We start from the raw sequence: 57,671 nt of genomic DNA, 5'->3' as shown, positions 1-57,671 counted from the left end.
GGCCGACCTTCACCGTCGACGGCGGCGTCAACAAGTACTTCGGCAATGCCGGCGACATGGCCGGCGAGCGCGTCTACACCCTGACCCTCGGCGTCAAGCACGACCTCTTCGCCGGCGGCGCGCCCTCGGCGCGGGTGCGCGGCGCCGGCCAGGCGCTGCGGGCGGCCGAGGAGCGCCTGCACACCCGGCAGCTGGAGGCCCGCGACCAGTGGGTCGCCCTGCAGGAACAGATGGGCGGCCTCGACGAGCGCCTGCGCGTGCTCGCCGACCGCCAGAAAAGCATCGTCGACACCCAGCGCCTGTACCGCGAGCAGTACCTCTCGCTGGGCACCCGCACGCTGCTCGACCTGCTCAACGCCGAGCAGGAGATCTACCAGGCGCAGAGCGATTCGGTGAACGCCCGCCACGACTTGTGGAGCGCCCAGGTGGCCTTCATCAACGCCACCGGGCGGATGCACGACGTCTTCCAACTCGAGAGTGATTCCCTATGACCGCGCAAGCGCAACGCCCGGAGGCCGTCAGCAGCCCCTGGCTGGAAGCCATGCTGATGGTGGCCCGGCATTACCGCCTGGACGTTTCCGAAGAGCGCGTCCGCGTCGGCCAGCAATGGCGCCAGGGCCAGGACCTGGACGGGCAACTGCAGCACATGGCCCGCGACATGGGCCTGACGCTGCGCGCCGAAGCCCTGGACAAGGGCGTGCTCGACCCCTGGCGCCTGCCGGTGCTGGCGCAGTTCTCCGGCGGCCAGGTCGGCATCATCGAAAGCATCGACGGCCAGGGCCGCGTCGGCGTGCGCCTGAGCGGCGAGCAGGGCGTGCTGCAGGCCCTGCCGGCAGAGGAAGTGGTCGAGCGGGTGGAGCGCGTCTACTGCCTGCGCCCTGAAGTCGCGGTGGCCGACGTGCGCGTCGACGACTACATCAAGCCCTACCAGCCCAACTGGTTCTGGAGCCTGGTGCTGCGCGACTGGCGGCGCTACGGCGACGTCATGCTCGCCTCGCTGGTGGCCAACGTCCTGGCCCTGGCCTCCATGCTGTTCTCCATGCAGGTGTACGACCGCGTGGTGCCGGCGCAGTCCGAGCCGACCCTCTGGGTGCTGTTCGGCGGGGTGCTGCTGGCGGTGCTCATCGGCTTCGGCATGCGCCTGGCGCGCACGCACATCTCCGACCTGATCGGCAAGCGCGCCGACCTGCGCATTTCCGACCGCGTCTTCGGCCACGCCCTGCGCCTGCGCAACGAGGCCATGTCCAAGTCCACCGGCTCGTTCATCTCGCAGATCCGCGAGATGGAGCAGGTGCGCGAACTGATCACCTCGACCACCCTGGGCGCGCTGGCCGACCTGCCGTTCTTCTTCCTGTTCCTGGTGGTGCTCTGGTCGGTGGGCGGGGTCATGGCCCTGGTGCCGCTGGCGGTGCTGCCGCTGCTGCTGATCCCCGGCCTGCTGGCGCAGAAGCCGCTGGCGCGGCTGTCCAAGGAAGGCATGCGCGAGTCGGCGATCCGCAACGCCATCCTGGTGGAGGCGGTGCAGGGCATCGAGGACGTCAAGCAGCTGCGCGCCGAGCAGCGCTTCCAGAACCAGTGGAACCACCTCAACGAGGTCTCGGCCACCGTCAGCATGCGCCAGCGCTTCATCTCCGGCGCGCTCATGGCCTGGACCCAGGAAGTGCAGACGCTGGTCTACGTGCTGGTGGTGCTGGTCGGCTGCTTCCAGGTGATGAGCGGCGACATGACCACCGGCGCGCTGATCGGCATGTCCATCCTGTCCTCGCGGATGATCGCGCCGCTGGCGCAGATCTCCGGGATCATGTCGCGCTGGCAGCAGGCCAAGGTCGCCCGCGAGGGCCTGGAGGAGCTGATGCAGCGTCCGGTGGAAAGCGCCGAGGGCGGCAAGCGCCTGCACCGCCCGGTGCTGCACGGCGACTACCAGCTCGAAGGCGTGCGCTTCCGCTATGGCCAGGACGACAAGCGCGCGGCCATCGAAGTGGGCCAGCTGCGCATCGCCGCCGGCGAGAAGGTGGCCATCCTCGGCCGCAACGGCGCCGGCAAGTCCAGCCTGCTGCAACTGCTGGCCGGCATGTACCGGCCGCAGGAGGGCAGCTTGCTGCTCGACTCGCTGCGCCTGGAACTGATCGACCCCTACGACGTGCGCCGCGACGTGGCCTTCCTCAGCCAGCAGGCCAACCTGTTCTTCGGCACCCTGCGCGACAACCTGACCATGGGCCGGCCCAACGCCAGCGACGAGGAACTGCTCGAAGCCCTGCGCCTGAGCGGCGCCCTGGGCATGGTGCAGGCGCTGCCCGACGGTCTGGAGCACATGGTCCAGGAGGGCGGCCGCGGGCTTTCCGGCGGCCAGCGCCAGAGCCTGCTGCTGGCCCGCACGCTGCTGCGCCAGCCGCGTGTGCTGCTGCTCGACGAACCCACCGCCTGGCTCGACGAGGTCGGCGAGCAGGGCCTGATCCGCCACCTGGAGCCCTGGCTGGCCTCGCGCACCCTGGTGGTGGCGACGCACCGCCCGGCGGTGCTCAAGTGGGTCGACCGGATCATCGTGGTCGACAACGGCCGCGTCGTCCTCGACGACACCAAGCAGGCGGTGCTGGCCAAGCTCGCCGGCGGGCCGGCGGCCAAGCCCGGCGAGAAGGCCCCGGCCGTCGCCTGAGCCGCCACTGAATTCGCAGAGGACGCGGGCCCTGGCCCGCGTCGGGAGTGATCATGCAAGCCAATTCGATTCAAGCGCCCGGGGCCGCGCCCCTGGCCCCCTACTTCCAGGCGAAGGAGCGCGCGCCGCGCGCCGCCTGGCTGATCTGGAGCGTGCTCGGCGGCATGCTGCTGCTGTTCGCCTGGGCCTACCTGTTCGAGCTCGACGAAGTCTCCACCGGCACCGGCAAGGTGATCCCCAGCTCCCGCGAGCAGGTGGTGCAGTCCCTGGAGGGCGGCATCCTCGCCGAGCTGCGGGTGAAGGAGGGCGACCGCGTCGACGCGGGGCAGGTGCTCGCCCAGCTCGACCGCACCAAGACCGAATCCTCGGTGGGCGAGAGCGCCTCGCGCCTGCGCGCCGCCCTGGCCATGGCCGCGCGCCTGCGGGCGGAAGTGGACGGCGGCAAGCTGGTGTTCCCGGCTGAAGTGCTGGAGGAGCCTGACCTGGTGAAGTCCGAGACCGCCCTGTACCAGTCGCGGCGCGACAGCCTGCAGAAGAGCCTGAAGGGCATCAACGAGGCCCTGGCGCTGGTCGACAAGGAACTCAAGCTGACCACGCGCCTGGCCGAGATCGGCGCGGCGAGCAACGTCGAGGTGCTGCGCCTGAAGCGCCAGGCCAACGAGCTGGAGCTCAAGGCCACCGAGACGCGCAACCAGTACTACGTCAAGGCCCGCGAGGAGCTGGCCAAGGCCAACGGCGAAGTGGAGGCGCAGCAGTCGGTGACCCGCGGGCGCGCCGACTCGCTGACGCGCCTGACCGTGCTCTCGCCGGTGCGCGGCATCGTCAAGGACATCGAAGTGAACACCGTCGGCGGCGTCATCCCGCCCAACGGCCGCTTCATGGTCATAGTGCCGGTGGAGGACCAGTTGCTGGTGGAGGCGCGCATCTCCCCGCGCGACGTGGCCTTCATCCACCCCGGGCAGCGCGCCACGGTGAAGATCAGCGCCTACGACTACGCCATCTACGGCGGCCTGGAGGGCAAGGTGACGCACATCTCGCCGGACACCATCCAGGACGAGGTACGCCGCGACCAGTACTACTACCGGGTGTTCGTGCGCACCGAGACCGACTCGCTGCAGAACAAGGAAGGCAGGAGCTTCCCGATCTTCCCCGGCATGGTCGCCACGGTGGACGTGCACACCGGCAGCAAGACCGTCTGGGACTACCTGACCAAGCCGCTCAACCGCGCCCGCGAAGCGCTGCGCGAACGCTGAGGAGGGCAAGCATGGCCAAGCAACGCACGCCCAGCTACCGCGAACGCCGCGAGGTCGAGGCCGCCGGCCGGCGCGCCAGCGCCTTCTACGCCCAGGGCCGGCACGAGCAGGCCCTGCAACTGTGCCTGCAGACCGCCCGGCGCTGGCCGCAGCTGGCGGTGGCCTGGACCGACGCGGCGGTGAACTGCATCAAGCTGGAGCGCTGGCAGGAGGCCATCGAACATGCCGGCCGCGCCCTGGCCGCCGGCGGCGACAGCCTGGCGCTGTTCGACGCCCTGTCCCACGCCCATTGCGCCCTGCGCCAGTGGCACCAGGTGCGCCGCCATGGCCTGCACGCGCTGAGCCTGCGCGAGCGCCAGTTCGGCGTCGAACCGCCGATCGCCCATGCCCTGCCGGCATTGCCGCCGCCGCCCAGCGCCGCCACCCGCGAACGCAACGTCATCGCCTTCTCGCTGTTCGGCGCCAGCGCCAAGTACTGCGAGACGGCGGTGCTCAACGTGCTGGAGCAGCCGCGCATCTACCCGCACTGGACCTGCCGCTTCTATATCGACGACAGCGTGCCCGAGGCCATCGTCCGCCGCCTGCTCGACAACGGCGGCCAGGTGGTGCGGGTGGACGAGGCCGAGCGCCAGTGGCCGGGGGCGATGTGGCGCTTCCTCGCCCTGGACGACGCCCAGGCCCAGCGCATCCTGTTCCGCGATGCCGACTCGGTGATCAGCGAGCGCGAGGCCGAGGCGGTGGCCCAGTGGCTGGCCAGCGACAAGCACTTCCACGCGCTGCGCGACAACGGCACCCATACCGAACTGCTGCTGGCCGGGCTCTGGGGCGTCGTCGGCGGGGCGCTGCCGCCGCTGGCGCAACTGGCCCGGCTGTTCTTCGCCGAACCGGTGGCTTCTCGGCATTTCGCCGACCAGCACTTCCTGCGCCGCTACGTCTGGCCCTACGCCCGGCGCAGCCTGCTGCAGCACGACTCGATGTTCGGCTTCCTCGACGCCGCCGGCTTCCCCGGCGGGCCCATGCCGGACGACTTCCACGTCGGCTACGCCGAAGGCTCGCCCCGCTTCGAACTACCCTGCGCCCTGGCCGAAGGCAGCCGGGTGCGCTGGACCCTGTACCGGCGCGAAGGGGAGGGCGAGCAGGCGATCTGCGACTACGCCGCCACGGTGAACGCCGGCGCGGTGCACGGCCACATCCCGGCACGCTACGCCGAGTGGATCCGCCGCGGCGAAGCCCGCATAGCGGTGGCCCCGGAAGCGTAGGGCGTACAACCGTTCGCGGTTGTACGCCGCTTCACCTTCCTCATCGTCAACGCCATGGCCGACCCTGGCGCTCCCTACAAGGATGCCCAGGCTCGCCCCCGAGCGGGGTTCGGCCAAGGCCAAACGGCGGATAACGCGGAGCGTTATTCGCCCTACGCCAGGCCCGACCATGGCGTGTGGCGCACGATCGTCAGCGATAGTGATCGAGAATGCGCTCGATTTCCCCGGAGGCCTTGAGCTCGGCCAGGGCGTCGAGCACCGCCTGGGTCGGCAGTTGCGGATCGTCCAGGACCATGCAGCCCAGTTCGGCCTGGTCGAGCTTGGCTGCGGGGTAGAGGCGGTGCTCGGCCGGCCGCTGGAGGTTGAACCAGTTCAGCGCCACCTCGCTGGACACCGCATAGTCGTAGCGCCCGGCTTCGAGCTTCTTCAGCACCAGCTCCTGGTTGCGTGCATCGTCGCGGTGCAGGCGCCCGCTGGCGAACGACAGCTGCAGGTAGGGGTAGGCATAGCCGAGGACTGTGCCGACGCTTTGCCCGGCCAGCGTGGCGACGTCCACCGGGGCCCGCTCCCGGGCCACCAGCAGATCGCGCTGGGTCATCAGCGGCACGCTCCAGCGGTAGTCGCGGAACTCCTCGCTGAGCCAGGCCGGGGCGATGTAGCAGCGCACATCGATGCTGTGGCTGTGCAGGGCCTGTTCCACCCGGGCCCGCGGCAGGATATGGAAGGACGGGGCCATGCCGACCTTGTCCGCGGTGCGGGTGAACAGCTCGAAGAGGATACCGCCGGTCAGTTGGCCGTCCTCGACCTGCGCCAGCGGCATGGCCCAGCCCTCGATCACCGAGAAACTCAGCTGCCGGGGATCGGCCTGGGCCAGGCCGGCGACCAGCAGGAGGGCGGGGAGGAGTGCGCGCATTCGGGCTCCGGACGTGCGGAAGCAGGACACAATGCCTGTTTCGGAGGGTTCTTGCCAAGCCTGGCCCGGCATCGGGTGCAATTTCCGGTCCTCTTCGCTAGGATTAGCCCACTTCCGCCTACCAGCTGCGATGGATTTCAATGAGTTATCAGGTTCTTGCCCGCAAATGGCGTCCGCGTTCGTTCCGCGAAATGGTCGGCCAGACCCACGTCCTCAAGGCCCTGATCAACGCGCTCGACAACCAGCGCCTGCACCACGCCTACCTGTTCACCGGGACCCGCGGCGTGGGCAAGACCACCATCGCGCGCATCCTGGCCAAGTGCCTGAACTGCGAGACCGGCGTCAGCTCCACCCCCTGCGGCCAGTGCTCGGTGTGCCGGGAGATCGACGAGGGCCGCTTCGTCGACCTCATCGAAGTGGACGCCGCCAGCCGCACCAAGGTCGAGGACACCCGCGAACTGCTGGACAACGTGCAGTACGCGCCGAGCCGCGGGCGCTACAAGGTCTACCTGATCGACGAAGTGCACATGCTCTCCTCGCACTCGTTCAACGCCCTGCTCAAGACCCTCGAAGAGCCGCCGCCCCACGTCAAGTTCCTGCTGGCCACCACCGACCCGCAGAAGCTGCCGGTGACCATCCTCTCGCGCTGCCTGCAGTTCAGCCTGAAGAACATGCCGCCGGAACGCGTGGTGGAGCACCTGACCCACGTGCTCGGCGCCGAGAACGTGCCCTTCGAGGAAGACGCCCTGTGGCTGCTCGGCCGCGCCGCCGACGGCTCCATGCGCGACGCCATGAGCCTGACCGACCAGGCCATCGCCTTCGGCGAGGGCAAGGTGCTGGCCGCCGACGTGCGCGCCATGCTCGGCACCCTCGACCACGGCCAGGTCTACGGCGTGCTCCACGCACTGCTCGAAGGCGACGCCCGGGCCCTGCTGGACGCCGTGCGCCACCTGGCCGAACAGGGCCCGGACTGGGGCGGGGTGCTGGCCGAGATTCTCAACGTGCTGCACCGCGTGGCCATCGCCCAGGTGCTGCCGGACGCCGTCGACAACGGCCAGGGCGACCGCGACAAGGTGCTGGCCCTGGCGCAAGCGCTGCCCGGCGAGGACGTGCAGTTCTACTACCAGATGGGCCTGATCGGCCGCCGCGACCTGCCCCTGGCGCCGGACCCGCGCAGCGGCTTCGAGATGGTGCTGCTGCGCATGCTGGCCTTCCACCCGGCCGATGGCGGCGCGCCACCGAGGTCACCGCTAAAGGACCTGGGGATCAGCACGGCCACGGCTGATTCCAACCGCAACCCAGTGGCCGGCGCCGCCGTTGCGGCGCCGGCAGCCGCTGCCAGCGTGGCGAGCGTGCCGGTGGTGTCCACCGTGCCCGCCGCCGTTGCCCAGCCGGCACCCGCGCCGCAGCCTGTGGCGGCTCCGGCTCCGGCTCCGGCTCCGGCTCCGGCTCCGGTGGCTGAGGTTGCGCCCGAACCTGCGCCGGCGCCTGTCGTCGAGGCCGCGCCGGCACCCGTCGAGCCCGCCCCGCAGGTCGCGCCCGTCGAGGTGCCCGTAGTCGAAGCGCAAGCCGCCGTGGCTGAACCGGCGCCCGTCGTCGACCTGCCCTGGGAAGAACCCGCCGCGCAGCCGCCGGTCGAGCCCGAACCTGCGCCGGCGCCCGAGCCCATTGCGGCGCCCGAACCGGCGCCTATCGCCATGGCCGACAGCGAGGACGACGACCGCGACGAAGAGCCGCCGCCGGCCGAGGACTACTATGAAGTCGACATGGATTCGCTCAGCTACCTGGAAGGCGGCGACGAGTCGCAGGCCAGCGCCCAGCCCGAGCCCGAACCGGAACCGGCGGCCCTGCCGGCCACGGGCCTGGCCGCCGAGTGGCTGGACCTGTTCCCGCGCCTGGGCCTGGGTGGCCTGACCGCGAGCATCGGCGCCAACTGCACCCTGGTCGCGGTGGAGGGCGACACCTGGCACCTGCACCTGGACCCGGGGCAGAGCGCGTTGTACAACGCCACCCAGCAGCGCCGCCTGAACGACGCGCTGAGCCAGTACCACGGGCGCACCCTGACGCTGGAAGTGACCATCCAGAAGCCCGAGCAGGAAACCCCCGCCCAGGCCGCGGCGCGCAAGCGCGCCGAGCGCCAGCGCGAGGCTGAGCGTTCCATCGAGGCGGACCCGTACGTGCTGCAGATGCGCCAGCAGTTCGGCGCGGTGGTCCGCACCGGTACCATCGAACCCCTGGCGGCGAAGGCCTGAAGGCCGGCGCCCAACCAACCCTGAACGACAGAAGGTGATCGAGATGATGAAAGGTGGCATGGCCGGCCTGATGAAGCAGGCCCAGCAGATGCAGGAAAAGATGCAGAAGATGCAGGAAGAGCTGGCCAACGCCGAAGTCACCGGCCAGTCCGGCGCCGGCCTGGTGAGCGTGGTGATGACCGGCCGGCACGACGTCAAGCGCGTCAGCCTGGACGATAGCCTGATGCAGGAAGACAAGGAAATTCTCGAAGACCTGATCGCCGCCGCGGTGAACGACGCCGTGCGCAAGATCGAGCAGAACAACCAGGAGAAGATGGCGGGCATGACCGCCGGCATGCAGCTGCCCCCCGGCTTCAAGATGCCCTTCTAAGGTGAAGGTGCCGCCCAGCGGGCACCCATGACTGCGTTGCGAGCGGTGCCGGACATGCTCATTTACTGAAGTAAACTCCGCTGTCCGACACCGCTCGCGCCTTGTCCTGAGTACCCTCTGGTCGCCCCGGAACTCCTCCTGCCCCGTAGGATGGGTGGAGCGAAGCGATACCCATCACCACGACCGCATGGGTTTCGTAAACTCGACCCATCCTACGAAAGGCACTTCGGCGCAGCCGGCAAGATAGTTGTGCCTACGACGTTCATCCCTTCCTGAATCCCGAGACCGGTTCCCCCATGAGCTTCAGCCCGCTGATCCGCCAACTCATCGACGCCCTGCGCATTCTCCCCGGGGTGGGGCAGAAGAGCGCCCAGCGCATGGCGCTGCAGTTGCTGGAGCGTGACCGCACGGGCGGGCTGCGCCTGGCCCAGGCGCTGACCCAGGCCATGGAAGGGGTAGGGCACTGCAAGCAGTGCCGCACGCTGAGCGAGGAGGAGCTGTGCCCGCAGTGCGCCGACCCGCGCCGCGACGACTCGCTGCTGTGCGTGGTGGAAGGCCCGCTGGACGTGTTCGCGGTGGAGCAGACCGGCTACCGCGGACGCTTCTTCGTGCTCAAGGGCCACCTCTCGCCGCTGGACGGCCTGGGCCCGGAGGCCATCGGCATTCCCGAGCTGGAAGCGCGGATCAAGGCCGGCAGCTTCGCCGAGATCATCCTCGCCACCAACCCCACGGTGGAAGGCGAGGCCACCGCCCACTACATCGCCCAACTGCTGGCCGGCAGCGGCCTGGTGCTCAGCCGCATCGCCCACGGCGTGCCCCTGGGCGGCGAGCTGGAGCTGGTGGACGGCGGCACCCTGGCCCACGCCCTGGCCGGGCGCCGGCCGATCGTCTAGTTCAGAGGCATCGGGCCGAAACGGCCCAGGCGATGGCGCAAGTCTCGCCTTGAAAACCAAGCAAGCGCTCGGTAAGTTTTCAGGCAACCCGCCTGGAGGCCCGCCATGTCCGCATTCACCGATTACTTCGACGACAGCCACCGCCTGGTCCGCGACTCGGTGCGGCGCTTCGTCGAGCGGGAAATCCTCCCGCACATCGCCGATTGGGAAGAAGCCGAGGAGTTCCCCCGCGAGCTCTACCGCAAGGCCGGCGAGGCCGGCATCCTCGGCATCGGCTACCCGGAAGCCTACGGCGGCAGCCACGAGGGCGACCTGTTCGCCAAGCTGGCGGCCAGCGAGGAACTGATGCGCAGCGGCTCCGGCGGCCTGGTGGCCGGCCTGGGCTCGCTGGACATCGGCCTGCCGCCGCTGCTCAAGTGGGGCCGTGCGGAACTGCGCGAACGCATCGTGCCGCAGGTGCTGGCCGGCGAGAAGATCATGGCCCTGGCGGTCACCGAGCCCTCCGGCGGCTCCGACGTGGCCAGCCTGAAGACCCGCGCCGTGCGCGACGGCGACCACTACCGCGTGACCGGCAGCAAGACCTTCATCACCAGCGGCGTGCGCGCCGACTACTACACGGTGGCGGTGCGCACCGGCGGCGAAGGCTACGGCGGCGTCAGCCTGCTGCTGGTGGAGAAGGGCACCCCCGGCTTCACGGTGGGCCGCAAGCTGAAGAAGATGGGCTGGTGGGCCTCGGACACCGCCGAGCTGTTCTTCGACGACTGCAAGGTGCCGGTGGAAAACCTGATCGGCATGGAGAACATGGGCTTCGCCTGCATCATGGCCAACTTCCAGAGCGAGCGCCTGGCCCTGGCCACCATGGCCAACATGACCGCCCAGCTGGCCCTGGAAGAAGCCCTGAAATGGAGCGCCGAGCGCGAAGCCTTCGGCAAGCCCATCGGCAAGTTCCAGGTGCTCAAGCACCGCCTGGCGGAGATGGCCACCCAGGTGGAAGTGTCCCGCGAGTTCACCTACCGCCAGGCGGCGAAGATGGCTGCCGGACAGAGCGTGGTGAAGGAAATCTCCATGGCCAAGAACTTCGCCACCGACGTTGCCGACCGGGTGGTCTATGACGCAGTGCAGTTGTTGGGCGGCATGGGGTATATGCGCGAGAGCCTGGTGGAGCGGTTGTATCGCGATAACCGCATCCTCTCCATCGGTGGGGGGACGCGGGAGATCATGAACGAGATCATCGCCAAGCAGATGGGGTTGTGAGGGGGCGGGCATTTCGTAGGAGCGAGCTTGCTCGCGAACAATGGCGTTACCTGGCTGCTCTGGTGTGTGGTTCAACCACGCCCCTCTCCCTAACCCTCTCCCTGAAGGGAGAGGGGACCGTTGGGCAGAGTTGGGTGTTCTGGAGTCAGCCGGCAACTCCAGCGGTTTCCGGCTGAAACCATTCCTTCTCTCGGCACGGACTAGCCCCCTCTCCCTTCAGGGAGAGGGTTGGGGAGAGGGAGCGGAGTCAACCTCAAACACCGCAGCCGCCGGGAAACGCCATTGTTCGCGAGCAAGCTCGCTCCTACGAAGAGCGAAGAGCGAAGAGCAAGACACCCCGTAGGATGGCGTTGAGCGAAGCGATACCCATCAAGAAAAAAGCCCGCTCCAAGGAACGGGCTTCTTCTTTCACCACCCCCTACTTGACCTCATACCCCTCCGACCGCGCCTTGCCCTTCGGCGCAAAACGCGCCGCCAAACGCATGCTGACGGTAACCACCTTCTGGTACCACACCGGCAACACCCGCAGCATCACATCGATGGCATGTGCATCCGCGCCGATGAGGATGCGCCGTGCGTCACGCTCCACGCCGAGGATGATCACCTGGGCGGCCTTGTCCGGGGTGGTGCGCAGCAACTGGTCGTTGAACTGCTGGCGCGCGGCGTTGGCGTTCTGCCCGGTGACCTTGGCCAGGCTGTCGTTCATCCGCGCGGTGCGGGCGATGTTGGTCTTGATCCCGCCGGGGTGCACGCAACTGGCCGAGACCGCGCCGCCTTCCATGTCCAGCTCCTGGCGCAGCGACTCGGTGAAGCCGCGCACGGCGAACTTGGTGGCGTTGTAGGCGCTCATGCCCGGCTGCGAGAACAGCCCGAACACACTGGAGACGTTGACGACGTGCCCCTCGCCGCTGGCCTTGATGTGCGGCAGGAAGGCCTTGGTGCCGTACACCACCCCCCAGAAGTTGATGTTGGTGATCCACTCGTACTCTTCGTACTCGCTGCCTTCCACGGTGCCGGCATGGGCCACCCCGGCGTTGTTGAACACCAGGTTGACCTTGCCGTGCTCGGCCACCACCTTGTCGGCCCAGGCGTGGACCTGCTCGCGCTCGGCGACGTTGACCACCTCGGTGGAGATGCGCACGCCGTAGGAGGCCAGGGCCTGGCGGGTTTCCTCAAGGCCGCTGGCGTTGATGTCGGCCAGCGCCAGGTGGCAGCCGCGCGAGGCCAGCTCGCGGGCCAGGGCGCGGCCGATGCCGGAACCGGCGCCGGTGATGGCGGCGACTTTGTTCTCGAAGGACTTCATGCCGGGACCTCCTCGGCGCGGGGTTGCTGGGTGACTGCGGTTTCCTCGAACGGCCTGGCCTTCAGATGATAGGCGGCGGCGTCGAAACTGCGGGTGAGCAGGCGGAAGCGCCAGGTGAAGCCCGGCCACAGGGTGCAGTTGCGCCCGCTCACCGGGTGCAGGTACCAGCTCTTGCAGCCGCCGGTGTTCCACACGCTATGGTTGAGCCCGCGCTGCAGCTTGAGGTTCCAGCGCTGCTGCTCGTCTTCCTTGACCTCCAGGCTGAGCAGCTCGCGGCGCTGCATCAGCTTCAGCGCGCCGAGCACGTAGGCGATCTGCGACTCGATCATGTAGACCATGGAGTTGTGGCCCAGGCCGGTGTTCGGGCCCATCAGGAAGAACAGGTTGGGGAAGCCGCGGGTGACGGTGCCCTTGTAGGCTTCCGGGCCCTGCGGCCAGGTGTCCAGCAGGTCCACGCCGCCGCGGCCGAACACGGTGCCGCGGGGGATGGGGTCGTTGGCGGTGAAGCCGGTGCCGAAGATGATCGCGTCCACCTCGCGCTCCTGGCCGTCGGCGGTGACGATGCTGTGCTCGCGAACCTCGCGGATGCCGTCGGTGATCACCGAACTGTTCGGCGCGGCCAGCGCCGGGTAGTAGTTCGGCGACATCAGGATGCGCTTGCAGCCGATGGTGTAGTCCGGGGTCAGCTTGCGGCGCAGTTCCGGGTCCTTGACCTGCTGGTGGATGTAGCGCACCGCCAGCTTGCCGATCATCTTCATCGCCCAGGGCGCGAAGGTGAAGCCCAGCACGCGGCCTTCGAGCATGCTGTAGAGCGCGCCGCGCCAGAGCTTCTGCACCAGCGGGAAGTGCTTGAAGCGCGCGCGCTCCTTGTCGCTGATGGCGCGGTCGGGCTTGGGCAGGATCCACGGCGCGGTGCGCTGGTAGAGGTCCAGCCTGGCCACCAGCGGCTGGATTTCCGGGACGAACTGGATGGCCGAGGCGCCGGTGCCGATCACCGCCACGCGCTTGCCCTTCAGGTCGTAGTCGTGGTCCCAGTGCTGCGAGTGGAAGGCGTGGCCCTTGAAGCTGTCCAGGCCCTTGAGGTCGGGGGTCGAGGGGATCGACAGGGCGCCCATGCCGGAGACCACCGCCTGGGCGGTGTAGTGGTTGCCGGCGGCGTCGTGCAGGTGCCAGAGGTCGCGCGCCTCGTCCCACTCCAGGCGCTGGATCTCGGTGTTCAGCAGGGTGCGGCCTTCCAGGCGGTACTTCTTCCAGCAGTTCTCCAGGTAGCCGCGGATTTCCGGCTGGCGGGCGAACATGCGCGTCCATTCCGGGTTCGGCTCGAAGGAGAAGGAGTAGACGTGGGACTGCACGTCGCAGGCGCAGCCGGGGTAGTTGTTGACCCGCCAGGTGCCGCCGACGCCGGCGTCCTTCTCGAACAGCAGGAAGTCGTCCTCGCCCTGCTGGCTGAGGCGGATGGCCATGCCCAGGCCGGAGAAACCGGTGCCGATGATGGCCACCTTGCAGTGTCTGACCGCGGCAGTCTTAGGTTGAGTTCCCATTTACCTGGCTCCTGTTATGCTTGTGTGCAGGCGTATACAACTGTCTACGTGCTGCCAATGTAGACATCTGTATACTTCGCGGGCAACCAATCTTTAGGGTGGGCGAGGTGGGGCAAGGATGAGTCTGGAACCGGACGCGGTAACACAACGCCAGGATGCACCGGGCAAGCGCCTGCTGATGGAGGCGGCGCTGCGCCTGGCCTCCAGCCGGCGCAGCCTGAGCAGCATCGGCCTGCGCGAACTGGCCCGCGAGGCCGGGCTGAACCCCAACACCTTCTACCGCCACTTCGCCGACGTCGATGACCTGGGCCTGGCGATCATCCGCGACATCGCCACCCAGCTGCGCCAGCCGCTGCGCGAACTGCGCCGCGAGGCGGCCGGGCGCGCGCCGGCGGCGGGCGGCGCGGCGGCCACCCCGCTGGGCCTGGACTTCGCCCGCGGCCAGCGGGTGTGCGAGGAGACGGTGCGGCTGTTCTTCGACTTCGTCGAACGCCACCCCGAGGCCTTCATCATCGGCGTGCGCGAACTGCACGGCCCCTCGGCGGTGCTGCGCGAGGCGCTGGGCCAGGTGATGGACGACTTCGGTGCCGACATGGCCGAGGACATCGCCCTGTTCCGCCTGCTGCCGGAGGTGCCGGCGCAGGAGGTGGCGCAGCTGTCGCGGCTGATCAGCCGGCAGCTGTTCCAGCTGTCGCTGGATTACCTGGAATTGCCGGAAGGGCAACGGGGCGAGGTCTGCGCGCTGGCGGAGCGGCAGGTGCTGTTGTTGTTCACCGGGGCGGCGGTGTTGCAGGCGTTGGGGGTGTAGAGCCGCCCGCGCCGAGCTGCTCTTCGTAGGAGCGAGCTTGCTCGCGAACAGATTCCGCTGCGGGGTTTGTTCGCGAGCAAGCTCGCTCCTACGAGAAGCCGTGCCTGCTCGTGCCAAGGAGTGGATTCGTCAAAGCCGTGGCGATGGGTTTCGCCAGCACCTGTAGGAGCGCGCCCTGCGCGCGATTCGCGGGCAGGGCCCGCTCCTACAGGTGAAGGGGCAGCTCAACCAGCGAAGTCGAGTTTGTCCTTCCAGTACTTCTCCAGCTTCTTGGTGTCGTGGTCGAAGGGGTGGAAGCCGGGGCGGAAGTAGTCCAGCCAGGGCAGCACGAGCTGGGTGAAGTAGCCGTTGCGCAGGCCGAACAGGGTGACCAGGCCGTGCTTCCAGCTGCGCCAGTTGAACAGCTGGCGGTCGCGGCGCAGCAGGTGGATCTGGAAGCCGCCGATCACGCCGAGGAAGATCACTGTGGTCAGCAGCATCACCGCGGTGCGGGTGAAGTAGCCGCCGTACACCTGCTGGTAGACGTCGTAGGCCACCGCCTTGTGCTCGTTCTCCTCGATGGCGTGCCACATCCACAGCTTGTACATCTTCGGCGAACGCATCTGCGTGCTCAGGTCCTCGCGGCGCAGCAGGCGCTCGGCCATGGTCGCGGTGAAGTGCTCCAGGGCGCAGGTGATGGCCAGGTCCTGCTTCTTGGTGGTGACCTTGCTGATCGCGCCGAGCAGGTGCTTGATGCGCAGCTCCAGGCGTTCCAGGTCGATGCCGTGTTCCTCGGCGTATTCGTTGTAGGCCGCGTGTTCCTTGGAGTGCATGGCTTCCTGGCCGATGAAGGCGGACACGTCCTTCTGCAGCTGCGGGTCCTGGATGCGGTCGCGCACGGCGCGCACGCTGTCGACGAAGAACTTCTCGCCATAGGGGAACAGCGAGGACAGGTTGTTCATGAAGTGCGACATGAAGGGTTGATCGTCCCACCAGTACTTCGGCGTCTCGGTGAAGCTGAAATCCATGCGCCGGACGGGGAAGTGGGCGCGGAGCGGTTCGGTCTGGACGTTCATGGGCGACTCCTTGTTGTTGTTCGACGAGCCCCGGCGGCGGCATGGACAGGCAGTGGCGCCGGCGGGGCGGAGGGCCTGACACGGTGAATGTGTCATTGGTTGATGTAATTGTTGGAAGGATTGTCGGACAAGGGAGAGGTCCGATCCGGCCATGGCCCGGTGAAATGCGGCCAAGCGAGGGCCGGCCCGACCTTGGATAGGGGGAAAGGGGGGCAGGGGCGGGAGAGGTGTTACCGGGGGCGTAGGGCGGATAACCGTTCGCGGTTATCCGCCGCCTCACCGTGGCCGGTTCTCGCGCGGCGGGGTTCCGGAAACCCTGGCCGATTACGAAATCGGCACTACCGGGCCTATGGTGCGTGGGGCGACGGCGTACAACCGCGAACGGTTGTACGCCCTACAATGCGCGTTTGGGGGGGCGGCGGGCGTCGAGGTTGCCGGCGGCTCCAGGGGCTTCAGGACTGCTGCGCTTCCCGCGCCTCGCGGGCGGTGACCTGCTGGCACAGATCGATCAGTTGCTCGCGCATCCAGCGGTTGGCCGGGTCCTGGTCGGTGCTCTCGTGCCAGTACAGGTGGGTTTCCAGCTTGGGCACGTCGCTCACCGGCAGGTCCACGTAGTGCAGGCTGTGGTGGCGGGCGAAGCGCTCGGGCACCGTCACCGCCATGTCGGTCTGCTGCACCACGTTGGAGGCCATCAGGTAGTGCTGCGAGCGCAGGGCGATCTTGCGCTGCAGGCCCATCTTGCCCAGGGACAGGTCGATGTAGCCCAGGCCGCTGCGGCGGCTGGAGATCTGGATGTGCGTCAGCGACAGGTACTCCTCCAGGCTCAGCTTCGGCCTGGCCAGCGGGTGGCCGTGGCGCATGGCGCAGACGTAGCGGTCTTCCATCAGCTTGACGTGGCGCACCTGCGGGTCGGTGTTCAGCGGCGCGTCCACGGCGAAGTCCAGGCGCCCGGCGGCCAGTTCCTTGGTGGTCTCGCGGCGCTTGGAGAGGAAGCTCTCGATGTGCACGTTGGGCGCCTGGCGGCGCAGGCGCTGGAACAGCGGCGGCAGGATGATGGCCTCGGTGAGGTCGGTCATGCTGATGCGGTAGGTCTTGCTCGCCTGCTGCGGGGTGAAGGTGCGGCTCTCCTGCACCGACACGCGCAGCAGCTGCAGGGCGTTGCGCACCGGGCCGATGATGTTCTGCGCCATGGGCGTGGGCACCATACCCTGGGCGGTGCGCACGAACAGCGGGTCGTTGAAGGTCTCGCGCAGGCGGGCGAGGGCGTTGGACACCGCGGGCTGGGTGATGCCGACGATCTGTCCGGCGCGGGTGAGGTTGGCTTCGGTGTAGATGGCATCGAAGACGATGAACAGATTCAGGTCGACCTTGTTCAGGTTCATCCCGTGGCTCCGCTTGTCATTGTTGTGGCCGGATCATACCCGGGATGGCGGACCATCATGCGGGTTATGAATGTTCATTGATTCGGATAATAGGCTAGGTAAATCGTGCTGCCTGTTCTAGCATCTTCCTCGACACAAGACAAACCCCTGCCAGAAGGTAGCCCCCATGGATTTCGCCTATTCCGCCAAGGTCCAGGATCTGCGTGAACGCGTCACCGCGTTCATGGAAGCCTATGTCTATCCCGCCGAGAGCGTCTTCGAGCAACAGGTAGCCGAAGGCGACCGCTGGCAGCCGACCCAGGTCATGGAGGACCTCAAGGCCCGCGCCAAGGCCGAGGGCCTGTGGAACCTGTTCCTGCCCGAGTCCGAATACGGCGCCGGCCTGACCAACATGGAGTACGCCCCGCTGGCGGAGATCATGGGCCGCTCGCTGATCGGCGCCGAGCCGTTCAACTGCTCGGCCCCGGATACCGGCAACATGGAGACCCTCGTCCGCTACGGCAGCGAGGAACAGAAGCGCACCTGGCTGGAACCGCTGTTGCGCGGCGAAATCCGTTCCGCCTTCGCCATGACCGAGCCGGGCGTGGCTTCCTCCGACGCCACCAACATGCAGGCCAACGCCGTGCGCGACGGTGACGAGTGGGTCATCAACGGCCGCAAGTGGTGGACCTCCGGCGCCTGCGACCCGCGCTGCAAGGTGATGATCTTCATGGGCCTGACCAACCCGGACGCGCCGCGCCACCAGCAGCACTCGATGATCCTGGTGCCCAGCGACGCCCCCGGGGTGAAGATCCTCCGCCCGCTGCCGGTGTTCGGCTACGACGACGCGCCCCACGGCCACGCCGAGGTGCTCTTCGAGAACGTCCGCGTGCCCTACGAGAACGTGCTGCTGGGCGAAGGCCGTGGCTTCGAGATCGCCCAGGGCCGCCTCGGCCCGGGCCGCATCCACCACTGCATGCGCTCCATCGGCATGGCCGAGCGCGCCCTGGAACTGATGTGCAAGCGCGCCACCAGCCGCACCGCCTTCGGCAAGCCGCTGGCGCGCCTGGGCGGCAACATCGACCACATCGCCAACTCGCGCATCGAGATCAACCAGGCCCGCCTGCTGACCCTCAACGCCGCGTACATGATGGACACCGTGGGCAACAAGATCGCCCAGAGCGAGATCGCCCAGATCAAGGTGGTGGCGCCCAACGTCGCCCTGCAGGTGATCGACCGCGCCATCCAGATCCACGGCGGCGCCGGCGTCTCCAACGACTTCCCGCTGGCCTACTGGTACTCCATGCAGCGCACCCTGCGCCTGGCCGACGGCCCGGACGAAGTGCACCGCATGGCCATCGGCAAGTACGAGATCGGCAAGTACATGAGCAAGTGAGTGCTGGTTGGTAGCTGAGGCCCCATGTGGGTCGCAGGAACGCCGTTTCTCCGAAAGGGAAGCGGCGTTTTTGTGTGTGGACCTCGTTCGGGCGGTTTTTTGTAGGAGCGAGCTTGCTCGCGAACGGGGTTTCCCGGTGGCGCAGGTGCTGGGCTTGAGAGCGCCCTCACCCCAGCCCTCTCCCGGAGGGAGAGGGGGCCGTTCGGAGTGGGCGGTGAATCCGGCGTCATCCTGAAACGTAGGGCGTATAACCGTTCGCGGTTATACGCCATAGCCTAACGGGGTTTCCCCGGTGGCGCAGGTGCTGGGTTTGAGAGCGCCCTCACCCCAGCCCTCTCCCGGAGGGAGAGGGGGCCGTCCGGAGTGGGCGGTGAATCCAGAGTCATCCTGAAACGTAGGGCGTATAACCGTTCGCGGTTATACGCCGTAGCCTGTAGGAGCGAGCTTGCTCGCGAACGGGTTTCCAGGTGGCGTAGGTGCTGGGGGTTGAGAGCGCCCTCTCCCCAACCCTCTCCCTGAAGGGAGAGGGGGCTGTCCTGAGTGGCTTGGAGGTCAGGCGCCATCCTTCCCCCCGTCATTCCCGCGAACGCGGGACGCGGCTCCATCGCGAACAGCGCTTGCGCTGGCCCGAAGGGGAATAACCCAGTGTTCGCGAGCAAGCTCGCTCCTACAGAATCACCCCGCCAACTGCCTCGCCTTCAGCCATGCCGCGAACCCTTCGGCCGGTAGCGGCGGGGACAGCAGGTAGCCCTGGGCCACCGTGTAGCCCTGGGCTTCGAGGATGCGCAGTTGCTCGGGGTTCTCGATGCCCTCGGCGACCACCGTCATGCCCAGGCTGCGGCCGATGTTCAGCACGGCATCGCTGAGGGTGCGGCTGGTGCTGTTGCTCTCCAGGTCGCGGACGAAGCTGCGGTCCAGCTTCAGTTCCTGCACCGGCAGGCGGTTCAGCCGGGCCAGGCTGGAGTAGCCGGTGCCGAAGTCGTCCAGGGCCAGGCGGATGCCCAGTTCGTGCAGCTGGTCGAGCACGCCCAGGGTGTCGCTGTCGGCTTCCATCAGTGCGCTTTCGGTGATTTCCAGGGTCAGGTCGGTGCCGTGCAGGCCGTGTTCCTCCAGGGTGCGCAGCACCGCGACGGGCAGTTGCGGGTCCTGGAAGTCGCCGGCGGAGAGGTTGACCGATATCTCCGGCACCTGCAGGCCCGCGTGGCGCCACTCGGCCAACTGCCGGCAGGCTTCGCGCAGCACCCAGCGGCCCAGTTCGATGCTCAGCCCGCATTCCTCGGAGAGGGGGATGAAGCGCTCCGGGGAGATGTTGCCCAACTGCGGGTGGTGCCAGCGGGCCAGGACCTCGGCGCCGCGCAGGCGGCCCGCGCGGATGTCCACCAGCGGCTGGTAGTTCAGGTGCAGGCGCTGCCTGGCGAGGGCTTCGCGCAGGGCGCTCTCCAGCGCCACGCGTTCCTGCGCCAGGCGTTCCAGTTCCTCGCTGAAGAACACGTGGCCACCGCGGCCCTTGCCTTTGCCCTTGGCCTGGTTCATCGCCATCGCCGCGTGGCGCAGCAGGCTCTGGAAGTCCTCGCCATCCTCCGGGAACAGGCTGATGCCGATGCTCGCCGAGGGGTTGTGGGGCGCGCCGGCGACCCGCCAGGGCGCGTCGAGCGCGGCCTTCAGGCGGGCGAGGTGGACGCTGGCCGCCGCGCGGTCGCAGCCCGGCAGCAGGACGACGAACTCGTCGTTGGCCTGGCGCCCGACGTGGTCCTCGTCGCGGCAAGCCTGACGCAGGCGCCGGGCGATGGTGCGCAGCAGCTCGTCGCCGGAGGGGCGGCCGAAGGAATCGTTGATCTGGCGGAAGCGGTCCAGGCCGATGTACAGCACCGCCAGGCCCTGCCGGCGCTCGGCGGCGCCGGCCAGCTCGGCGCTGGCCAGGTTCTGCAGCAGGTGGCGGTTGGGCAGGCCGGTGAGGTCATCGTAGTAGGCGAGCTGGTGGATGCGCGTGCGCGCCTGGTCGCGCTCCAGCACCAGCGCGCAGAGGTGCGTGCAGATGTCCAGCAGGCATTGTTGCGTCGCGCAGGGCGCCTGTTCCCCCCGGCCGTAGCAGACGAAGCTGCCGATCAGCTGGCCGGCGCTGGAGCGGATCGGCGTGATGCTGCAGCTGCGCAGCTCCGGCGGCAGCAGGTGGCGGTAGGCGGACCACAGCGGATGGCGCTCGACCTCGCCGGCCCAGGCGCCCTCGCTGCCCGGGCCGTCGCCCAGGGGCAGGCCGTCCAGGGCCTGCAGGTAGGCGGGCGGCAGGCTCGGCCCGGCCAGCGGGTGCAGGCGGCCTGCGTTCACCCGCAGGACCGAGGCGCTGGTCCGCGGCAGCAGCCGTTCGATCTCCAGGCAGGCCGCTTCCATCAGGTGTTCCGGCGGCTCGTCGCGGGCCATGCCTTCGAGCAGGCGGTCCAGCAGCACCTCGTGGATTTTCGACTGGGTGATCTCGGTGAGCGCCAGCAGCTGCAGGTCGGGCTCGCCGGTGGCGCGGTTCAGCCCGGTGCTGGCGATGCCGCACCAGATGCGCCGGCCGTCATGGCAGCGCACCAGGGCTTCCACGCGGCCGTTGGCCGCCGGCTGCGCGTCCACCAGTTCGTCGAACGGGCGGCCCACCAGGCTTTCCGGGGCATGGCCGAGCAGCCGGCCGAAGGCGCGGTTGCAGTACAGCAGGCGCTGCCCGTCGTCGTTGATGCAAAGAGCGGTCTCGGCATGCTCCAGGGCTTCGGAGAGCATCCGGGGGAGGTCGGGAATACTGCGGATCGGCATGCTTGCACTCCGGCCTGGTGGTCGAGGAACGGGGCTAGAGCTTGAAGCGCAGCACCATGTCGTTGAGCTCCACCGCCAGGCGCGACAGCTCGTGGCTGGCGGCGCTGGTCTGCTGGGCGCCGGCCGCGGCGCGGGTGGACAGGTCGCGGATGTTCAGCAGGTTGTGGTCCACCTCGCGGGCCACCTGGGCCTGTTCCTCCGCGGCGCTGGCGATGACCAGGTTGCGCTCGCTGATCTGGCCGATGGTCTCGAACACCTGCTCCAGGGTCTGCCCCGAGGCGCGGGTGCGTTCCAGCGTCGCCCGCGAGCGCTGGGCGCTTTCGTTCATGGATTCGACGGCGCGCCCGGTGCCCTGCTGGATTTCCTCGATCATCTGCTCGATTTCCTGGGTCGAGTCCTGGGTGCGGTGCGCCAGGGTGCGCACCTCGTCGGCGACCACCGCGAAGCCGCGCCCGGCTTCCCCGGCGCGCGCCGCCTCGATGGCGGCGTTGAGGGCGAGCAGGTTGGTCTGCTCGGAGACCGCGCGGATCACGTCGAGCACCTTGCCGATGCCGTTGGCCTGGGCCTCCAGCGTCTGCACGTGCTGGGCCACGGCCTGGATGCCGTCGGCCATGGCGCCGATCTCCTCCAGGGTGGTGCGCACCTGGTTGCGGCTCTGCTGGGCGAGCTGGTTGGAGGCCTGGGAGGTTTCCGAGGTGGCGCTGGCGTTGCGCGCCACTTCCTCGGCCGCGCTGGTCATCTCGGTGACGGCGGTGGCCGCCTGTTCCAGCTCGCGGTGCTGCTGGCTCAGGCCCTGGTTGCCGTCCTCGGTCACCGCGCTGAGCTCCTCGGCGGCCGCGGCCAGGCGGCTGGCCGAGGCGGAGATGCCGCTGAGCATGCCGCGCTGGCCGTCCTGCATGTGCCCCAGGGCGCCGAGCAGTTGGCCGATCTCGTTGTCCGCGCCGGCCGCGATGCCTTGGCGCAGGTCGCCCAGCGCCAGCCGGTCGCAATGCTCGCCGGCCTCGCGCAGCGGGGCGAGCACGCAACGGGCGATGAACCACCAGCAGGCGCCGAGCAGCAGCACCGCCAGGCTGGCCAGGGCGATGGCTTCCACGCGCGCCATGGCGTAGCGCTGGTGGGCGTCGAGCATCACCGCCTGGGCGTGCGCCTCGATCCGGCTTTCGAAGGCCAGCAGCGCCTGGTCGAGGCGGTCGTTGGCCTCGCGCGCCTTGAGGTTGCTCTGGATGTAGCCGCTCTCCGAGCCGGCGCGCAGCACCTGCATCTGCTCCACCAGCACCGCGTTGTAGTCGTTGAAGGCCGCCTGCAGCGCCTTGCCCTGGGCCTGCCAGTCCGCCTCCTCGCCATTGGACTGGCTGAAGCGGGCGAAGCTCTCGCCGGCCTCGCGGAACAGTTCCTCGCTGCGCTGCACGCTGACGCGGGCCTTGTCGGCATCGCCGGCGCGCGCTTCGAGGAAGGCGCCGGCCATGGCGATGCGCGCGCGCAGCAGGCGTGCGTAGGCTTTCTGCAACTGGTTGTTGCGCTCCACCGCCACGCGGTTCAGCGACTGGATCTGCTGGTCGCTGCTGCGGGCGCTGTTCCAGCCGGTGAAGATCGAGAGCAGGAGGGCGGCGGCCAGGGCGGCCAGGACGATGAGCATTCCCGTGCGTATTTTCAGCTTGGACAACATTGCGGACTTCCTTTCGTGGCAAACCACCATCGGACCGGCTGCGCCATGGGGGCGAAGTGATGGCAATCAGCCCTATCCTGTTCTCCCGTGAAAAGGAAAGTCAATTAGTCAATGATCTATTAAGAAACATTTGTAGACGTCATGCGTCCTTCAGCCGCACGCAAGCTCCCCTGAAAATGGCTTGAGGCGTTATATCGGATGATGTATGAGGTCAATTCGCATGAAAGGTCGGAACGTGGTCCATGAAGTCGGCGCAGCCATCGCCAACCGCCGCAGGGCCAAGGGGCTGACGCAGGCACAGATAGCAGAGGGGATAGGGGTGGAGAAGGAAACCATCAGCCGCATGGAGAACGGCGTGATATCGCCGACGTTGCATCGCCTGGGACAGATCGCGGAAATCCTCGAATGCCCGCTGAGCGACCTCTTCCGCAAGGACTCGATCGACGTCGCCGAGCAGGCCGAGGCCATCGGCGACCTGCTTCAGGAGCTGGCGGAAAGCGAGCGGGTGCTGGTGGTGAACCTGATCGGCGAGATCGTCAAGGTGCTCAAGGGTCGGCGCAGCCACTAGCGCCGCTGCGAGCGCCCCGCCGGCGGCGGGCGGGGGCTCAGGTGCGTTCGTTGGGTTCGTCTTCGCCGTGCTGCTGCCACCACTGGCGGCGCACATGCAACTGGGCGGCGAAGGCGCGGGCCAGGGATTCCTGGGAAAAGCGCAGGCCGCGGTGGCCCAGGCGCACCAGCCACCAGGGCCGGCCCTGGACTTCAATGGCCTCGATCTTCACCTCGTCCTGCATGCAGGGTCTCCCGGCTGACGATTTCCAGCTCCTGCTCGCCTGCCTTGCGCGTCTTGAGCAGTGACAGCAGTATGCCACCAGCGAGCAGGCCGAAGGTTACCCCAAGCGAGAGCACGGCGGGAACCTTGCCGATGAAGCCGTGGGCGAAGATCTTCGCGCCGATGAACACCAGCACCAGGGCCAGGGCGTACTTCAGGTAGACGAAGCGGTGGATCATCGCCGCCAGCGAGAAGTACAGGGCGCGCAGGCCGAGGATGGCGAAGATGTTCGAGGTGTAGACGATGAACGGGTCCTTGGTGATGGCGAAGATCGCCGGCACGCTGTCCACCGCGAACACCACGTCGGCCAGCTCGATGAGGATCAGCGCCAGGAACAGCGGGGTGGCGAAGCGCACCAGCTTGCCTGAGGCGTCCGGCTTGCGCACGAAGAAGTGGTGCTCGTGGAGCTGCTCGGTGACGCGGATGTGCTTGCGCAAAAAGCGCAGCACCGGGTTGTTGGCCAGGTCGGGTTCTTCCTCGTGCTTGACCAGCAGCATCTTCACGCCGCTGAACAGCAGGAAGGCGCCGAACACGTACATGATCCACTCGAACTCGCTGACCAGCGCGGCGCCCAGGCCGATCATGATGGCGCGCATGACGATGGCGCCGAGGATGCCCCAGAACAGCACCTGATGCTGGTAGCGGCGGGGGATGCCGAAGAAGCCGAAGATCATCGCCATGACGAACACGTTGTCCATCGACAGCGACTGCTCCACCAGGAAGCCGGTGTAGTACTCCATGGCGCTGGTGGCGCCGAACTCGTACCAGACGAAGCCGCCGAAGGCCAGGCCGCAGCTGAAGTAGCCGGCCGAGAGCAGCAGGCTCTCGCGCACGCCGATCTCGTGGTGGTCGCGCTGCAGCACGCCTAGGTCGAGGAACAGGAGGAGGATGACGATGGCCAGGAACAGCAGCCAGAACCAGGCGGCGGTGCCGAGGAAGGGGGTGTTGAGGAAATCCAATAGGGGTGCCATGCGGGCCCTCTCTTGCTGTCGTTGTCGAAAGTGACTCCGACATGGCGGTCAGCGACCGTCAGAGGGGCCCGGCGTCACGGCGGGAAAAATAACAGAGCGTGGTCGCGAGGCAAGCGGGGGAAGGTAACAAGTTCCTACGACCCATTCACTCCTACATTAACAGCCTAGACCAGGGCCGGGCGCCTTGGGCTGCCTTGGGTCAGTACACCCAGACCTCCACGCGGCGGTTCTTCACCCGGCCTTCCTGGTCGTCGTTGGCCGCCACCGGCAGGGCCGCGCCCATGCCTTCGATGCCGTGGAAGACCACGCCTTCCTTGGCCAGTTCGCGGCGCACCGCCATGGCCCGCAGCTTGGACAGCAGCTGCGCGCGGGCCGGGTCCTGGCGGGCGTCGCCGAAGCCGACCAGCACCGCCTTGCCGTCGAGCTTGTCGTGCTGGCGCAGGTAGGCCAGCAGGCGCTCGACGTCGCGCTGGGCCTTGTTGTCCAGGGTGGCGCTGCCCTCGTGGAAGCGGAAGTTCAGCGACAGCCGCCGGGCCTCGCGGGCCAAGGCCTTGTACTGCTCGGGCATGCCCTCGGCGGGCTGCACGCGCATGGCCTGCACGCGCTGGCCGACGAAGCCGCTGCCGCTGACCAGGGCCTGGCCACGGTCGCCCTGGGCGAACTGCACCAGGGCCTGGGCCCAGGGGTTGCGCTCGTTGGGCTTGATGTAGAGGTACAGGCGGCGCGACAGCGGGTAGTCCTCGGTGGCGATGCTGCCGGGGGAGGGCAGCATCGCCCGCGACTCGCCGTCGGCGATGGCCAGGGCGCGCGCCTTGAGCACCGAGGCCAGGCCGACGAAGCCGATGCCCTGCGGGTCCGCGGCGACCTTGGCCGACAGCGCGTCGCTGGATTCGAAGCGTTGGGCGGAGGCGGCCAGGGGCTTGCCGTGGCTGGCCAGCACCAGTTCCTTGAAGGTGTCGAAGGTGCCGGAGTTGTCGTCGCGGGCGTACAGGTGGATGGCGCCGCCGCGGCCGCCGAGTTCTTCCCAGGTCGTCACCTCGCCGGCGAAGACCTGGGCCAACTGGGCGGTGGTCAGTTCGCGCAGCGGGTTGTCCGGGTGCACGACGATGGCCAGGCCGTCGATGCCGATCACCTGCTCGGCCTTGGCGCCGCGCAGGTTGCCCGAGGCGGACAGCGCCACGGCCTCGGCGTCCTTGATCGGCCGCGAGGCGGCGGCGATCTCGGCGCTGCCGTCCTTCAGCGCGGCGAAGCCGGTGCTGCTGCCGTGGGCGGCTACCTCCACCACGACGTCGCGGCCCTGGGCGTCGCGGGCGCGGACCCGCGTTTCGTTCTGCGCCTGGCCGGGCTCGGCGAGGATGGCCTTGTAGCCCTGTTCCAGCAGCAGCCCCTTCACCAGTTCCGGCAGCAGGTGCGCGCCTATGGTGTTGGAGCCCTGGATGCGCAGCACCGGCTGGCCCTCCGGGGCGGCGGGCAGGGCGGCGAAGGCGTGCCAGGGCAGGGCGTAGCAGACGAAGGCGATGATCAGCCAGGCGAGGGTGACGGGCCAGGCGTCCTTGTCGTGGCGCGTGAAGTGCGGCATCGGTGATTCCAGGGCGGTTGCGGACGAGGCCGGGAGCATAGGCGGGCAAGGTTTCAGTGCGGTGACGCCGGGCCTTGCGGGCGCGCCGGGTGGGCGCCGCCGCTTTGGCTATAGTCATTCAGCAGCGGTCCGTCCGGGCTGCCGAGCCATTCCCGCAAGGAGCGCCATGTCCCCAGTACGCGGCCTCATCCTCTGCTCTGCCCTGCTGCTGGGCGCGGCGCCGGCCCTGGCCGTCGACCAGCCGCCGCTGCAACCGCTGACCCTCTCCGGCTACAGCGCGCACATGCCCAATAGCTGGCTGAGCCCCGCCGAGCGGGACTGGCTGGCGCAGCGCGGCCCGCTGCGCGTCGGCGTGGCGCAGGTCGACCGGCCGCCGCTGCAGATCGTCGGCGGCGGCCGCCTGGAGGGCGTCAGCGCCGACTACCTGGGGCTGCTGGCCGGCAGCTACCAGCGCGTCTATGCCTACCCCTCGCGGGAGGCGGCGCTGGAGGCGCTGCGCAAGGGCGAGATCGACATGGTCTGCGGTGGCACCGCCAGCGAGGCCGAGGCCCGCGGCCTGCTGCTCAGCCGCGCCTACCTGCAGGACCAGCCGGTGCTGGTCAGCGACGATGCCCGCCCGTTCGACGCCAGCCGCCCCGGCACCACCCTCGCGCTGGTGGCCGACTACCTGCGCCTGGCCCAGGTGCAGGCGGCCTATCCCAACAGCCGCGTCCTGCTCTTCGCCTCGCCGCTGCGGGCCCTGGAGGCGCTGAGCCTGGGCAACGTCGACGGCATGCTCGGCGATGCGCTGTCGGTGCACTACCTGATCAACATGAACTACCTGTTCAACCTGCGCATCGACAACTTCGCGCCGCTGGAGAGCGCCGGTTTCGGCTTCCTCATGCGGCCCGGCGAGGAGCGCCTGCTCGGCCTGGTGGACCGCGGCCTGGCGCGCATCGACGTGCAGCGCAACGAGGAGATCCTGCGCCGCTGGAGCGCCGGCGAGCGCCTGCGCCTGGGCGGCCAGCGGGTGGTGCTGACGCCGCGGGAAAACCGCTGGCTGGCCGAGCACCCGCGGGTGCCGGTGGTGGTCAACCGCCACAGCGGCTCGCTGGCCCAGGCCGACGCCGACGGGCGCGTCAGCGGCATCGCCCGCGATTACCTGGACCTGCTGGGCCAGCGCTCCGGCCTGCGCTTCGCCTATGCCGCGGTGGACGACTACGCCGACGTGTTCCGCGAGCTGCACGCCGGGCGCGCCTGGCTGACGCCGGTGGTGCCGCCGAGCAACGAGGGCCTGGCGCTGCTGCCGCCCTACCTGCGGGCCACCATGCTCCTGGTGATGCGCAAGGACGCGGCGGCCGTCCACGACCTCCACGACCTGGCCGGCAAGCGCGTGTCCATCGCCATCGACCCCTACCTCAACCGCGCGCTGATCGAGCGCTACCCGGACACCCGCCTGGAGTCGGCGGGCAACCAGCGCCAGGCCCTGCGCGAGGTGGCCGAGCAGCGCAGCGAGGCGGCCGTCAGCACCCTGTTCAGCGCCCGCGCGCTGATCGCCGGCGAGTTCAAGGACAGCCTCAAGGTCGCCGGCATACTCGAAGACCTGAGCACCCCCTTCAGCATCGGCGTGCGCCCGGACCAGCCGGAGCTCTACTCCATCCTGGAGAAGGCCCAGCTGTCGGTGGACCCGGAGGAGGTGGCCGAGTTGGTGCGGCGCTGGGAACCGCGCCTGGCCTCCGGCGGCGGCGACTTCTGGGCCGAGCACCGCCAGGCGATCCTCAGCGGCGCCGCGCTGGCCGGCGCGCTGGTGCTGCTGTCGCTGGTCTGGGGCTTCTACCTCAACCGCCAGGTGCTGCGCACGCGGCGCGCCGAGCGGCGCCTGGGCGCCCAGGTGGGGCTGCTCAACGAATTGATCGAGGCGCTGCCCAACCCGGTCTACCGCCTCGACCGCGAGGGCCACCTGGACCTCTGCAACCAGGCCATGCTGCGCATGTTCGACGCGCGCCTGGAGGACTGCCTGGGCAAGGCCATCGGCGAGCTGGGCTGGTTCCCCGAGGAGGAGGCCGAGCGCCTGATGCAGGTGCACCGCCAGCAGGTGACCGACGGCGAGATGCCGGCGCCGGGCGACTACGTGCTGCGCCTGCGCGACGGCGATCACTACGTCTACCACTGGGCGGTGGCCCAGCACGATGGCGACGGCGTGGTGCAGGGCGTGATCGGTGGCTGGGTCGACCTGACCGAGCGCCAGCAACTGATCAACCAGCTGGAGCGCGAGCGGCAGCGCGCGGACCAGGCCAGCGCCGCCAAGAGCCAGTTCCTCTCGACCATGAGCCACGAGATCCGCACGCCGATGAACGCCATCGTCGGCCTGCAGGAACTGGTGCTGGAAAAGGCCCGCGGCGGCGTGCTCGACCGCGAGGCGCTGGAAGTGGCGCAGGACGCCGCGCGGGCCCTGCTGATGCTGATCGGCAACGTGCTGGACCTGGCGCGCATCGAATCCGGGCGCATCGACTCCACGCCGCAGCCGGCGCTGCTGCGCCGCGAGATCGAAGGCGCGGTGGCGCTGTTCGCCGGCCTGGCCACGCAGAAGGGCCTGGGCCTGGACCTGGAGACCGAGGGCGAGCTGGACCGCTGGGTGCTGCTGGATGCGCTGCGCTTCAAGCAGGTGCTGTTCAACCTGCTGAACAACGCAGTGAAGTTCACCGAGCGCGGCGGCGTGCGCGTGCGGGCCAGCGCCCAGCGCCAGGGCGAGCGCCTGGAGCTGCTGGTGGAGGTGATCGACAGCGGCATCGGCATTTCCGCCGAGGACCAGGCCCGGCTGTTCCAGCCCTTCGTCCAGGTGGAGCCGGGCGCCAGGGGCCAGGGCACCGGCCTGGGCCTGCACATCAGCCAGCGCCTGGTGCAGCTGATGGGCGGCGCCTTCGGCCTGCGCAGCGAGCCCGGCCAGGGTTCCTGCTTCAGCGTGCGCCTGCCGCTGGCGCTCACCGAGGCGCCGCCGGACGCCACGCAACCGGGCGCCAGCGCCAGCGCCACGGGCGCGCTGCGGGTGCTGGCGGTGGACGATCACCCGGCCAACCGCATGGTGTTCCACCAGCAACTGGCGCACCTGGGCCACAGCGCCACCCTGGCGGCTGGCGGCGAGGAGGGCTGGCAGGCCTGGCTGGCCGGCGACTTCGATGCGGTCATCAGCGATTGCCGGATGCCCGGCGTCGACGGCTACGAGCTGAGCCGGCGCATCCGCGCCCACGAGCGGGAGCAAGGGCGGCGGCGCTGCCGGGTGATCGGCGCCACGGCCAACGCCCAGGAGGAAGAAGTGCAGCGCTGCCGCGACGCCGGCATGGACCAGGTGCTGTTCAAGCCGCTGACCCTCGACATGCTGGCCCAGGCGCTGGCCGGCGCGCAGCGCATGGCGCCGGCCGGGCTGGCCGAGCCGGCCGCCGAGGCGACCTTCGACCTGCGCGGCCTGTTCGGCCCGCAGCCGCTGGAGAGCGAGGCGGCGCGGGAGTTCGTGCGGACCCTGGCGCAGGCCAATGCCGGCGACATCGAGCAACTGCACCAGGCCCGCAGCCGCGGCGACCGCAAGGCGCTGGGCGACCTGGCGCACCGCCTGGCCGGCGCCGCGGCGATCATCGGCGCCGCCGAGGCGGAAGGGCATTGCCGCGCCCTGCAGAGAATCTGCGAAGGCGACGGCGAAGGGTTGGAAGCGCGCCTGGGCCAGGCCGACGCGGCGCTGGCCGCACTGCAGCGCGCGCTGGCCGACTGGCTGGCGCGCGCCGCTGGCTGATCAGCTCAGCTTGAGCCAGATGGGCGCGTGGTCGGAGGGCTTTTCCATGCCGCGGATCTGGTAGTCGATGCCGGCATCGGCCAGGCGCGGGCGCAGCGCCTCGGAGGCGAGGATGACGTCGATGCGCAGGCCGCGCTTGGGCTCGTCCTCGAAGCCGCGGCTACGGTAGTCGAACCAGCTGAAGCGGTCGTCCACCTGCGGGTGCAGCTGGCGGAAGCTGTCCACCAGGCCCCAGGCCTTGAGCTTGCCCAGCCACTCGCGCTCCTCGGGGAGGAAGCTGCACTTGCCGGTGCGCAGCCAGCGCTTGCGGTTCTCCTCGCCGATGCCGATGTCGCAGTCTTCCGGCGAGATGTTGATGTCGCCCATGATCACCAGGCGCTGCTCGGGCTTGAACTGGTTCTCCAGCAACTGCTGCAGGTCGGCGTAGAAGCGCTGCTTGGCGGGGAACTTCACCGGGTGCTCGCGGCTTTCGCCCTGGGGGAAGTAGCCGTTCATCACGGTGATCGGCTGGCCGTCGGCGTCGGCGAAGGTGCCCCAGATGAAGCGGCGCTGGGCATCCTCGCCGTCGTTGGGGAAGCCGTAGCGGATTTCCAGCGGCGCCTGGCGCGAGAGCAGGGCCACGCCGTAGTGGCCCTTCTGGCCGTGGAAGTGCACCTGGTAGCCCAGGGCCTCGATCTCTTCGCGGGGGAACTGGTCGTCGGCGACCTTGGTTTCCTGCAGGCCGATGACGTCGGGCTGGTGCGTCTCGACGATCGCCTTGAGTTGGGCGGGGCGGGCACGCAAGCCATTGATATTGAAAGAGACGATTTTCATCCGCAGCGTCCTGGGCAAAGTGACGATGCTAGCCGCTGGCGCCGGCAGCGGCAAATGCCGCGACGGCCCGGCTGCGTTCGCTGGCGGTGCGGGCGCGGCGCTGCTAGGGTTCGGCTCTGGGCCCAAACACGATAACAAGAGGTGTCCGCATGCCTGAGACGCTCGCCGAAGTCCGCCTGCTGGGCGATTCCTACGCCCGGGAAATCCGCTCGCTGCTCTACCACGCCTACCGCCACGAGCCGACCTTCGCCTACCTGTTCGAAAGCGACCGCCCCGGCTTCGACCAGCGGGTGCGCGCCACCGTGCGCGAGCTGACCAACCGGCATCTGTCCGAGGACCTGCCGGTGCTCGGCCTGGTGATCGACGAGCGCCTGGTGGCGGTGGCGCTGATCGCCCCGCCGCAACGCCGCCTGGACATCACCGACAGCTGGGCCTGGCGCATGCGCATGCTGCTCACCACCGGCTTCCGCTGCACGCGGCGCTACCTGGCCTACCACGAGGCCGTGCTCGGCTGCCTGCCGCCGGGGCCCTACCACGTGCTGCCGCTGCTGGGCGTGCACCCGGAATTCCAGGGCCGCCACCTCGGCGAACAACTGCTCGACGCCCTGCATGCCTGGTGCGTCGACGACGTGGATTCCCAGGGCCTGGTGCTGGACACCGGCAACGCCCGCTACCTGGATTTCTACCGCCGCCACGGCTACGAGGAGGTGGGCGAAGTGGCGCTGGGGCCGCTGCGCGAACACGTGCTGTTCCACCCCAATCCGCAGCCGGAAGCGCGCCTGGCCCGCGAGGGCTGATAGCCCCTCGCCATTGCGCAAAGCCGCGGCGCAGGGGCCGCGGCGCTGGATTGTCACGGCCATCGTGCTAGCATCTCGCGCCATGAGACTCCAAGGAACGATTCGGCTAGCGCTGATGGGCCTGCTGTGCTGGATCGGCGCGGCTGTGGCAGCGGAAAGCCAGCTCGATGTACGTATCGACCCCGCCAGCTCGGCGCTCAAGGCCAATATCGAGGCCTACGTGGGCAGCGTCGAGGGGCGCGACGAAACCGCCCTGCGACGCCTGCGTCGCACGGTCCAGCAGCAGGCCGTGCAGGCCGCCCAGGCGCTGGGCTACTACCAGGCGCGCATCCGCGCGCGGGTGCGTGGCGACGCCAAGAACCCGCGCCTGCGCATCGACGTCTCGCCCGGCGAGCCGGTGAAGCTGCGCACGGTCGACATCCGCATTGAGGGGCCGGCGGCTAAGCTGAAGAGCTTCCGAGTGCCCGGCGGCGATACTTTGAAGCCCGGCGCGCAGCTCAACCACGGCACCTACGAGGACGCCAAGCGGCTGATCCAGAACCAGGCCTCGCGCTTCGGCTTCTTCCGCGGCCAGTTCACCCGCCAGCAACTGCGCGTCGACCCCGAGGCCGGGGTGGCCGACATCGAGCTGGTCTACGCCAGCGGCCCGCGCTTCGCCCTCGGCGCGGTCAGCTTCAGCGGCGACTACCCCTTCGACGAGGAACTGCTGCGGCGCATGGTGCCCTTCCGGCAGGGCGAGGCCTACGACTCCGAACTCATCGCCGACCTCAACCAGGCCCTGCAGTCCAGCGGCTACTTCGACGGCGTGCGCGTCGACGCCTCGCCGCTGCAGGCCAAGGGCGCGAGCATCCCGGTGGCGGTCCACCTCACCGCGCGCAAGCCGCGCTCGCTCGGCGTCGGCCTGGGCTTCTCCACCGACGTGGGGCCGCGCGCCAAGTTCAGCTGGACGCGCCACTGGGTCAACCCCCAGGGCCACAGCCTGGGCACCGAGGCCGAAGTCTCCGGGCCGCGGCAGAACGTCGGCGCCTGGTACGAGGTGCCGCTGGACCCGCCGCTGACCGACAAGCTGCGCTTCACCACCGGCTACCAGAACGAAGACCTGGTGGACACCGAGAGCAAGCAGTTCACCCTCGGCGGCGAATGGCTGCGCAAGCTGCCCAGCGGCTGGCAGCGCTCGTTCTCCCTGGGCTGGCTGCACGAGGAATACCTGTTGGGCGACGACTCGGGCAACAGCAGCTTCCTCATGCCCGGCTTCGGCTATTCCATCCTGCACGCCGACAACAAGGTCGACCCCCACCAGGGCTACCGCCTGCAACTGGAGACCAAGGTGGCCAAGGAGGGCCTGCTGGCCGACGCCGACCTGGCCCACGTCAGCGCCATGGCCAAGGGCCTGACCACCTTCGCCGGCGGCCACCGCCTGCTCGGCCGCGCCCAGGTCGGCTTCATCGCCACCAACGACTATTCGAGCATCCCGCCGTCGCTGCGCTTCTTCGCCGGCGGCGACCAGAGCGTGCGCGGCTACGACTACCAGACGCTGTCGCCGAAGAACTCCCAGGGCGACCGCATCGGCGGGCGCTACATGGTCGCCGGCAGCGTAGAATACCAGTACCCGCTGGCCGAAAAATGGCGCCTGGCGACCTTCATCGACCAGGGCAACTCCTTCAACTCGCTGGACTTCCCCTCGATCAAGACCGGCGTCGGCTTCGGCATCCGCTGGGTGTCGCCGGTGGGGCCGCTGCGCCTGGACCTGGCCGATGGCCTGGACGAGGGCGGTGGCTGGCGCATCCACTTCTCCATGGGGCCCGAGCTGTGAAGCGCCTGCTGAAATACCTGGTGGCCGCGCTGCTCGGCCTGATCCTGCTGCTGGCCGTGGCGCTGGCCGCCATCCTCGGCAGCGAGGCCGGCAGCCGCTGGGCCCTGGGCCTGGTGCCGGGCCTGCAGGTGCAGGGCTATGCCGGCCGGCTGGGCGGCGCCTGGCAGGCCGAGCGCCTGGCCTGGAGCGACGGCGCCACCGAGCTGGAGGTCGAGCGGCCGCAGTTCGCCTGGTCGCCCGCCTGCCTGCTGCAAGGCGCGCTGTGCATCGACCGCCTGATCGTCGAGCGCGTGCAGCTGCGCCTGGCGCCGGGGCCAGCGGAACCCAGCGAGGGGCCGATCCAGCTGCCGGCGTTGAAACTGCCGCTGGCTGTGCGCCTGGGCGAGGTGCGCCTGGGCAGCTTCCTGCTCGATGGCAACGAACAGGTCAGCAACGTCCAGGCCAGCGCCCACTGGGAAGCCGACGGCCTGCACATCGACGTGCTCAAGGCCGCCCGCGGTGACTTGGCCGTAGACCTGAGCGGCCTGCTCACCCCGCAGGGCAACTGGCCGTTGCAGGCCCAGGGCAGCCTGCGCCTGCCGGCGCCCGGCGAGCAGCCCTGGGCATTGAAGCTGCAGGCCAAGGGCGAACTGCTCGGCCACCTGCTGCTGGAAGCCGACAGCAGCGGCTACCTGCAAGGCCACCTGAGCGGCGACCTGCAACCCCTGGCGGAGAACCTGCCGGCCAGCGCGAAGATCAGCGCCGACGGCTTCCGCGGCGCGGCCGACCTGCCCGACACCCTGGTGCTGAACAAGGTGCAGCTGCAAGCGGCGGGCGACCTGGCCGCCGGCTACCGCATCAACGGTTCGGCCGTGCTACCGGGGGAGGGCGGCGACGTCGCCCTGGCCTTGCAGGGGCGTGTTGACGCCAAGGGTGCGGACATCGCCGCGTTGAACCTCATCGCCGCGCCGGAACAGCGCCTGGGCCTGAGCGGCCGCCTCGACTGGCAGGAGGGCTTCGCCGCCGACGCCAAGCTGGACTGGCTGGACTTCCCCTGGCTGCGCCTGTACCCCATGGAGCCGCCGCCGGTCTCCATGCACCGCCTGCAAGCCGACCTGCAATACCGCGACGAGGCCTACCTGGGCAACTTCGCCGCCGAACTCAGCGGCCCGGCCGGCGCCTTCCAGCTCAGCAGCCCGGTGTCCGGCAACCTCGCCGAGGTGCACCTGCCGTCGCTGCAACTGGTCGCCGGGCAGGGCAAGGCCGAGGGCAGCCTGGGCCTGAAGTTTGCCGACACCCTGGCCTGGGATGCGCAACTGAAGCTGAGCGACTTCGACCCGGCCTACTGGGTCGCCGAACTGCCGGGCAAGCTCGGCGGGCCGCTGAGCAGCCAGGGCAGTTTCAAGAACGGTGTGCTCGCCGTGCAGGCCAACCTCGACCTGCAAGGGCGCCTGCGCGGCCAGCCGGCGGTCTTCAAGACCGCCGCCAACGGCCAGGGCCAGAACTGGAAGGTCGACGGCCTGGAACTGCGCCTGGGCGACAACCGCATCAGCGGCCAGGCCAGCCTCGACCAGCGCCTGGCCGGGCGCCTGGACATCGCCCTGGCGCGCCTGGGCCAGCTCTGGCCGCAATTGCAGGGCCAGCTGAACGGCCGCCTCGACCTGGCCGGCAGCCTCAAGGCGCCCCAGGGCGAGCTGAGCCTCAAGGGCCAGCGCCTGGCCTTCCAGGACAACGGCGTGCGCAGCCTCGACCTCAGCGCCCGCCTCGACGCCGCCCAGCGCGGCCGCCTGGAGCTGCTGGCCGACGGCGTGCGCGCCGGCGACACGCGCCTGGGCCAGTTCAAGGCCAGCGGCCAGGGCGACCTGCAACGCCAGCAGCTCGACCTGTCCCTGCAGGGGCGCCCGCTGGTGCTGGCGCTGGGCTTCGACGGCAGCTGGAACGGCCGCGACTGGCGCGGCCGCCTGGCCAAGGGCGAAATCCACAGCGGCGGCCAGGACTGGCGTCTGCAGCAGCCGGCGCGCCTGGAGCGCCTGGCCGACGGCCGCCTGAACCTGGGTGCGCACTGCTGGGCCTCCGGCCCGGCCAGCCTCTGCGGCGGCGAACAGCGCCTGCTGCCGGAGCCGCAGCTGCGCTGGCAACTGCGCGACTTCCCGCTGGACAGCCTGGCGCGCTGGCTGCCCGAGGACTTCGCCTGGCAGGGCAAGCTCAACGGCGACGTCAAGCTCGACCTGCCGGCCCGCGGCCCCAACGGCAACATCCTGCTGGACGCCGGCGCCGGCACCCTGCGCCTGAAAGAACAGGACCAGTGGCTCGACTTCCCCTACCAGAGCCTGCGCCTGGAAAGCCGCCTGACGCCCTCCCGCATCGACAGCAGCCTGCAGTTCCACGGCAACAAGCTCGGCACCCTGGACGCCCAGGCGGTGCTCGACCCGCGGCCGAAGAACAAGCCGCTGAGCGGCAGCTTCACCCTCGCCGGGCTGGACCTGGCGGTGGCGCGGCCCTTCGTGCCCATGGTCGAGACGCTCAAGGGCCGCCTGGACGGCAACGGGCGCATTTCCGGCGGCCTCATGCAGCCGCGCCTGGACGGCGAGCTGCGGCTCTCCGGCGGCGAGCTGTCCGGCGGCGACCTGCCGACGCGCCTGGCCAACCTGCAGGTGCTGGCGCGCATCGCCGGCGAGCGCGTCGACCTCAGCGGCACCTGGAGCGGCGGCGACAAGGGCAACGGCAGCCTGGGCGGCTACCTGGCCTGGAGCCAGGGCCTGGACATGGACCTGGCGGTGCGCGGCACGGACCTGCCGGTGAGCGTCGAGCCCTACGCCAACCTCGAGGTCACCCCGGACCTGGCGCTGCGCATGGCCGACCAGAAGCTCAGCGTTTCCGGCAAGGTGCAGGTGCCGCGCGGGGCCATCGTCATCCGCCAGCTGCCGCCCTCGACGGTGAAGCTCTCCGACGACACCCTGATCGTCGGCGCGCCGCCCAAGGAGCAGGGCGGCCCGCACCTGGCCATGGACGTGGACGTGCTGGTCGGCCAGGACAAGCTGACCTTCAGCGGCTTCGGCCTGAGCGCCGAGCTGGCCGGCCAGGTGCACATCGGCGACGACATGGACACCCGCGGCGAACTGAGCCTGAACAAGGGCCGCTACCGGGCCTACGGGCAGAAACTCAGCATCCGCCGCGCGCGCCTGCTGTTCGCCGGCCCCATCGACCAGCCGTACCTGGACATCGAGGCGATCCGCAAGGTCGACGACGTGATCGCCGGCCTGCGCCTGACCGGCAACGCCGAGCAGCCACGCAGCGAGGTATTCTCGGAGCCGGCGATGAGCCAGGAGCAGGCGCTGTCCTACCTGGTCATGGGCCGTCCGCTGTCCACCGGCGAGGACAGCAACATGCTCGGCGAGGCCGCCCTGGCCCTGGGCCTGGCCGGCAGCGCACCGATCACCGGCGAGGTGGCCAAGCAGTTGGGCATCAAGGACTTCGAGCTGGGCACCGAGGGCACCGGCACCAGCACCAGCGTGGTCGCCAGCGGCCAGCTCTCCGAGCGCCTGAGCCTGCGCTACGGCGTGGGCGTGTTCGAGCCGGCCAACACCATCGCCCTGCGCTACCTGCTGAGCAAGAAGGTCTACCTGGAGGCCGCCAGCGGTTTGGCCAGCTCTTTGGACATCTTCTACAAGCGCGACTTTTAAAGAGCCTGTTCACGATCTCGCGAGCTAGAGCAGAACAAGGCGAAAGCAGGCGAGGGGGCGCAGTTTAGTCCGCTAAATGAGCATCACTCGCCTGCTTTCAACGCAGTTATGCCGACGCGCAGCAGATCGTGAGCAGGCTCTCCCGTCTTCATGGCGTCTTAAGGAACCCCTTGCAGACTCCCGCTGCCGCTGGTCAGGGCGGCAGTGATCGGGGAGTCGTCATGCGTTTCGAACAGATCAGGACCCACCTGCTGGAGTTCCTCAACAAGGGCCTGCCCGCCCGGCAGCTGCGCCGGCTGGTGCTGCTCGACCTGCTGCGTGGCTCGGCGGCCGGGCGCCAGGCGCCGGCGCAGCTGGCCCAGGGCATGCTGGAATGGTCGGTGCTGGAGCCGCAGGCGCTGTTCGAGCGCCTGGGCAGCCGCCGCGAGGGCCTCAGCGAGGCCGAGGCCGCCGAGCGGCGCGACAGCGTCGGGCTCAACGAGGTCGACCAGGAGCGCCCGATGCCCTGGTGGCGGCACCTGTGGCTGTGCTACTGCAACCCCTTCAACCTGCTGCTGAGCGTGCTGGCGCTGGTCTCCATGTTCACCGGCGACAGCGAGGCGGCGGTGGTGATCGGCGCCATGGTGGGCATTTCCACGCTGCTGCGCTTCGTCCAGGAGAAACGCTCCAACGACGCCGCCGAACAGCTCAAGGCCATGGTCAGCAACACCGCCACCGTGTTCCGCTACCCCGAGGGCGGGCAGGGCGCGGCGCAGCGCCTGGAGGTGCCGATCCGCCAACTGGTGCCCGGCGAGGTGCTGTGGCTGTCGGCCGGCGACATGGTGCCGGCGGACGTGCGCCTGTTCAGCGCCAAGGACCTGTTCGTCAGCCAGGCGGCGCTCACCGGCGAGTCGCTGCCGGTGGAGAAGTTCGCCCAGGTCCGCGACGCCCGCCAGGGCAACCCGCTGGAGCGCGACAGCCTGTGCTTCATGGGCACCACCGTGGTCAGCGGCTCGGCCCGCGCGGTGGTGGTCGGCACCGGCGCGCAGACCTACTTCGGCTCCCTGGCCGAACGGGTGATCGCCAGCGACCACACGCCCACCGCCTTCCAGGCCGGGGTCAACAAGGTCAGCTGGCTGCTGATCCGCTTCATGCTGGTGATGGCGCCCATCGTCCTGCTGCTCAACGGCTTCACCAAGGGCGACTGGCTGCAGGCGGCGCTGTTCGCGCTGTCCATCGCCGTGGGCCTGACCCCGGAAATGCTGCCGATGATCGTCACCTCGACCCTGGCCAAGGGCGCGGTGGCGCTGAGCCGGCGCAAGGTCATCGTCAAGCGCCTGGACGCCATCCAGAACTTCGGCGCCATGGACATCCTCTGCACCGACAAGACCGGCACCCTGACCCAGGACCGCATCGTCCTGGAACGCCACACCGACGCCTTCGGCGAGGTGGAGGACCGGGTGCTGCAGCTGGCCTTCCTCAACAGCCACTACCAGACCGGGCTTAAGAACCTGCTGGACGTGGCCGTGCTCGAACACGTGGAGCTGCGCCAGGCGCTGCGGGTGGACAGCCGCTACCGCAAGGTCGACGAAATCCCCTTCGACTTCGCCCGCCGGCGCATGTCGGTGGTGGTCAGCGAGCGCGACGACCACCACCTGCTGATCTGCAAGGGCGCCCTGGAGGAAGTGCTGGCGGTGTGCGCCTCGGTGCGCGAGCAAGAGCGTGTCGAACCGCTGACCGGCGAACGCCTGGCGTGCATCCGCGCGGTGGCCGAAGCGCTCAACCAGGACGGCCTGCGGGTGGTCGCGGTGGCCACCCGCGAGCTGCCGACCAACCGCGACACCTACGGCCTGGCCGACGAGCAGGGGCTGTGCCTGGACGGCTACATCGCCTTCCTCGACCCGCCCAAGGAAACCACCGCCCCGGCCCTGCGCGCCCTGGCCGCCAACGGCGTGGCGGTGAAGGTGCTGACCGGCGACAACGAGCGGGTGACGCTGAAGGTCTGCCGCGACGTCGGCCTGCAGGTCGATGGCGTGCTGCTGGGCCCGCAGCTGGACGACATCGCCGACGCCGAGCTGGGCGCACTGGCCGAGCGCACCACGCTGTTCGCCAAGCTGACGCCGACGCACAAGGAACGCCTGGTCCGCGTGCTGCGCGAGCGCGGCCACGTGGTGGGCTTCCTCGGCGACGGCATCAACGACGCCCCGGCGCTGCGCAGCGCGGACATCGGCATCTCGGTGGACTCGGCGGTGGACATCGCCAAGGAAGCGGCCGACCTGATCCTCCTGGAAAAGAGCCTGATGGTGCTGGAGGAGGGCGTGGTGGAAGGGCGGCGCACCTTCGCCAACATGCTCAAGTACATCCGCATGACCGCCAGCTCCAACTTCGGCAACGTGTTCAGCGTGCTGGTGGCCAGCGCCTTCATCCCGTTCCTGCCGATGCTGCCGATGCAGCTGCTGGTGCAGAACCTGCTGTACGACATCTCGCAGATCGCCATCCCCTTCGACGGCGTGGACGCCGAACAGCTGAGCCGCCCGCAGCAATGGAACCCCGACGGCCTGGGGCGCTTCATGGTGTTCTTCGGGCCGCTGAGTTCGATCTTCGACATCACCACCTTCCTGGTGCTGTGGCACGTATTCGGCGCCAACGCCCCGGCCCACCAGACGCTGTTCCAGTCCGGCTGGTTCGTCGAGGGGCTGCTCTCGCAGCTGCTGGTGGTGCACATGATCCGCACCCGGCGCATCCCCTTCCTGCAGAGCCGCGCCTCCTGGCCGCTGCTGGCGATGACCGCGGGCATCGGCGCGCTGGCGATCTTCCTGCCCATGGGACCGCTGGCGCGCTACTTCCACATGCAGCCGCTGCCGCCGGGCTACTGGCCGTGGCTGGTGGCGATCCTGCTGGGCTACATGGGGCTGACCCAGGCGGTGAAGGGGTGGTTCGCGCGGCGGTATGGGTGGTCGTAGGGATTGAGAGAATCGCGGACGGAGTCCGCTCCTACGGTGCCAGGAAGCACGGCTTTTCGTAGGATGGCGTTGAGCGAAGCGATACCCATCACCACGGCAGCATGGGTATCGCAAGCTCAACCCATCCTACGAAGAGCACCTCGGCGCAAGACAGTTGCTCCTACAGGAAGCACGGGCGTAGGAGCGGACCTTGTCCGCGATGGCCGGATGTTCCGGCGCGGTTCGTGGATGAGATCCGCTCCTACGCTGCCCCACCCGCGCCATTCCCATGTAGGAGTGGGCCCTGCGCGCGATTCGCGGGCAGGGCCCGCTCCTACAGTTCCAGGAAAGCCCCGTAGGATGGGCTGAGCGAAGCGATACCCATCACCACACTAAGCCACATCAAGCCCCTCCGACAGAACACCCTTCGCGAGCAAGCTCGCTCCTACAAACCACACCACCCCCCGCGACAAACCTCAGCGCAACATCGCCTGCACTTGCTCAGGCTCCAGCGCCTCGTCGAAGAAGCGCTGTGCATCACCAATCAGGTGGCGATGAATGGCCACCCGGTCCACCCCTTCGGCGTCCTTGCACAGGCCCGGGGTGGCGGCGGTTTCCTCTTCGTTGCAGGGGGCCATGAAGACGAAGTGGCCGGCGCCCAGCAGCACGTGGAAGTCGGCGCTGCGCGGCAGCTTGCGGGCCAGGGCGGCGGCGTTGCGCGTCCAGTCCAGCACCTTGTCGGCGTCGCCGCTGTAGATCAGCACCGGGACGTTCACGTCGGCCAGTTCGCGGCTGCCGAACATCAGCCCCAGCGGCGCCAGCAGCATCACCGCGCCCACCCGCGGGTCGGCCATGGGCGCCAGGTCGTTGCGGTCGGCCAGCAGTTCGCCGCCGGCGCTGCAGGCGTCGCGGTCGTCCGGGCGTTGCGTGCAGTAGCGGCGCAGGCGCTCCAGGCGTGGCTGGGCGCCGGCTAGGATCAGCGCCGTCTCGCCGCCGGCGGAGTAGCCGATCACGCCGATGCGCCGGGGATCGAGCAGCGGCGCCAGGCGCTCGTCGGCCAGGGCCGCGCTGATGGCTTCGGACACCTGCAGCGGGCGGCCGTAGAGGTTGCTCAGGGCGCCCAGGCGGCTCTGGTCGTGGAGGTTGTCGCCGGGGTGCAGCAGGGTGACCACCACGAAGCCGCGCCGGGCCAGGGCCAGCACCAGGTCGCGCAGGGCCAGCGGGGTGCCGCCGTTTCCGTGGGAGATGACCAGCAGCGGGTGGCGCCCGGCCACCGCCGGGGCTTCCTCGGCCAGCGGCAGGGTGAACAGGCCGAGGGTGGTGGGGGCGGTTGGCGCCCGCGTCGGGTAGAAGGCGATGGCGCGCATCGGCTGGTGGTCCAGCGGGTCGTCGAGGGTCAGGCGATGGAAACCGACGTTCAGCGTTTCGGCGCCGGCCGCCAGTGAGAAGATCAGTAGCAGAACGCAACAGACGAATCGCCCCAACATGGTGCTCTCCACCCCCAACGCAGCCTCTGGAACGGGCGTTGCCGGGCGCCTGGGCGCGGCCGGCCGCCGCGGTGCGGACATCCTTGCAGGGTACGCGCCAATTTCGCAGGCGTGCGGGGCGGCGGATCGACGGTGGGGAAGGGCGTTGCGGGAAGGGAGGGGAAGGGGATGCCGGCGCGGCATCCCCTGCGGGTGGCATCAGACGATCACGCCCTGGCTGCGCAGGTAGTCGTCGTAGCTGCCGCTGAAGTCGGTCACGCCGTTCTCCGACAGCTCGATGATGCGGGTGGCCAGGGAGGACACGAACTCGCGGTCGTGGCTGACGAAGATCAGCGTGCCCGGGTAGTTCTCCAGGGCCAGGTTGAGCGCCTCGATGGACTCCATGTCCAGGTGGTTGGTCGGCTCGTCCATCAGCAGCACGTTGGGCTTCTTCAGGATCAGCTTGCCGAACAGCATGCGCCCCTGCTCGCCACCGGAGATCACCTTCACCGACTTCTTGATGTCGTCGTTGGAGAACAGCATGCGCCCGAGGGTGCCGCGCACCAGTTGCTCGCCGCCCTGGGTCCACTGGGCCATCCAGTCGAACAGGTTGTAGTCGTCCTCGAAGTCCTCGGCGTGGTCCTGGGCGAAGTAGCCGACGTCGGCGCTGTCGGTCCACTTCACTTCGCCGGCCTGTGGCGGCATCTCGCCGACCAGGGTGCGCAGCAGGGTGGTCTTGCCGATGCCGTTGGGGCCGATGATGGCGATGCGCTCGCCGGCTTCCACCTGCAGGCTCAGGTTCTTGAACAGGGGCACGCCGTCGAAGCCCTGGCTGACTTTCTCGAGGGTCACCGCCTGGCGGTGCAGCTTCTTGAACTGCTCGAAGCGGATGAACGGGCTGACGCGGCTGGACGGCTTGACCTCTTCCAGCTGGATCTTGTCGATCTGGCGCGCGCGGCTGGTGGCCTGCTTGGCCTTGGAGGCGTTGGCCGAGAAGCGGCTGACGAAGGTCTGCAGCTCGGCGATCTGCGCCTTCTTCTTGGCGTTGTCCGACAGCAGGCGCTCGCGGGCCTGTTCGGCGGCGGTCATGTACTCGTCGTAGTTGCCCGGGAACAGGCGCAGCTCGCCGTAGTCCAGGTCGGCCATGTGGGTGCAGACGCTGTTGAGGAAGTGACGATCGTGGGAAATGATGATCATGGTGCTGTTGCGCGCCGTGATGACGTTTTCCAGCCAGCGGATGGTGTTGATGTCCAGGTGGTTGGTCGGCTCGTCGAGCAGCAGCAGGTCCGGGTCGGAGAACAGCGCCTGGGCCAGCAGCACGCGCAGCTTCCAGCCCGGGGCCACGGCGCTCATCGGGCCGAAGTGCTGGTCCAGGGGAATGCCCAGGCCCAGCAGCAGCTCGCCGGCGCGGGACTCGGCGGTGTAGCCGTCGAACTCGGCGAACTGCACTTCCAGCTCGGCCACGGCCATGCCGTCGTCCTCGCTCATTTCCGGCAGCGAGTAGATGCGGTCGCGCTCGGCCTTGACCTTCCACAGCTCCTCGTGGCCCATGATCACGGTGTCGATCACCGAGAAGTCCTCGTAGGCGAACTGGTCCTGGCGCAGCTTGCCCAGGCGCACGCCGTTTTCCAGCATGACCTGGCCGGAGGAGGGCTCCAGTTCGCCGCCGAGGATCTTCATGAAGGTGGACTTGCCGCAACCGTTGGCGCCGATCAGGCCGTAGCGGTTGCCGTTGCCGAACTTGACGGAAACGTTCTCGAACAGCGGCTTGGCGCCGAACTGCATGGTGATGTTCGCTGTGGAAATCAAAGTTTTACCTATCAATGACTGGCGAGCCGCTGGGCCGGTCTGGCAGCGGGCCGATACCGATTCGATACCAATGTTGGCTTTCCGGGCCCGTTGACATGGGCGCCGGGGGAATCCAGCGGACGTGCGCGAAGGGCAGCATCTGGACGCGATGTCCAGGCTTTTGCGCTTGAAGGGCGGGGGACATGCCGGACAGGCCGCGGATTATCTCATAGGTGGGCCTGTCCTTGCATGGCGGGTCGCTTTGCGATGGTGGCCAGTCGTCAGCCGGGTGTCTGCTGCTCGAAGGCAGCCTCGGCCTCCAGGCTCTGCCGGTCGCGCCCCACGGTGGCGACGGCGAGCGCCTTGCCGTCGCGCCAGTAGGTCACCCGGCAGTCGTGGGCGGCGGGGTCGCCGTCGACGTCGATGCGGTCCCAGCGCTCGGCGTGGCCGACGTAGTTGATGCCGACGTCGTACTGCTGCGTCCAGAAGAACGGCACGGCGGTGAAGCGCTGCTGGTGGCCGAGGATGTTGCGCGCCGCGGTCATGCCCTGGCGCTCGGCGACCGCCCAGTGCTCCACGCGGATGGCGTCGCCGCTGCGGGCGTCCGGCCAGCGGGCGATGTCGCCCACGGCGTAGACGTCCGCGGCGCTGGTGCGCAGCCAGGCGTCCACCAGCACGCCCTTGTCCAGCTTCAGGCCGGCGTCGCGGGCCAGCTCCAGCTCGGGGCGGGCGCCGATGCCGATCACCACCAGGTCCGCCGGCAGCGTGCCGCCAGTGGACAGCCTGACCTGCTGCGCCTCGATCGCCGTGACCCCGGCACCGAAATGGAAGCCCACGCCATGGGCCTCGTGCAGGGCCCGGAGCATGTCGCCCAGGGCTTCGCCGAAGACGTTCTCCATGGGCCGCGCGCCGGGCGCCACTATCTGCACGTCCAGGCCGCGGCTGCGCAGCGAGGCGGCCACTTCCAGGCCGATGAAGCCGGCGCCCACCACCACGCAGCGGCGGGCCGTGGCGCAGCGGGCGATCAGCTCGTCGCAGTCGGCGAGGCTGCGCAGCACGCGGACGTGGGGCAGGTCGGCGCCGGGCACGTCCAGGCGCGCCGGCGCCGAGCCGGTGGCCAGCACCAGGGCGCCGTAGTCCAGCTCTTCGCCGTTGGCCAGGGTCAGCTTCTTGTGCGCCGTGTCGATGTGGCTGACGCGGGTGTTGCAGCGCAGCTCGATGCGCTGACTGGTATAGAAGTCCGCCGAACGCAGCGGTAGCCAGGCGGGGTCGGCGCTGCCGGCCAGGTAGTCCTTGGACAGGTTGGGCCGGTCGTAGGGCGCGGCGGGGTCGGCGCTGAGCAGGGTGATGGGCCCGTCGTAGCCCTCGTGGCGCAGGCCGAGGGCCGCCGCGTTGCCGGCGGCGCCGCCACCGATGATCACCACCGAGGCCGGTGCCTGAGCACCGGCCGGCAGGTCCGCCGGGGCAGCGGGCAGGGGCGCGCCGACGTAGGCCTTGCCGTCGCGGCAGTCCACCTGCCAGCGCGGCAGGTCGTCCAGCGCCGGCGGGGCGAGCAGGCGCCCGTCGTGCAGGCGGAAGCAGGCGTGGTGCCAGGGGCAGCGCAGGGTGTCGCCGTCGACCAGGCCCTCGGCCAGGGGCGCGCCGTAGTGCGGGCAGGTGGCGCCTATGGCGTACAGCTGCCCGGCCTGGCGCACCAGCAGCGCCGCTTCGCCGCCGACGTGGCCGGCGAGCGGGCTGCCTTCGACGACGTCCGCCAGGGGCACGCCCTGGGCGAAGTCGGGGCCGGGCGGGGACGATGGATGGTCGCTCATCGCTCTCTCCTCGTCTTTTCCTGAAGGTCACCGCTTCAGGATAGCCCCCCGCGCCCGGGCGGGCGCCTACGCTCGTCGAGGCGCGATCAGGCCGCGTGCTCCTTGCCTTGCCCCGCGCGCACGTCGAAGGCGCCGCCGGTGACCACGCCCTCCACCGTCACCCGGCCCTTGCCCGGCAGCAGCGGGAACACCAGTTCGGCGAAGCGGTAGGCCTCTTCCAGGTGCGGGTAGCCGGACAGCACGAAGCTGTCCACGCCCAGCGCCGCATATTCCAGCAGGCGCGCCGCCACCGTCTGCGCATCGCCCACCAGCGCGGTGCCGGCGCCGCCGCGCACCAGGCCGACGCCGGCCCACAGGTTGGGCGCGACTTCCAGGCGCTTGCGGTCGCCGCCGTGCAGCGCGGCCATGCGCCGCTGGCCTTCGGAATCCATCTTCGCGTAGTTGGCCTGGGCCGCGGCGATGGTGGCGTCGTCCAGGTGGCTGATCAGTTCCTCGGCGGCGGCCCAGGCCTTCTCGTTGGTCTCGCGGACGATCACGTGCAGGCGCACGCCGAAGCGCACCGTGCGGCCATGGCGGGCGGCGCGCTGGCGCACGTCGGCGATCTTCTCGGCCACCGCCGCCGGCGGCTCGCCCCAGGTCAGGTAGGCGTCCACGTGCTTGGCCGCCAGCTCGTGGGCGGCGGGCGAGGAGCCGCCAAAGTACAGCGGCGGGTAGGGCTTCTGCACGGGCGGGAAGAAGTTCTGCGCGCCGCGCACCTGCAGGTGCTTGCCGTCGTGGTCGACGGTTTCGCCGCCGAGCAGGCGCCGCCAGATGCCGAGGAACTCGTCGGAGGCCTCATAGCGTTCGTCGTGGGAATAGAAGACGCCGTCGGCGGCCAGCTCGGTGGCGTCGCCGCCGGGCACCACGTTGAGCAGCAGGCGGCCGCCGCTGGCCTGGTCGAGGGTGGCCGCCTGGCGCGCCGAGGCGGTGGGGTTGCCCAGGGAGGTGCGCAGCGCCACCAGCAGCTTGATGCGCCGCGTCACCGGCACCAGGCTGGCGGCGGTCACCCAGGGGTCGAGGCAACTGGCGCCGGTGGGGATCAGCAGGCCGTCGTAGCCGAGCTGGTCGGCGGCCACGGCAATCTGCCGCATGTATTCGTTGGTCGCCGGGCGGCCGCTGTCGGAATGGCCCAGGTAGCGGGTGTCGCCGGAAGTGGGCAGGAACCAGAAGATATCCAGACTCATGATGTGTCCTCGTTGCCATCGTCGAAAGGGGCAGGGCCCCATGGGTGCACGCGTGGCGGGGAGTCTTGTTGGAATGGGGCGAACGCTCGCGGAGGGCGCCGACGCCGCGCTGGGATGCGGGCGTTGGATTCGCAGTGGGAGCCGTTGAAGCGCTAGCGGCTGTCAGGCAAGCCCCATGCCAGCGACGCAGGCGCCGTGGCGCGGGGCCTGGCGAGCTGCGGGCGGTGGCACTCTGTTGCTGAGCGAACAGAATGTTGGGTCGCTGTTGGTCAGCGGACAGTTGGTTCCTGCTGGTGCAGGAGAAACGCCATCCTACGGGGACATGCCGTGCCTCGTGGCGCACACGTAGGGCGAATAACGCTCCGCGTTATCCGCCGTTTAGCGGTGATCCCCGGCAGCGCCGAGGTCGGCCTGGGCCTTGTCCGCCCTGCCGGCGGAATCGCGGATGAATCCGCTCCTACAAGGTGCGGAGAAACGCCACCGTAGGATGGGTTGAGCGAAGCGATACCCATCACCGCGACCGCATGGGTTTCGCAGGCTCAACCCATCCTACGAAGAGCATCTCGGTGCGGGGCAGGACGGTTGCTGGATGCCGAGGCAGCCAAAGTGCTCGAGGCTTAGACTCTTTATTCACTACAGTTATTTGCTAAGCACTGGAATGCATATCCATCTCGTGGTTTTCCCTGCCGCTTGAGCAACTGTCGCTGCCATGACGTCGAATCCGTCGTCACCACGCCGAAAGGCTCCGCGGCACCGGGCTTTTCGCCGTGGCGGGCGAAGCGAACCGGCGCTGGGCCGCCAGCTTGTCCGGCTCGCCGGCCTCCCTAGAATCGGCCCCATCAGCAGTTACCCATTCCGTCCAGTTCAGGGAGTTCCACCATGATGAATGCAATGCAGATGCCGATGAACGCCAACCCGATGATGCCCATGATGGGCATGCCGATGATGATGGCGACCATGCAGTGCGAAATGCAGGACGACGGCATGATGTGCAAGATGATGCCGGCCATGGGCATGGACGCTGCCATGTTCCGCAACAACGCGGAAATGATGGCGATGATGATGAACTGCGGCATGCCGATGATGATGCACTGCGGCAACATGTCGATGATGTGCATGTCCCAGACCGGCATGGCGATGATGCCGATGATGGGCATGATGAACATGATGCCGATGATGATGGGCATGCCCATGCCGTCGATGAAGTGCATGATGGAGTGCTCCATGCAGGGCGACGCCATGATGTGCAAGATGATGCCGATGCAGGGCATGAACATGGAGATGTTCAAGAACTGCTGCATGCTGATGAACAAGATGATGGAATGCGGCATGCCGATGATGATGAGCTGCAACGGCATGCCGATGATGTGCTGCACCTGCTGACCGCGGCGCGCTGAACGAGAAAGGCCCGGTGGGGAAACCCGCCGGGCCTTTTGCTTTGTGCCGCCGCCTCAGTCCAGGCGTTCGGCGTAGGTGCTCACCAGGTAGGCCACCGCCTCGCTGTCGGCCGGGTTGCGGTAGCTGTGCGGCTGGTCGGCGTAGAACAGGATGGAGTCGCCGGTGCCGAGCAGGAAGCGTTCTTCGTTCACCGCGATCTCCAGCACACCCTGGGCCACCACCAGGTTTTCCTGGGTGCCGGGGGCGTGGCCGGCGGAGTGTTCGATGGCCAGGCCCGCCAGGCGCAGTTCGTAGAATTCCACCTGGCGCGAGACGTCGAAGGGGAACAGCGCGCGGCTGACGAAGGCGCCGTCGCCGCTGACCAGGCGCTTGCTCTCGCGCGCCGGCAGCAGGGCCACGCCGTCGAAGGCGCGGTCGTCGAGGAAGGCCGCCACCGAGACCTTCAGGCCCTGGGCGATCTTGCACAGCACCTTGATCGAGGGAACGCTGCGCCCGGATTCGATCTGCGCCAGCATCGCCCGGCTCACCCCGGACAGCCGGGCCAGACCGTCCAGGGACAGGTTGCGCTTGCCGCGCAGGCGCAGCAGGTTGTGGGCCACGCGCTGGCCGATGGGATCGTCGGCCGCCGCCGGGGCGGTTTCGAGGCCCGCCTCGGTGGCGTCGGTGGAAAGCGGCAGGCCCACGTTCAGGCCTCGCGGATGCCGTTGTCGCGCTGCTGCTGCACCCACTGGGTGGCGCCGAAGCCGGCGCGGCTCGCGTACATCGCCCACATCAGCTCGGCCATGCGCCGCGCCTGGCGGCGGGTGCGGTAGCGGGCGAGGTCGATGACGTTGTCGGTGTGGTCCATGGCGACTCCTCAGGGAACTGCGGTGAAGGATGGGGCTAGCCTAGCCGGGCTCTTCTTAGAACAATAAATACTGAATAATTATTTATTAATTCATTTTTGATCCGTGGCGGCAGGCTTTGTGGCCAGGCGGTGAGTCACTCCAGCCAATGGCCAAAATCAAGCAGCCGCACGGGTGCGCTCGGCGCCAGGCAGTCCTAGCATGAACGGATCCCTGTTCGTCGACGCCAGGAGCCACCCATGAGCCTTCGCCCCTTCCACCTCGCCATCCCCGTCCACGACCTGCCCGCCGCCCGCCGTTTCTACGGCGAGGTGTTCGGCCTGGAGGAGGGCCGCTCCAGCGACCAGTGGGTGGACTTCGACTTCTATGGCCACCAGTTGGTGATCCACGAGCACCCGCGCACCGCGTCCCAGGAAAATGCCCACTGCAACCCGGTGGACGGCCACGACGTGCCGGTGCCGCACTTCGGCATCGTGCTGGACTGGGAGCAGTGGGAAGCGCTGGCCGAGCGCCTGCGCTCGTTCGACGTGCGCTTCGTGATCGAACCCTACGTGCGCTTCAAGGGCCAGGTGGGCGAGCAGGCGACCATGTTCCTCCTCGACCCCTGCGGCAACGCCCTGGAGTTCAAGGCGTTCAAGGACATCGGCCAGCTGTTCGCCAGGTAGCTCAGGGCAGCAGGCGCATCACGCCGCCGGGCATGCAGGGCACGCCGGCGCTCAGCCGCGCGTTGAGCTGGGCCAGTTGCTGCGACTGCTCGTGGACCCGCAGCATCAGGTGCGCGCCGGCGAGGCTGGCGGCGAAGACGAAGGCGATCAGTAGCGGAGCGACTTTCACCATGGCAGTGGACCTCATGCGGCGGTTGCTGTCCGGGGTTACGCTAACCGCCGCGCGGGCCCGGCAAATCGTCCGCTCGGACTAGCCCAGGGTGGCCACGCTGCGCAGGATCAGGCGCACCAGCATGGTCTGCCGCGTCACCCCGGTCTTGGAGAAGGTCGAGCGCAGGTGCGCGCGCGCCGTGTTGCGGCTGATGCCCAGTTCCTCCGAGGCTTCGTCGAGGGTCAGGCCGTTGGCCAGCAGCATGGCCAGCTGGGCCTCGGCGGGGGTCAGGTCGAACAGCGCCTTGACGATCTCCTGCGGCGCGCGGGATTCCTGCTCCGGGTCGCTGACGAAGATCACCACCGAGGGGCAGTGCTTGCCCTCGTTCCATTCGCTCAGCGGCACCGAGCGCACGATGATGCCCAGGTCGGCGCGGCCGGAGGGGCGCTGCACGCGCATCGCCTCCACCACCGAGGGCTGCGCGCCCTTCTGCGACTGCAGGGCCTGCTTCACCAGGCGGCGGAACTCCTGGCAGTCGCGCGGGGTGCCGACCTGCAGGCTGTCGCCGCTGATCTTCAGGCCGTCCTTCTCGCGCAGCAGGTGTTCGGCCACCTGGTTGGTCTGCAGGATCTTGCCGCTCTCGTCGAGGATGATGGTGCCCACGGCGAACTGGTCCACCGCGCCGGCGTAGAGGTTGCGCTCGGTCTCGATGCGGTTGATCTGCGTGTGCAGCGCCACCGAGCGCTCCAGGTGCGGCACGAAGTGCGCCAGCAGGGCCTTGTCGGCGAGGCTGAAGCCCGGCGATTCGATGCCGCGGCTGACGCGGATGCGGCACAGGGCGCCGTCGGCGGTGCGGATGTCGGCGCCGAGGATGTGGAACACCCCCACCGGTTCGAGGAAGTTGCGGTAGAACTCCGAGTTCAGCCACTCGTCGCGCTGCACGAACTCATCCAGGATCACCACCTGGCCGCTGGGCAGGTCGACGAAGGGGTCGAGGTTGAAATAGTACTGGTTGTACGAGGCCACCACTTCGGCCGAGCTGCCGTTGGTGTTGACCATCAGGCCTTCGTTCTGGTCGCTGGGCGGACGCAGGATGAAGGTGACGTACTTGGCTTCGAAGAACTGGTTGAGCTCGTTGAGGAAGGACTGCCACGGCGTGGCTTCCAGGGGCCCCTGGTAGAGATTGCCGAGCATCCCGCTGAACTGCTCGAGGGTGAGCGACTGTGCCATCGATTGAACCGTTTCTTATTGTTGTTCTGGAAAGCGCCGCTGAGAGTACGCGGCGCTTTCCGCAAAAGGCAATCCGTCCCCGCAAGGCTGGGGACGGGCGGTTCAGGCCGGCTCGGCCTGGCGCGCGCGGACGATGAAGTCCTTGCGGTCGGCGAGGCCGGCCGGCAGCTCGGCGACGTCGGTGTAGAACTGCTCGTACCACTTGCGCAGCTGGTACACCGGGCCGTCGCCGTCGCACAGCAGCGGGTTGTCGACGCGGGTCTTGCTGTGCCAGATGGCCACGTCCTCGTAGAAGGCCAGGCGCGCCTGCTCGACGTAGGCCTGGGCCATGGCGCGGTTCTGTTCGTCGGAAAGCCCCGGGAGCTTCTTCACCAGCACGCCGTAGCGCAGGGTGAAGCTGTTCTGGTCGATGGGCACGTGGCAGTTGAGCAGGATCGACTCGATCAACTGGCCGTCCATGGCGCCGGTCATCTCGGTGATCTGGTAGGCCGGGCCGTAGTAGGTGGCCACGGTGCGCAGCTCGCTGTCGCCGGACAGGCGCGCGCTGCGGCCGCGCATCACCTGCACCGCCAGGTGGCCTTCGAAGTGGTTGCTGAACTCGTCGATGGGCGCCTTGTGCACGCTGTCGAAATGCGCCATGTCCGAGACGTTGTCCACCAGCTCGCGGCAGTTCGTCTCGATCTTCAGCTCGGCCATCTCCCATTCGGCCCAGGCGTCGTCGTAGCAGGCGTCGATGCGCGGGATGGCCTGCTCGGCGATGGGCGGGTTGCCTTCGGGGTCGTTCCAGACGAACAGCAGGCGGTTCTGCTCCAGCACCGGCCAGGACTTGATCTTCGCCCGCGGCGGGATGCGCTTGGCGTAGGGGATGTCGTTGCACACGCCGTCGGCGCCCCAGCGCCATTCGTGGAACGGGCAGCGCAGGCCGTTGCCTTCCACGCAGCCTTCGCTGAGGTCGGCGCCCATGTGCGGGCAGTAGCCGTCGAGGATGTGCACCTCGCCGACCTCGCCCTGGAAGGCCACCAGGCGGGTGCCGAAGACATCCAGGCGGTGCGCCTTGCCGTCGCGGTACTGGCTGGCCAGGCCCAGGCAGTGCCAGCCGCGGGCGTAGCGATCCTGCAGGGGCCGGGCTTCGATTCGGTGCAGCGTACTCATTGTTGTTCTCCCATCAGGTTGCCGCAGGCAGAAGGTGGGTGGCGGCAGAGGCCTCCTGCGGATTCTGCAAGCCAGAGCGGCTGCGGCATCGTCTGAACGGACGAGGAGGGCGCCCTAGTCCGGGTGGACGATGTCCCGCGCTGCCCGCCCGGCGATAACAGCGCCAGCCGAACCGACAACAACGACAAACGGAGCAGCGATGAGCGAGCGACAAGGCCAGGTGGCCGTGATCACCGGCGCCGCCAGCGGCATCGGCCGCGGCCTGGCGCAACACGCGGCGGGGCAGGGCATGCGCCTGGCCCTGGCCGACCGCGACGCGGCGGGCCTGCAGGCCCTGGCCGGGCAGCTGCGCGAGCAGGGCTGCGAGGTGCTGGCGCAGGTCACCGACGTGGCCCGCGAGGCCGACCTGCAAGCGCTGCGCGAGCAGACGCTGGCGCGCTTCGGCGGCATCGACCTGCTGTTCAACAACGCCGGGGTGATGCAGACCGGCGCCAGCTGGGAACTCAGCGAGGCGCAGTGGCGGCGCATGCTCGACATCAACCTGCTGGGCGTGATCAACGGCCTGCGTGCCTTCGTGCCGGGGCTGCTGGCCCAGGGCCGCCCGGCCCACATCGTCAACACCGCGTCCCTGGCCGGCCTGCTGGCCAGCCCCTTCCTGGCCGCCTACACGGTGACCAAGCAGGCCCTGGTGGCGCTCTCCGAAGTGCTGCACCACGAGCTGGCCGCCCTGGGCGCGCCGGTGGGCGTCTCGGTGCTCTGCCCGGGGCCGGTGGCCAGCCGCATCATGGCCTCCGACCAGGCCGGCGGCATGGCCGGCGCGGCACTGGGCGAACAGCTGGAGCACAGCATCCGCCAGGGCATGCCGGCGGACGAACTGGCCGCCCTGGTGTTCCGGGCCATCGACGAGAAGCGCTTCTGGATACTGCCGCACCCGGACTTCAAGCCGGCGCTGCAGGCGCGCACGCAAAGCATTGTCGAGGAGACCAACCCGGTCTTCCTGCTGGCCGACGTATAAGGAGCGAACATGGCCCTCGATCCGCACATGCAAGTCCTTCTGGAGCAGTTCGCCGGGGCTTTCGCCCTGGACTTCGAACGGCTCGACGCCGCCACCTACCGCGGCTTCGCCGACCAGGGCCTGGGCGCCGCGCCGCTGGCCCTGGAAGAGGTGCGCGAGCTGCGCGTGGCCGGCGAGCTGCCGGCGCGCCTGTACCGCCCCAGCGCCGCCGACGGCCTGGCGCTGCTGGTGTTCTTCCACGGCGGCGGCTTCGTCGCCGGCAACCTCGACACCCACGACGACCTGTGCCGCCGCCTGGCCCTGGCCACGGGCGCGGCGGTGGCCTCGGTGGGCTACCGGCTGGCGCCGGAAGCGCCGTTCCCGGCGGCGCCGGAGGACTGCTACCAGGCCACCTGCGAGCTGGTGGCGCGCGCAGCCGAACTGGGCGTGGATGCCGAGCGCCTGGCCCTGGCCGGCGACAGCGCCGGCGGCAACCTGGCCATCGCCGCCGCGCGCCTGCTGCACCAGCGCGGCGGGCCGCGGCCGCGGGCGCTGTGCCTGTTCTACCCGGTGACCGACCAGGCATGCGCCAGCGCTTCCTACGGCGAATTCGCCAAGGGCCACTTTCTCGAAGCGCAGATGATGCACTGGTTCTGGCGCCAGTACCTGGGCCAGTGGCCGGCGCCGCTGGATGCCCTGGCCTCGCCGCTGCACGCCGACGACCTCGGCGGGCTGCCGCCGACGCTGCTGCTGAGCGCTTCCCATGACCCGCTGCGCGACGAGGGCGAGGCCTTCGCCGAGCGTGCCCGCGCCGCCGGCGCCGACGTGCGCCTGGTGCGCGCCGAGGGCATGCTGCACGGCTTCGCCAGCTTCGCGCCCTATGCGCCACGCGCTGAGGGTTACCTGAACCAAGCCGCGGCCTGGCTGCGCGACGCCCTGGCCTGAGGAGGCGAACATGGCCCTGGACAGCACCCTGCACCTGATCGAGGCGCTGCGCCGTGGCCAGCCGGTGGTGCTGGTCGACGGCGAGGACGACGAGGGCGACGGCATGCTGCTGCAGGCCGCCGAATTCATCGACGATGCCGCATTGAACTTCTTCGCCCGCGAAGCCCGCGGGCTGATCTGCCTGGCCCTGACCGACGAGCGCTGCCGCGCCCTGGGCCTGAGCCCGATGACCGCCGGCCCGCGTGGCGAGGGGCTGGGCTTCATGGTCTCCATCGAGGCGGCGCGGGGCATCAGCACCGGCATCTCCGCCGCCGACCGGGCGCGCACCGTGCAGGTGGCGGTGGACCCGGCCAGCGGCCCGGCCGACCTGGTCAGCCCCGGCCACGTCTTCCCGCTGCGCGCGCTGCCCGGCGGGGTGATGAGCCGCGCCGGCCACGCCGAGGCGGCCTGCGACCTGGCGCGCCTGGCCGGGCTGCAGCCGGCGGCGCTGCTGGCCGGCATCCTCGACGAGGACGGCGAGAACGCCCGCGGCGAAAACCTGCGCGCCTTCGCCCGGCGCCACGGCCTGCCGGTGGGCGGCATCGCCGAGCTGATCCACCACCGCATCCTCCACGAGGGCACCATCGCCCGCAGTGCCGAGTACCGCATCGACACCCGCCACGGCCCGTTCCGCGTATGCGCCTACCACGACGCCTTCAAGGACGTGCTGCACCTGGCCCTGGTGCGCGGCGAGATCGACCCGGCGCAGCCGGTGCTGGTGCGCGTGCAGGCGGTGGAGACGCTGCGCGACCTGCTCGCCGGCGAGCCGCCGCGCGGGCCGCAGCAATGGAACCTGGACCGCTCCCTGGCGCGCATCGCCGCCGAGGGGCGCGGGGTGCTGGTGCTGCTGGCGCAGCAGGAAAGCGCCGCCGCGATCCTCGATCAGCTGGCCCAGGGGCCGCGCCTGCAGCCGCCGCGCTTCCCCCAGCGCACCCTCGGCGTCGGCGCGCAGATCCTCCGCGACCTGGGCGTGCGCAGGATGCGCCTGATGAGTTTCCCGGTGGCCTACAAGGCGGTGTCCGGCTTCGAGCTGGAAGTCGCCGAGTTCGTCCCCTTCACCGCCCAGGAGGCCTGAGATGACCCCGCAAGACGCGCTGGACAAGGTGCTGAGCCCCACCCGCCTGGCCGGGCTGGCCCTGCGCAACCGGGTGATCAAGACCGCCACCTTCGAAGGCATGTGCCCTGGCGGGGTGCCCGGCGCCGAGCTGGCCGCGCACCACGCGCGCATGGCCCGCGGTGGCGTCGGGATGACCACCGTGGCCTACTGCGGCGTGTCGCCGGACGGCCTGACCTTCCCCGACCAGATGTGGATGCACGAAGGCATCTTCACCCAACTGCGCCAACTGGCCGATGCGGTACACCGCGAGGGCGGGGCGCTGTCGGCGCAGCTGGCGCACTGCGGCTTCTTCAGCCGCACCCGGCCGCTGAACATCCCGCGCCCGCGCGGGCCCAGCGCCTGCCTCAACCAGTACGGGCTGTTCAGCGGGGTGCCCTTCGCCGGCGCCATGGGCAGCGCCGACATCCGCAAGACCCTCGACGAATACCGCGCCGCCGCGGCCTTCGTGAAGCGCGCCGGGTTCGACGCCATCGAAATCCACATGGGCCACGGCTACCTGCTCAGCCAGTTCATCTCGCCGGCCACCAACCGCCGCAGCGACGCCTACGGCGGCAGCCTGGACAACCGCCTGCGCCTGCCCCTGGAAGTGCTGGCGGCGGTGCGCGAGGCGGTGGGCGAGGGCTTCCCGATCCTGGCCAAGCTCAACCTCAGCGACGGCTTCGCCGGCGGCCTGGAGATCGACGAGTCGTGCCGCGCCGCGCAGCGCCTGGCCGAGCACGGCCTGGACGCGCTGGTGATGAGCGGCGGCTTCACCAGCCGCTCGCCGATGTACCTGTTCCGCGGCGAAAGCCCGCTGCAGCGGATGATCCCGCTGGAGCGCAACCCGCTGCAGCGCACCGCCATGAAGTGGTTCGGCGGGCGCCTGTTCGCCAGCTCGCCCTACGCCGAGATGTACTTCCTCGACCAGGCCCGGCGGGTACGCCAGGCCACCGACATGCCGCTGGTGTACCTGGGCGGTGTGAGCACCCGCGACAGCCTGCAGCGGGCCATGCAGGAAGGCTTCGACTTCGTCGCCCTGGGCCGCGCCCTGCTGCGCGACCCGGACCTGGTGCGCAACGTCCGCGAGCGCGGCGAGGGCTACGCGAACGGCTGCAACCACTGCAACCAGTGCGTGGCCAGCATGGCCCTGCCCGGCGGCATCCGCTGCGTGCTGAACCAGCCGGACAGCTTCGCCGCCCACGCCTGAACCCCCAACACAAGGAGTTGCCGATGAACCTCGGCCACGGCCGGCGCCTGTTGCCCGGCCTGACCCTGCTCGCCGCCCTCGGCGCGGCCCAGACGAGCGCCGCCGACGGCTGGGCGCTGCTCGGCGAACAGCGCCTGGCGCTGCGCCAGAGCTTCCAGTACACCACTGTCGGCGGCCTGTCCGGCATCGACTACGACAGCCGCTCGCAGCGCTTCCTGGCGATCAGCGACGACACCTCCGAGCACGGTCCGGCGCGGGCCTACTGGCTGGACGTGGGGCCGAAGGCGGTGAAGCTGGAAGACGTGATCCTCTGGCGCCAGGCCGACGGCTCCTTCTACCCGAGCAAGGCCCGCCACGCCGGCGGCGCGCCGGGCGAGGTGCCGGACTTCGAGTCGCTGCGCATCGACCCGCGCGACGGCAGCCTCTGGTACACCAGCGAAGGCAACCCCGGCGAAGGCGTGCCGCCCAGCCTGCGCCAGGCCGCCCGCGACGGCAGTCTGCTGCAGGTGCTGGCGCTGCCGGCGATGTTCGCGGCCAACGGCGTGCGCGACAACCTTTCGTTCGAAGGCCTGAGCTTCGCCGCCGACGGCGCCAGCCTGTGGCTGGCCATGGAGGGCCCGCTGTACCAGGACGGCGAACCGCCAACGCGCAAGAGCGGCGCCTACGCCCGCTTCACCCAGCTCGACCGCGAGGGCAGGGCGTTGCGCCAGGTGGCCTATTCGCTCGACCCACTGCCGGCGGACAGCAGCCACCCGCGCGACCTGGACAGCGTGTCGGAAATCCTCGCGCTGGACGACGGCCACCTGCTGGTGCTGGAGCGGGTGGTGCTGATCCGCGGCGGCGGGCGCATGGAATCGCGGGTGCGCCTGTACCAGTTGGACCTGGACGGCGCGAGCGACGTACTGAACATCTCGCGCCTGGCCGGCGCGGACTTCCGCCCGGGGCGCAAGCACCTGCTGCTGGACTTCGCCGACCTGCGCCTGCCGCGCCTGGACCTGCTCGAGGGCATGGCCTGGGGGCCGCGCACGGCGGACGGGCGGCGCAGCCTGGTGCTGGTGTCCGACGACAACTTCGACCAGTTCCACCAGGGGCAGGTGACGCAGGTGCTTTGGGTGGGGACGCCGTTGCGTTGAGGTTGGGGCTTGCTCGCGAATGGGAGTCACCTGTGGCAGTGGTGTTCCGGGGCGATTCCGCTCCCTCTCCCTAACCCTCTCCCTGAAGGGAGAGGGGACCGTTCGGAGTGCGTGGTTATTCCGCAGTTAGCCGGAAAGCGCGAAGTACCCGGCGTAGGCCATTCTTCCCGCCGGCACGGACAAGCTCCCTCTCCCTTCAGGGAGAGGGCTGGGGAGAGGGTTACGGACTTCGATTCCGCTTCGGCGCAAGGCTTGGCACCCAAGGACCAGAGGCGTTGCCGGCGGGGCAGGTGTAGCGGCGTATAACCGCGAACGGTTATACGCCCTACGCCAGGCGTGACCTTTGCGTAGGGCGGATAACGTTCCACGTTATCCGCCGTTTGACCTTCGCTATCGGTCCGCTCGGTTTCGGGCTTGGCGTTGTTCTAGCAGATAGTGTTTTCCGGGGATTACGGCATGCGGGGTTACGCCCGTCCCTCACCCTAACCCTCTCCCGGAGGGAGAGGGGACCGTTCGGCGTGCGTGGGTATTCCGCAGTTAGCTGGCAAGCGCGAAGTATCCGGCGTAGGCCATTCTTCCCGCTGGCACGGACAAGCCTCTCTCCCTTCAGGGA

At 69.2% G+C, this 57,671-nt stretch carries 42 protein-coding genes and 1 pseudogene (1 of these 43 running past the window's edge); 23 read left to right on the top strand and 20 right to left on the bottom strand.

Features of this window, described 5'->3' with window-relative positions:
• The 4 genes in view from BM060_RS28585 to BM060_RS28570 are tightly spaced (at most 53 nt apart) and all read left to right on the top strand, a layout consistent with a single transcriptional unit that may run on beyond the window.
• Positions 1-491: the final stretch of a TolC family outer membrane protein gene (locus tag BM060_RS28585; protein WP_074985385.1), read on the top strand. 922 nt of this gene lie to the left of the window's left edge; only the last 491 of its 1,413 coding nucleotides appear in the window; its start codon lies beyond the left edge, outside the window; the stop codon is at positions 489-491.
• Positions 488-2,653 (top strand): type I secretion system permease/ATPase, encoded by a 2,166-nt coding sequence (locus tag BM060_RS28580; protein ID WP_074985382.1) that lies wholly within the window; start codon positions 488-490, stop codon positions 2,651-2,653. Before BM060_RS28585 ends, BM060_RS28580 begins: the two co-directional genes overlap by 4 nt.
• A 53-nt stretch (positions 2,654-2,706) precedes the next feature.
• Positions 2,707-3,906: an HlyD family type I secretion periplasmic adaptor subunit gene (locus tag BM060_RS28575; RefSeq protein ID WP_074985380.1), complete on the top strand. Its 1,200-nt coding sequence runs from the start codon at positions 2,707-2,709 to the stop codon at positions 3,904-3,906.
• 11 nt (positions 3,907-3,917) lie between these two features.
• Positions 3,918-5,165: a tetratricopeptide repeat protein gene (locus tag BM060_RS28570; RefSeq protein WP_074985378.1), complete on the top strand. Its 1,248-nt coding sequence runs from the start codon at positions 3,918-3,920 to the stop codon at positions 5,163-5,165.
• 190 nt (positions 5,166-5,355) lie between these two features.
• On the opposite strand, the gene BM060_RS28565 is transcribed toward BM060_RS28570, so the two are convergent.
• Entirely contained in the window at positions 5,356-6,078 is a 723-nt protein-coding gene (locus tag BM060_RS28565; protein ID WP_074985376.1) for a substrate-binding periplasmic protein, read from the bottom strand.
• A 140-nt stretch (positions 6,079-6,218) separates the two neighbouring features.
• On the opposite strand from BM060_RS28565, the gene dnaX reads away from it, so the two are divergent.
• The 4 genes from dnaX (at position 6,219) to BM060_RS28545 (ending at position 10,847) form a co-directional block, all read left to right on the top strand.
• Positions 6,219-8,330, top strand: a complete 2,112-nt coding sequence (gene dnaX / locus BM060_RS28560) for a DNA polymerase III subunit gamma/tau (protein WP_074985374.1) — start codon at positions 6,219-6,221, stop codon at positions 8,328-8,330.
• Positions 8,331-8,373: 43 nt separating this feature from the next.
• On the top strand, positions 8,374-8,700 hold the full coding sequence (locus BM060_RS28555; RefSeq protein WP_009619439.1) for a YbaB/EbfC family nucleoid-associated protein: 327 nt from the start codon (positions 8,374-8,376) through the stop codon (positions 8,698-8,700).
• 296 nt (positions 8,701-8,996) lie between these two features.
• A complete protein-coding gene (gene recR / locus BM060_RS28550) occupies positions 8,997-9,593 on the top strand; it encodes a recombination mediator RecR (protein WP_074985372.1) in 597 nt (198 codons plus the stop codon).
• Positions 9,594-9,698: 105 nt separating this feature from the next.
• Positions 9,699-10,847, top strand: coding sequence for an acyl-CoA dehydrogenase family protein (locus BM060_RS28545; RefSeq protein ID WP_074985370.1), 1,149 nt, complete (start codon positions 9,699-9,701; stop codon positions 10,845-10,847).
• Positions 10,848-11,265: 418 nt separating this feature from the next.
• On the opposite strand, the gene BM060_RS28540 is transcribed toward BM060_RS28545, so the two are convergent.
• Together BM060_RS28540 and BM060_RS28535 are read right to left on the bottom strand one after the other, a co-directional pair.
• A complete protein-coding gene (locus tag BM060_RS28540; protein ID WP_074985368.1) occupies positions 11,266-12,150 on the bottom strand; it encodes an SDR family NAD(P)-dependent oxidoreductase in 885 nt (294 codons plus the stop codon).
• Positions 12,147-13,731, bottom strand: a pseudogene (locus BM060_RS28535) (flavin-containing monooxygenase). The gene BM060_RS28540 and the pseudogene BM060_RS28535 overlap by 4 nt, the downstream one beginning before the upstream one ends.
• Positions 13,732-13,809: 78 nt before the next feature.
• Between BM060_RS28535 and BM060_RS28530 the strand changes: the two are divergent.
• The gene (locus tag BM060_RS28530; protein ID WP_009619444.1) at positions 13,810-14,499 is read left to right on the top strand and encodes a TetR family transcriptional regulator; all 690 of its coding nucleotides are present in this window, start codon (positions 13,810-13,812) and stop codon (positions 14,497-14,499) included.
• A 224-nt stretch (positions 14,500-14,723) separates the two neighbouring features.
• Here BM060_RS28530 and BM060_RS28525 read toward each other — a convergent pair whose 3' ends face one another.
• Positions 14,724-15,554 carry a metal-dependent hydrolase gene (locus BM060_RS28525; protein WP_074985364.1) on the bottom strand — a complete coding sequence of 277 codons (831 nt, stop codon included), beginning with the start codon at positions 15,552-15,554 and terminating at the stop codon, positions 14,724-14,726.
• Between the two features lie 452 nt (positions 15,555-16,006).
• A complete protein-coding gene (locus tag BM060_RS28520; RefSeq protein ID WP_074985361.1) occupies positions 16,007-16,936 on the bottom strand; it encodes a LysR family transcriptional regulator in 930 nt (309 codons plus the stop codon).
• Positions 16,937-17,102: 166 nt separating this feature from the next.
• On the opposite strand from BM060_RS28520, the gene BM060_RS28515 reads away from it, so the two are divergent.
• A complete protein-coding gene (locus BM060_RS28515; RefSeq protein ID WP_074985359.1) occupies positions 17,103-18,311 on the top strand; it encodes an acyl-CoA dehydrogenase in 1,209 nt (402 codons plus the stop codon).
• Between the two features lie 675 nt (positions 18,312-18,986).
• Here the strand turns inward: BM060_RS28515 and BM060_RS28510 are convergent.
• Both BM060_RS28510 and BM060_RS28505 read right to left on the bottom strand, forming a co-directional pair.
• A complete protein-coding gene (locus BM060_RS28510; RefSeq protein WP_074985357.1) occupies positions 18,987-21,101 on the bottom strand; it encodes a putative bifunctional diguanylate cyclase/phosphodiesterase in 2,115 nt (704 codons plus the stop codon).
• Positions 21,102-21,135: 34 nt separating this feature from the next.
• A complete protein-coding gene (locus BM060_RS28505) occupies positions 21,136-22,767 on the bottom strand; it encodes a methyl-accepting chemotaxis protein (protein WP_074985355.1) in 1,632 nt (543 codons plus the stop codon).
• Positions 22,768-22,987: 220 nt separating this feature from the next.
• Between BM060_RS28505 and BM060_RS28500 the strand changes: the two genes are divergently transcribed.
• The gene (locus BM060_RS28500; protein ID WP_074985353.1) at positions 22,988-23,335 is read left to right on the top strand and encodes a helix-turn-helix domain-containing protein; all 348 of its coding nucleotides are present in this window, start codon (positions 22,988-22,990) and stop codon (positions 23,333-23,335) included.
• 37 nt (positions 23,336-23,372) lie between these two features.
• On the opposite strand, the gene BM060_RS28495 is transcribed toward BM060_RS28500, so the two are convergent.
• From BM060_RS28495 to BM060_RS28485, 3 genes are all read right to left on the bottom strand, one after another.
• Complete coding sequence (locus BM060_RS28495) at positions 23,373-23,558, bottom strand: hypothetical protein (protein ID WP_074985405.1); 186 nt, start codon at positions 23,556-23,558, stop codon at positions 23,373-23,375.
• Positions 23,527-24,567, bottom strand: a complete 1,041-nt coding sequence (locus tag BM060_RS28490; RefSeq protein ID WP_074985351.1) for a TerC family protein — start codon at positions 24,565-24,567, stop codon at positions 23,527-23,529. The genes BM060_RS28495 and BM060_RS28490 overlap by 32 nt, the downstream gene beginning before the upstream one ends.
• Before the next feature lie 199 nt (positions 24,568-24,766).
• The gene (locus tag BM060_RS28485) at positions 24,767-26,146 is read right to left on the bottom strand and encodes a substrate-binding domain-containing protein (RefSeq protein ID WP_074985349.1); all 1,380 of its coding nucleotides are present in this window, start codon (positions 26,144-26,146) and stop codon (positions 24,767-24,769) included.
• A 166-nt stretch (positions 26,147-26,312) separates the two neighbouring features.
• Here BM060_RS28485 and BM060_RS28480 point away from each other — a divergent pair, with 166 nt between their 5' ends.
• On the top strand, positions 26,313-29,909 hold the full coding sequence (locus BM060_RS28480; RefSeq protein WP_074985347.1) for an ATP-binding protein: 3,597 nt from the start codon (positions 26,313-26,315) through the stop codon (positions 29,907-29,909).
• Here BM060_RS28480 and xthA read toward each other — a convergent pair whose 3' ends face one another.
• Positions 29,910-30,722: an exodeoxyribonuclease III gene (gene xthA, locus BM060_RS28475; protein WP_074985345.1), complete on the bottom strand. Its 813-nt coding sequence runs from the start codon at positions 30,720-30,722 to the stop codon at positions 29,910-29,912. It lies immediately after the preceding gene.
• Between the two features lie 149 nt (positions 30,723-30,871).
• Here xthA and BM060_RS28470 point away from each other — a divergent pair, with 149 nt between their 5' ends.
• The 4 genes from BM060_RS28470 to mgtA all read left to right on the top strand — a co-directional run bounded on the left by BM060_RS28470 (position 30,872) and on the right by mgtA (position 39,936).
• On the top strand, positions 30,872-31,519 hold the full coding sequence (locus BM060_RS28470) for a GNAT family N-acetyltransferase (RefSeq protein ID WP_061561340.1): 648 nt from the start codon (positions 30,872-30,874) through the stop codon (positions 31,517-31,519).
• A gap of 115 nt (positions 31,520-31,634) precedes the next feature.
• Complete coding sequence (locus BM060_RS28465; RefSeq protein ID WP_135500015.1) at positions 31,635-33,332, top strand: autotransporter assembly complex protein TamA; 1,698 nt, start codon at positions 31,635-31,637, stop codon at positions 33,330-33,332.
• A complete protein-coding gene (locus tag BM060_RS28460; RefSeq protein WP_074985340.1) occupies positions 33,329-36,994 on the top strand; it encodes a translocation/assembly module TamB domain-containing protein in 3,666 nt (1,221 codons plus the stop codon). The genes BM060_RS28465 and BM060_RS28460 overlap by 4 nt, the downstream gene beginning before the upstream one ends.
• A 221-nt stretch (positions 36,995-37,215) precedes the next feature.
• Positions 37,216-39,936, top strand: a complete 2,721-nt coding sequence (gene mgtA, locus BM060_RS28455; RefSeq protein WP_074985338.1) for a magnesium-translocating P-type ATPase — start codon at positions 37,216-37,218, stop codon at positions 39,934-39,936.
• Between the two features lie 455 nt (positions 39,937-40,391).
• On the opposite strand, the gene BM060_RS28450 is transcribed toward mgtA, so the two are convergent.
• The 4 genes from BM060_RS28450 to ssuD form a co-directional block, all read right to left on the bottom strand.
• Complete coding sequence (locus tag BM060_RS28450) at positions 40,392-41,402, bottom strand: alpha/beta hydrolase family protein (protein WP_074985336.1); 1,011 nt, start codon at positions 41,400-41,402, stop codon at positions 40,392-40,394.
• Between the two features lie 198 nt (positions 41,403-41,600).
• Entirely contained in the window at positions 41,601-43,190 is a 1,590-nt protein-coding gene (locus BM060_RS28445) for an ABC-F family ATPase (RefSeq protein ID WP_074985334.1), read from the bottom strand.
• A 260-nt stretch (positions 43,191-43,450) separates the two neighbouring features.
• A complete protein-coding gene (locus tag BM060_RS28440; RefSeq protein WP_074985332.1) occupies positions 43,451-44,980 on the bottom strand; it encodes an FAD-dependent oxidoreductase in 1,530 nt (509 codons plus the stop codon).
• Between the two features lie 86 nt (positions 44,981-45,066).
• Positions 45,067-46,203 carry an FMNH2-dependent alkanesulfonate monooxygenase gene (ssuD, locus tag BM060_RS28435; RefSeq protein WP_064583543.1) on the bottom strand — a complete coding sequence of 379 codons (1,137 nt, stop codon included), beginning with the start codon at positions 46,201-46,203 and terminating at the stop codon, positions 45,067-45,069.
• Positions 46,204-47,082: 879 nt separating this feature from the next.
• Between ssuD and BM060_RS28430 the strand changes: the two genes are divergently transcribed.
• Positions 47,083-47,586, top strand: a complete 504-nt coding sequence (locus BM060_RS28430; protein WP_009619475.1) for a hypothetical protein — start codon at positions 47,083-47,085, stop codon at positions 47,584-47,586.
• Between the two features lie 68 nt (positions 47,587-47,654).
• Here BM060_RS28430 and BM060_RS28425 read toward each other — a convergent pair whose 3' ends face one another.
• Together BM060_RS28425 and BM060_RS33080 are read right to left on the bottom strand one after the other, a co-directional pair.
• Positions 47,655-48,278, bottom strand: a complete 624-nt coding sequence (locus tag BM060_RS28425) for a helix-turn-helix domain-containing protein (protein WP_074985402.1) — start codon at positions 48,276-48,278, stop codon at positions 47,655-47,657.
• Positions 48,279-48,286: 8 nt separating this feature from the next.
• A complete protein-coding gene (locus BM060_RS33080; RefSeq protein ID WP_167858399.1) occupies positions 48,287-48,448 on the bottom strand; it encodes a hypothetical protein in 162 nt (53 codons plus the stop codon).
• 237 nt (positions 48,449-48,685) lie between these two features.
• Between BM060_RS33080 and BM060_RS28420 the strand changes: the two genes are divergently transcribed.
• Positions 48,686-49,111 (top strand): VOC family protein, encoded by a 426-nt coding sequence (locus BM060_RS28420; RefSeq protein ID WP_043315128.1) that lies wholly within the window; start codon positions 48,686-48,688, stop codon positions 49,109-49,111.
• A gap of 1 nt (position 49,112) precedes the next feature.
• Here the strand turns inward: BM060_RS28420 and BM060_RS32735 are convergent, their stop codons facing one another.
• From BM060_RS32735 to BM060_RS28410, 3 genes are all read right to left on the bottom strand, one after another.
• Positions 49,113-49,298: a hypothetical protein gene (locus BM060_RS32735; protein WP_143096607.1), complete on the bottom strand. Its 186-nt coding sequence runs from the start codon at positions 49,296-49,298 to the stop codon at positions 49,113-49,115.
• Positions 49,299-49,361: 63 nt separating this feature from the next.
• A complete protein-coding gene (locus BM060_RS28415; RefSeq protein WP_074985329.1) occupies positions 49,362-50,492 on the bottom strand; it encodes a helix-turn-helix transcriptional regulator in 1,131 nt (376 codons plus the stop codon).
• Positions 50,493-50,594: 102 nt separating this feature from the next.
• Positions 50,595-51,644: a 3-ketosteroid-9-alpha-monooxygenase, oxygenase component gene (locus BM060_RS28410; RefSeq protein ID WP_074985326.1), complete on the bottom strand. Its 1,050-nt coding sequence runs from the start codon at positions 51,642-51,644 to the stop codon at positions 50,595-50,597.
• 199 nt (positions 51,645-51,843) lie between these two features.
• On the opposite strand from BM060_RS28410, the gene BM060_RS28405 reads away from it, so the two are divergent.
• The 5 genes from BM060_RS28405 to BM060_RS28385 are packed head-to-tail and all read left to right on the top strand — an operon-like array spanning position 51,844 to position 57,058.
• Positions 51,844-52,659: an SDR family NAD(P)-dependent oxidoreductase gene (locus BM060_RS28405; RefSeq protein ID WP_074985324.1), complete on the top strand. Its 816-nt coding sequence runs from the start codon at positions 51,844-51,846 to the stop codon at positions 52,657-52,659.
• A gap of 9 nt (positions 52,660-52,668) precedes the next feature.
• Complete coding sequence (locus BM060_RS28400; RefSeq protein ID WP_074985322.1) at positions 52,669-53,583, top strand: alpha/beta hydrolase; 915 nt, start codon at positions 52,669-52,671, stop codon at positions 53,581-53,583.
• A 10-nt stretch (positions 53,584-53,593) separates the two neighbouring features.
• Complete coding sequence (locus tag BM060_RS28395; RefSeq protein WP_074985320.1) at positions 53,594-54,697, top strand: 3,4-dihydroxy-2-butanone-4-phosphate synthase; 1,104 nt, start codon at positions 53,594-53,596, stop codon at positions 54,695-54,697.
• A 1-nt stretch (position 54,698) separates the two neighbouring features.
• Positions 54,699-55,925, top strand: a complete 1,227-nt coding sequence (locus tag BM060_RS28390; protein ID WP_074985318.1) for an oxidoreductase — start codon at positions 54,699-54,701, stop codon at positions 55,923-55,925.
• A 23-nt stretch (positions 55,926-55,948) separates the two neighbouring features.
• Positions 55,949-57,058 (top strand): esterase-like activity of phytase family protein, encoded by a 1,110-nt coding sequence (locus BM060_RS28385; protein ID WP_074985316.1) that lies wholly within the window; start codon positions 55,949-55,951, stop codon positions 57,056-57,058.
• Positions 57,059-57,671: the final 613 nt, after the last annotated feature.

The sequence above is a fragment of the Pseudomonas citronellolis genome, assembly GCF_900112375.1.
In the GTDB taxonomy this organism is placed as follows: domain Bacteria; phylum Pseudomonadota; class Gammaproteobacteria; order Pseudomonadales; family Pseudomonadaceae; genus Pseudomonas; species Pseudomonas citronellolis.
Note: the sequence above shows the minus strand (reverse complement) of the source record. Positions and strands in the feature narration are given on the sequence as shown.

What these genes read in the sequence shown, in the direction of transcription:
- BM060_RS28580 (WP_074985382.1), top strand. Translation starts at nt 488, where the DNA reads ATGACCGCGCAAGCGCAACGCCCGGAGGCCGTCAGCAGCCCCTGGCTG.
- BM060_RS28575 (WP_074985380.1), top strand. Translation starts at nt 2,707, where the DNA reads ATGCAAGCCAATTCGATTCAAGCGCCCGGGGCCGCGCCCCTGGCCCCC.
- BM060_RS28570 (WP_074985378.1), top strand. Translation starts at nt 3,918, where the DNA reads ATGGCCAAGCAACGCACGCCCAGCTACCGCGAACGCCGCGAGGTCGAG.
- BM060_RS28565 (WP_074985376.1), bottom strand. Translation starts at nt 6,078, where the DNA reads ATGCGCGCACTCCTCCCCGCCCTCCTGCTGGTCGCCGGCCTGGCCCAG.
- dnaX (WP_074985374.1), top strand. Translation starts at nt 6,219, where the DNA reads ATGAGTTATCAGGTTCTTGCCCGCAAATGGCGTCCGCGTTCGTTCCGC.
- BM060_RS28555 (WP_009619439.1), top strand. Translation starts at nt 8,374, where the DNA reads ATGATGAAAGGTGGCATGGCCGGCCTGATGAAGCAGGCCCAGCAGATG.
- recR (WP_074985372.1), top strand. Translation starts at nt 8,997, where the DNA reads ATGAGCTTCAGCCCGCTGATCCGCCAACTCATCGACGCCCTGCGCATT.
- BM060_RS28545 (WP_074985370.1), top strand. Translation starts at nt 9,699, where the DNA reads ATGTCCGCATTCACCGATTACTTCGACGACAGCCACCGCCTGGTCCGC.
- BM060_RS28540 (WP_074985368.1), bottom strand. Translation starts at nt 12,150, where the DNA reads ATGAAGTCCTTCGAGAACAAAGTCGCCGCCATCACCGGCGCCGGTTCC.
- BM060_RS28530 (WP_009619444.1), top strand. Translation starts at nt 13,810, where the DNA reads ATGAGTCTGGAACCGGACGCGGTAACACAACGCCAGGATGCACCGGGC.
- BM060_RS28525 (WP_074985364.1), bottom strand. Translation starts at nt 15,554, where the DNA reads ATGAACGTCCAGACCGAACCGCTCCGCGCCCACTTCCCCGTCCGGCGC.
- BM060_RS28520 (WP_074985361.1), bottom strand. Translation starts at nt 16,936, where the DNA reads ATGAACCTGAACAAGGTCGACCTGAATCTGTTCATCGTCTTCGATGCC.
- BM060_RS28515 (WP_074985359.1), top strand. Translation starts at nt 17,103, where the DNA reads ATGGATTTCGCCTATTCCGCCAAGGTCCAGGATCTGCGTGAACGCGTC.
- BM060_RS28510 (WP_074985357.1), bottom strand. Translation starts at nt 21,101, where the DNA reads ATGCCGATCCGCAGTATTCCCGACCTCCCCCGGATGCTCTCCGAAGCC.
- BM060_RS28505 (WP_074985355.1), bottom strand. Translation starts at nt 22,767, where the DNA reads ATGTTGTCCAAGCTGAAAATACGCACGGGAATGCTCATCGTCCTGGCC.
- BM060_RS28500 (WP_074985353.1), top strand. Translation starts at nt 22,988, where the DNA reads ATGAAAGGTCGGAACGTGGTCCATGAAGTCGGCGCAGCCATCGCCAAC.
- BM060_RS28495 (WP_074985405.1), bottom strand. Translation starts at nt 23,558, where the DNA reads ATGCAGGACGAGGTGAAGATCGAGGCCATTGAAGTCCAGGGCCGGCCC.
- BM060_RS28490 (WP_074985351.1), bottom strand. Translation starts at nt 24,567, where the DNA reads ATGGCACCCCTATTGGATTTCCTCAACACCCCCTTCCTCGGCACCGCC.
- BM060_RS28485 (WP_074985349.1), bottom strand. Translation starts at nt 26,146, where the DNA reads ATGCCGCACTTCACGCGCCACGACAAGGACGCCTGGCCCGTCACCCTC.
- BM060_RS28480 (WP_074985347.1), top strand. Translation starts at nt 26,313, where the DNA reads ATGTCCCCAGTACGCGGCCTCATCCTCTGCTCTGCCCTGCTGCTGGGC.
- xthA (WP_074985345.1), bottom strand. Translation starts at nt 30,722, where the DNA reads ATGAAAATCGTCTCTTTCAATATCAATGGCTTGCGTGCCCGCCCCGCC.
- BM060_RS28470 (WP_061561340.1), top strand. Translation starts at nt 30,872, where the DNA reads ATGCCTGAGACGCTCGCCGAAGTCCGCCTGCTGGGCGATTCCTACGCC.
- BM060_RS28465 (WP_135500015.1), top strand. Translation starts at nt 31,635, where the DNA reads ATGGGCCTGCTGTGCTGGATCGGCGCGGCTGTGGCAGCGGAAAGCCAG.
- mgtA (WP_074985338.1), top strand. Translation starts at nt 37,216, where the DNA reads ATGCGTTTCGAACAGATCAGGACCCACCTGCTGGAGTTCCTCAACAAG.
- BM060_RS28450 (WP_074985336.1), bottom strand. Translation starts at nt 41,402, where the DNA reads ATGTTGGGGCGATTCGTCTGTTGCGTTCTGCTACTGATCTTCTCACTG.
- BM060_RS28440 (WP_074985332.1), bottom strand. Translation starts at nt 44,980, where the DNA reads ATGAGCGACCATCCATCGTCCCCGCCCGGCCCCGACTTCGCCCAGGGC.
- ssuD (WP_064583543.1), bottom strand. Translation starts at nt 46,203, where the DNA reads ATGAGTCTGGATATCTTCTGGTTCCTGCCCACTTCCGGCGACACCCGC.
- BM060_RS28430 (WP_009619475.1), top strand. Translation starts at nt 47,083, where the DNA reads ATGATGAATGCAATGCAGATGCCGATGAACGCCAACCCGATGATGCCC.
- BM060_RS33080 (WP_167858399.1), bottom strand. Translation starts at nt 48,448, where the DNA reads ATGGACCACACCGACAACGTCATCGACCTCGCCCGCTACCGCACCCGC.
- BM060_RS28420 (WP_043315128.1), top strand. Translation starts at nt 48,686, where the DNA reads ATGAGCCTTCGCCCCTTCCACCTCGCCATCCCCGTCCACGACCTGCCC.
- BM060_RS32735 (WP_143096607.1), bottom strand. Translation starts at nt 49,298, where the DNA reads ATGAGGTCCACTGCCATGGTGAAAGTCGCTCCGCTACTGATCGCCTTC.
- BM060_RS28415 (WP_074985329.1), bottom strand. Translation starts at nt 50,492, where the DNA reads ATGGCACAGTCGCTCACCCTCGAGCAGTTCAGCGGGATGCTCGGCAAT.
- BM060_RS28410 (WP_074985326.1), bottom strand. Translation starts at nt 51,644, where the DNA reads ATGAGTACGCTGCACCGAATCGAAGCCCGGCCCCTGCAGGATCGCTAC.
- BM060_RS28405 (WP_074985324.1), top strand. Translation starts at nt 51,844, where the DNA reads ATGAGCGAGCGACAAGGCCAGGTGGCCGTGATCACCGGCGCCGCCAGC.
- BM060_RS28400 (WP_074985322.1), top strand. Translation starts at nt 52,669, where the DNA reads ATGGCCCTCGATCCGCACATGCAAGTCCTTCTGGAGCAGTTCGCCGGG.
- BM060_RS28395 (WP_074985320.1), top strand. Translation starts at nt 53,594, where the DNA reads ATGGCCCTGGACAGCACCCTGCACCTGATCGAGGCGCTGCGCCGTGGC.
- BM060_RS28390 (WP_074985318.1), top strand. Translation starts at nt 54,699, where the DNA reads ATGACCCCGCAAGACGCGCTGGACAAGGTGCTGAGCCCCACCCGCCTG.
- BM060_RS28385 (WP_074985316.1), top strand. Translation starts at nt 55,949, where the DNA reads ATGAACCTCGGCCACGGCCGGCGCCTGTTGCCCGGCCTGACCCTGCTC.